The organism is Paraburkholderia sp. TE9906, assembly GCF_056279605.1.
Genome location: NZ_JBWCCT010000009.1, coordinates 1 through 57,671, shown reverse-complemented (window position 1 = coordinate 57,671; position 57,671 = coordinate 1). Strand labels below are relative to the sequence as shown.

The 57,671-nt window shown below is 59.4% G+C and carries 53 protein-coding genes and 4 pseudogenes (1 of these 57 running past the window's edge); 42 read left to right on the top strand and 15 right to left on the bottom strand.

Annotated features, from left to right (window positions below):
• On the top strand, positions 1-48 hold the end of the coding sequence (locus ACZ9H4_RS24205; RefSeq protein ID WP_476121300.1) for an aldolase. It extends 756 nt beyond the left edge of the window; only the last 48 of its 804 coding nucleotides appear in the window; its start codon lies beyond the left edge, outside the window; its stop codon occupies positions 46-48.
• Between the two features lie 83 nt (positions 49-131).
• Here ACZ9H4_RS24205 and ACZ9H4_RS24200 read toward each other — a convergent pair whose 3' ends face one another.
• Entirely contained in the window at positions 132-1,109 is a 978-nt protein-coding gene (locus tag ACZ9H4_RS24200; RefSeq protein ID WP_476121298.1) for a LysR family transcriptional regulator, read from the bottom strand.
• A 361-nt stretch (positions 1,110-1,470) separates the two neighbouring features.
• On the opposite strand from ACZ9H4_RS24200, the pseudogene ACZ9H4_RS24195 reads away from it, so the two are divergent.
• Positions 1,471-1,764, top strand: a pseudogene (locus ACZ9H4_RS24195) (SDR family oxidoreductase); the annotation flags it as partial.
• Between the two features lie 85 nt (positions 1,765-1,849).
• Here the strand turns inward: ACZ9H4_RS24195 and ACZ9H4_RS24190 are convergent.
• Complete coding sequence (locus ACZ9H4_RS24190) at positions 1,850-2,146, bottom strand: enoyl-CoA hydratase-related protein (protein WP_476121503.1); 297 nt, start codon at positions 2,144-2,146, stop codon at positions 1,850-1,852.
• A 351-nt stretch (positions 2,147-2,497) separates the two neighbouring features.
• A pseudogene (locus tag ACZ9H4_RS24185) lies at positions 2,498-2,836 on the bottom strand (alpha/beta hydrolase); the annotation flags it as partial.
• 59 nt (positions 2,837-2,895) lie between these two features.
• Between ACZ9H4_RS24185 and ACZ9H4_RS24180 the strand changes: the two are divergent.
• From ACZ9H4_RS24180 to ACZ9H4_RS24170, 3 genes and pseudogenes are all read left to right on the top strand, one after another.
• Positions 2,896-4,894: pseudogene (locus tag ACZ9H4_RS24180) on the top strand (oxidoreductase).
• A 94-nt stretch (positions 4,895-4,988) separates the two neighbouring features.
• Positions 4,989-5,696 (top strand): glucose 1-dehydrogenase, encoded by a 708-nt coding sequence (locus tag ACZ9H4_RS24175; RefSeq protein ID WP_476121501.1) that lies wholly within the window; start codon positions 4,989-4,991, stop codon positions 5,694-5,696.
• A gap of 51 nt (positions 5,697-5,747) precedes the next feature.
• Positions 5,748-6,542, top strand: a pseudogene (locus ACZ9H4_RS24170) (enoyl-CoA hydratase-related protein).
• Here ACZ9H4_RS24170 and ACZ9H4_RS24165 read toward each other — a convergent pair.
• The 3 genes from ACZ9H4_RS24165 to ACZ9H4_RS24155 are packed head-to-tail and all read right to left on the bottom strand — an operon-like array spanning position 6,543 to position 9,846.
• Positions 6,543-7,511, bottom strand: a complete 969-nt coding sequence (locus ACZ9H4_RS24165; protein WP_476121296.1) for a LysR substrate-binding domain-containing protein — start codon at positions 7,509-7,511, stop codon at positions 6,543-6,545.
• A 54-nt stretch (positions 7,512-7,565) separates the two neighbouring features.
• Positions 7,566-9,017, bottom strand: a complete 1,452-nt coding sequence (locus ACZ9H4_RS24160; protein ID WP_476121294.1) for an NAD-dependent succinate-semialdehyde dehydrogenase — start codon at positions 9,015-9,017, stop codon at positions 7,566-7,568.
• 1 nt (position 9,018) lies between these two features.
• Positions 9,019-9,846 (bottom strand): SDR family NAD(P)-dependent oxidoreductase, encoded by an 828-nt coding sequence (locus ACZ9H4_RS24155; protein WP_476121292.1) that lies wholly within the window; start codon positions 9,844-9,846, stop codon positions 9,019-9,021.
• 102 nt (positions 9,847-9,948) lie between these two features.
• Here ACZ9H4_RS24155 and ACZ9H4_RS24150 point away from each other — a divergent pair, with 102 nt between their 5' ends.
• Entirely contained in the window at positions 9,949-10,734 is a 786-nt protein-coding gene (locus tag ACZ9H4_RS24150) for an IclR family transcriptional regulator (RefSeq protein WP_476121290.1), read from the top strand.
• A 50-nt stretch (positions 10,735-10,784) separates the two neighbouring features.
• Here the strand turns inward: ACZ9H4_RS24150 and dgcA are convergent, their stop codons facing one another.
• Positions 10,785-11,774: an N-acetyl-D-Glu racemase DgcA gene (gene dgcA / locus ACZ9H4_RS24145; RefSeq protein WP_476121288.1), complete on the bottom strand. Its 990-nt coding sequence runs from the start codon at positions 11,772-11,774 to the stop codon at positions 10,785-10,787.
• 141 nt (positions 11,775-11,915) lie between these two features.
• Here dgcA and ACZ9H4_RS24140 point away from each other — a divergent pair, with 141 nt between their 5' ends.
• The 13 genes from ACZ9H4_RS24140 (at position 11,916) to ACZ9H4_RS24080 (ending at position 25,665) form a co-directional block, all read left to right on the top strand.
• Entirely contained in the window at positions 11,916-12,770 is an 855-nt protein-coding gene (locus ACZ9H4_RS24140; protein ID WP_476121286.1) for a CoA transferase subunit A, read from the top strand.
• On the top strand, positions 12,767-13,534 hold the full coding sequence (locus ACZ9H4_RS24135; protein WP_476121284.1) for a CoA-transferase subunit beta: 768 nt from the start codon (positions 12,767-12,769) through the stop codon (positions 13,532-13,534). The genes ACZ9H4_RS24140 and ACZ9H4_RS24135 overlap by 4 nt, the downstream gene beginning before the upstream one ends.
• Positions 13,535-13,584: 50 nt before the next feature.
• Positions 13,585-14,823 (top strand): CaiB/BaiF CoA transferase family protein, encoded by a 1,239-nt coding sequence (locus tag ACZ9H4_RS24130; RefSeq protein WP_476121282.1) that lies wholly within the window; start codon positions 13,585-13,587, stop codon positions 14,821-14,823.
• Positions 14,824-14,928: 105 nt separating this feature from the next.
• Positions 14,929-16,266 (top strand): MFS transporter, encoded by a 1,338-nt coding sequence (locus ACZ9H4_RS24125; protein WP_476121280.1) that lies wholly within the window; start codon positions 14,929-14,931, stop codon positions 16,264-16,266.
• Positions 16,267-16,348: 82 nt separating this feature from the next.
• Entirely contained in the window at positions 16,349-17,578 is a 1,230-nt protein-coding gene (locus ACZ9H4_RS24120) for a CaiB/BaiF CoA transferase family protein (protein ID WP_476121278.1), read from the top strand.
• A gap of 11 nt (positions 17,579-17,589) precedes the next feature.
• The gene (locus ACZ9H4_RS24115; RefSeq protein ID WP_476121276.1) at positions 17,590-18,369 is read left to right on the top strand and encodes an enoyl-CoA hydratase-related protein; all 780 of its coding nucleotides are present in this window, start codon (positions 17,590-17,592) and stop codon (positions 18,367-18,369) included.
• A gap of 11 nt (positions 18,370-18,380) precedes the next feature.
• The gene (locus tag ACZ9H4_RS24110; protein WP_476121274.1) at positions 18,381-19,151 is read left to right on the top strand and encodes an enoyl-CoA hydratase/isomerase family protein; all 771 of its coding nucleotides are present in this window, start codon (positions 18,381-18,383) and stop codon (positions 19,149-19,151) included.
• Between the two features lie 46 nt (positions 19,152-19,197).
• Positions 19,198-20,073 carry a 3-hydroxyacyl-CoA dehydrogenase family protein gene (locus ACZ9H4_RS24105; RefSeq protein ID WP_476121272.1) on the top strand — a complete coding sequence of 292 codons (876 nt, stop codon included), beginning with the start codon at positions 19,198-19,200 and terminating at the stop codon, positions 20,071-20,073.
• 1 nt (position 20,074) lies between these two features.
• The gene (locus ACZ9H4_RS24100; protein ID WP_476121270.1) at positions 20,075-20,746 is read left to right on the top strand and encodes a 3-hydroxyacyl-CoA dehydrogenase family protein; all 672 of its coding nucleotides are present in this window, start codon (positions 20,075-20,077) and stop codon (positions 20,744-20,746) included.
• A 62-nt stretch (positions 20,747-20,808) separates the two neighbouring features.
• Positions 20,809-22,335, top strand: coding sequence for a 3-hydroxyacyl-CoA dehydrogenase (locus ACZ9H4_RS24095; RefSeq protein ID WP_476121268.1), 1,527 nt, complete (start codon positions 20,809-20,811; stop codon positions 22,333-22,335).
• Positions 22,336-22,436: 101 nt separating this feature from the next.
• Complete coding sequence (locus ACZ9H4_RS24090; protein WP_408157334.1) at positions 22,437-23,672, top strand: porin; 1,236 nt, start codon at positions 22,437-22,439, stop codon at positions 23,670-23,672.
• 146 nt (positions 23,673-23,818) lie between these two features.
• Positions 23,819-25,192 carry an MFS transporter gene (locus ACZ9H4_RS24085; RefSeq protein WP_476121266.1) on the top strand — a complete coding sequence of 458 codons (1,374 nt, stop codon included), beginning with the start codon at positions 23,819-23,821 and terminating at the stop codon, positions 25,190-25,192.
• Between the two features lie 65 nt (positions 25,193-25,257).
• On the top strand, positions 25,258-25,665 hold the full coding sequence (locus ACZ9H4_RS24080) for a PaaI family thioesterase (protein WP_476121264.1): 408 nt from the start codon (positions 25,258-25,260) through the stop codon (positions 25,663-25,665).
• Positions 25,666-26,552: 887 nt separating this feature from the next.
• Here the strand turns inward: ACZ9H4_RS24080 and ACZ9H4_RS24075 are convergent.
• On the bottom strand, positions 26,553-27,485 hold the full coding sequence (locus ACZ9H4_RS24075) for a LysR family transcriptional regulator (protein WP_476121262.1): 933 nt from the start codon (positions 27,483-27,485) through the stop codon (positions 26,553-26,555).
• 113 nt (positions 27,486-27,598) lie between these two features.
• Between ACZ9H4_RS24075 and ACZ9H4_RS24070 the strand changes: the two genes are divergently transcribed.
• From ACZ9H4_RS24070 to ACZ9H4_RS23985, 18 genes are all read left to right on the top strand, one after another.
• A complete protein-coding gene (locus tag ACZ9H4_RS24070; protein WP_408157340.1) occupies positions 27,599-28,486 on the top strand; it encodes an intradiol ring-cleavage dioxygenase in 888 nt (295 codons plus the stop codon).
• A 42-nt stretch (positions 28,487-28,528) separates the two neighbouring features.
• Positions 28,529-28,855: a Dabb family protein gene (locus ACZ9H4_RS24065; protein WP_408157342.1), complete on the top strand. Its 327-nt coding sequence runs from the start codon at positions 28,529-28,531 to the stop codon at positions 28,853-28,855.
• Positions 28,856-28,898: 43 nt separating this feature from the next.
• Positions 28,899-30,257, top strand: coding sequence for an amidohydrolase family protein (locus ACZ9H4_RS24060; RefSeq protein ID WP_476121259.1), 1,359 nt, complete (start codon positions 28,899-28,901; stop codon positions 30,255-30,257).
• Positions 30,258-30,303: 46 nt separating this feature from the next.
• The gene (locus ACZ9H4_RS24055) at positions 30,304-31,200 is read left to right on the top strand and encodes an NAD(P)-dependent oxidoreductase (protein ID WP_408157346.1); all 897 of its coding nucleotides are present in this window, start codon (positions 30,304-30,306) and stop codon (positions 31,198-31,200) included.
• Positions 31,197-32,819 (top strand): sugar ABC transporter ATP-binding protein, encoded by a 1,623-nt coding sequence (locus tag ACZ9H4_RS24050; RefSeq protein ID WP_476121499.1) that lies wholly within the window; start codon positions 31,197-31,199, stop codon positions 32,817-32,819. Before ACZ9H4_RS24055 ends, ACZ9H4_RS24050 begins: the two co-directional genes overlap by 4 nt.
• On the top strand, positions 32,812-33,771 hold the full coding sequence (locus tag ACZ9H4_RS24045) for an ABC transporter permease (protein WP_476121256.1): 960 nt from the start codon (positions 32,812-32,814) through the stop codon (positions 33,769-33,771). The genes ACZ9H4_RS24050 and ACZ9H4_RS24045 overlap by 8 nt, the downstream gene beginning before the upstream one ends.
• Positions 33,768-34,736 carry an ABC transporter permease gene (locus tag ACZ9H4_RS24040; protein WP_408157350.1) on the top strand — a complete coding sequence of 323 codons (969 nt, stop codon included), beginning with the start codon at positions 33,768-33,770 and terminating at the stop codon, positions 34,734-34,736. The genes ACZ9H4_RS24045 and ACZ9H4_RS24040 overlap by 4 nt, the downstream gene beginning before the upstream one ends.
• Before the next feature lie 75 nt (positions 34,737-34,811).
• Complete coding sequence (locus ACZ9H4_RS24035; RefSeq protein ID WP_476121254.1) at positions 34,812-35,666, top strand: NAD(P)-dependent oxidoreductase; 855 nt, start codon at positions 34,812-34,814, stop codon at positions 35,664-35,666.
• Between the two features lie 88 nt (positions 35,667-35,754).
• Complete coding sequence (locus ACZ9H4_RS24030; RefSeq protein WP_408157354.1) at positions 35,755-36,711, top strand: sugar ABC transporter substrate-binding protein; 957 nt, start codon at positions 35,755-35,757, stop codon at positions 36,709-36,711.
• Between the two features lie 38 nt (positions 36,712-36,749).
• The gene (locus ACZ9H4_RS24025) at positions 36,750-37,028 is read left to right on the top strand and encodes a YciI family protein (RefSeq protein ID WP_476121251.1); all 279 of its coding nucleotides are present in this window, start codon (positions 36,750-36,752) and stop codon (positions 37,026-37,028) included.
• Positions 37,029-37,087: 59 nt separating this feature from the next.
• Entirely contained in the window at positions 37,088-37,468 is a 381-nt protein-coding gene (locus ACZ9H4_RS24020) for a cupin domain-containing protein (protein ID WP_408157358.1), read from the top strand.
• 24 nt (positions 37,469-37,492) lie between these two features.
• The gene (locus tag ACZ9H4_RS24015) at positions 37,493-38,062 is read left to right on the top strand and encodes an iron-containing alcohol dehydrogenase (RefSeq protein WP_476121249.1); all 570 of its coding nucleotides are present in this window, start codon (positions 37,493-37,495) and stop codon (positions 38,060-38,062) included.
• Positions 38,063-38,065: 3 nt separating this feature from the next.
• Complete coding sequence (locus ACZ9H4_RS24010; RefSeq protein ID WP_476121497.1) at positions 38,066-38,554, top strand: dehydroquinate synthase/iron-containing alcohol dehydrogenase family protein; 489 nt, start codon at positions 38,066-38,068, stop codon at positions 38,552-38,554.
• Between the two features lie 11 nt (positions 38,555-38,565).
• The gene (locus ACZ9H4_RS24005) at positions 38,566-40,266 is read left to right on the top strand and encodes a GMC family oxidoreductase (RefSeq protein ID WP_476121247.1); all 1,701 of its coding nucleotides are present in this window, start codon (positions 38,566-38,568) and stop codon (positions 40,264-40,266) included.
• 13 nt (positions 40,267-40,279) lie between these two features.
• On the top strand, positions 40,280-41,680 hold the full coding sequence (locus tag ACZ9H4_RS24000) for an amidohydrolase family protein (RefSeq protein ID WP_476121245.1): 1,401 nt from the start codon (positions 40,280-40,282) through the stop codon (positions 41,678-41,680).
• Between the two features lie 41 nt (positions 41,681-41,721).
• Complete coding sequence (locus ACZ9H4_RS23995; RefSeq protein ID WP_408157366.1) at positions 41,722-42,471, top strand: SDR family NAD(P)-dependent oxidoreductase; 750 nt, start codon at positions 41,722-41,724, stop codon at positions 42,469-42,471.
• 95 nt (positions 42,472-42,566) lie between these two features.
• On the top strand, positions 42,567-43,133 hold the full coding sequence (locus ACZ9H4_RS23990) for a malonic semialdehyde reductase (RefSeq protein ID WP_476121495.1): 567 nt from the start codon (positions 42,567-42,569) through the stop codon (positions 43,131-43,133).
• A 442-nt stretch (positions 43,134-43,575) separates the two neighbouring features.
• A complete protein-coding gene (locus tag ACZ9H4_RS23985; protein WP_476121242.1) occupies positions 43,576-44,535 on the top strand; it encodes a sugar ABC transporter substrate-binding protein in 960 nt (319 codons plus the stop codon).
• A gap of 154 nt (positions 44,536-44,689) precedes the next feature.
• Here the strand turns inward: ACZ9H4_RS23985 and ACZ9H4_RS23980 are convergent, their stop codons facing one another.
• The gene (locus tag ACZ9H4_RS23980; RefSeq protein ID WP_476121240.1) at positions 44,690-45,688 is read right to left on the bottom strand and encodes an SLAC1 family transporter; all 999 of its coding nucleotides are present in this window, start codon (positions 45,686-45,688) and stop codon (positions 44,690-44,692) included.
• 152 nt (positions 45,689-45,840) lie between these two features.
• Here ACZ9H4_RS23980 and pdxR point away from each other — a divergent pair, with 152 nt between their 5' ends.
• On the top strand, positions 45,841-47,247 hold the full coding sequence (pdxR, locus tag ACZ9H4_RS23975; RefSeq protein WP_476121238.1) for a MocR-like pyridoxine biosynthesis transcription factor PdxR: 1,407 nt from the start codon (positions 45,841-45,843) through the stop codon (positions 47,245-47,247).
• A 76-nt stretch (positions 47,248-47,323) separates the two neighbouring features.
• On the opposite strand, the gene ACZ9H4_RS23970 is transcribed toward pdxR, so the two are convergent.
• The 3 genes from ACZ9H4_RS23970 to ACZ9H4_RS23960 form a co-directional block, all read right to left on the bottom strand.
• Entirely contained in the window at positions 47,324-48,475 is a 1,152-nt protein-coding gene (locus ACZ9H4_RS23970) for an MFS transporter (RefSeq protein WP_476121236.1), read from the bottom strand.
• Positions 48,476-48,619: 144 nt separating this feature from the next.
• Entirely contained in the window at positions 48,620-49,633 is a 1,014-nt protein-coding gene (locus tag ACZ9H4_RS23965; protein WP_476121234.1) for an alpha/beta hydrolase, read from the bottom strand.
• 138 nt (positions 49,634-49,771) lie between these two features.
• Positions 49,772-50,044: a type 2 periplasmic-binding domain-containing protein gene (locus ACZ9H4_RS23960; protein ID WP_476121233.1), complete on the bottom strand. Its 273-nt coding sequence runs from the start codon at positions 50,042-50,044 to the stop codon at positions 49,772-49,774.
• A gap of 96 nt (positions 50,045-50,140) precedes the next feature.
• Here ACZ9H4_RS23960 and ACZ9H4_RS23955 point away from each other — a divergent pair, with 96 nt between their 5' ends.
• The gene (locus ACZ9H4_RS23955) at positions 50,141-50,479 is read left to right on the top strand and encodes a hypothetical protein (RefSeq protein WP_408157400.1); all 339 of its coding nucleotides are present in this window, start codon (positions 50,141-50,143) and stop codon (positions 50,477-50,479) included.
• Here ACZ9H4_RS23955 and ACZ9H4_RS23950 read toward each other — a convergent pair.
• Both ACZ9H4_RS23950 and ACZ9H4_RS23945 read right to left on the bottom strand, forming a co-directional pair.
• The gene (locus tag ACZ9H4_RS23950; RefSeq protein WP_476121231.1) at positions 50,389-50,724 is read right to left on the bottom strand and encodes an Ig-like domain-containing protein; all 336 of its coding nucleotides are present in this window, start codon (positions 50,722-50,724) and stop codon (positions 50,389-50,391) included. The two genes, ACZ9H4_RS23955 and ACZ9H4_RS23950, sit on opposite strands and share 91 nt — an antisense overlap.
• A 131-nt stretch (positions 50,725-50,855) precedes the next feature.
• Positions 50,856-52,406 carry a methyl-accepting chemotaxis protein gene (locus ACZ9H4_RS23945; protein ID WP_408157384.1) on the bottom strand — a complete coding sequence of 517 codons (1,551 nt, stop codon included), beginning with the start codon at positions 52,404-52,406 and terminating at the stop codon, positions 50,856-50,858.
• Between the two features lie 364 nt (positions 52,407-52,770).
• Between ACZ9H4_RS23945 and ACZ9H4_RS23940 the strand changes: the two genes are divergently transcribed.
• Positions 52,771-53,241, top strand: coding sequence for a MaoC family dehydratase (locus tag ACZ9H4_RS23940; RefSeq protein ID WP_408157386.1), 471 nt, complete (start codon positions 52,771-52,773; stop codon positions 53,239-53,241).
• A gap of 170 nt (positions 53,242-53,411) precedes the next feature.
• Positions 53,412-55,430 (top strand): oxidoreductase, encoded by a 2,019-nt coding sequence (locus ACZ9H4_RS23935; RefSeq protein WP_476121227.1) that lies wholly within the window; start codon positions 53,412-53,414, stop codon positions 55,428-55,430.
• Positions 55,431-55,901: 471 nt separating this feature from the next.
• Here ACZ9H4_RS23935 and ACZ9H4_RS23930 read toward each other — a convergent pair whose 3' ends face one another.
• Entirely contained in the window at positions 55,902-56,753 is an 852-nt protein-coding gene (locus ACZ9H4_RS23930) for a LysR family transcriptional regulator (protein WP_476121226.1), read from the bottom strand.
• Positions 56,754-56,857: 104 nt separating this feature from the next.
• Here ACZ9H4_RS23930 and ACZ9H4_RS23925 point away from each other — a divergent pair.
• A partial coding sequence (locus ACZ9H4_RS23925; protein ID WP_476121224.1) for a zinc-binding dehydrogenase occupies positions 56,858-57,671 on the top strand: 814 nt, incomplete at its 3' end.

Below are 57,671 nucleotides of genomic sequence, written 5' to 3'. Positions count from 1 at the left end.
AGCGTAAAACGCAGACTGGACAAGCTGGGATCCGACTACCGCGATTAAGGTGCATCAGTGCGTTTGATCAGCACGGTGTCACCACGCGCGATGCCGGCCACATGCCGGTCAGGCGGCACTCGCCGGAGTCATCAACCTGGCAGCACAGCGGCACCTGAGCCCTGACCGCTCTTGCCACGCCGGGATTGTTCGCTGTCACCGCGCGGTAACCAGGGTTGTTGCAACGTCGACGCCTGGAGAAGGTCCAGAAAACGCGTAACGCGCATCGAGCGTCCATGCCGGGAGCTGATTAGTGCGACGATATCTGCGTCCGGCTGCGTCCATGCCTGGAGCAGCGGGACGAGCCGGCCCTCGTGCAGATGTTCGGCGACGTCCCACTCGGAACGCGAAATGATGCCGAGGCCCGCAATTGCCCAGTCGCGCACGGTACCTCCGTCATTGCTCGTCAGCGCCGGCTCGATTCTGATGTTCGCCGGCACTCCATGGTTCTTTGGCGTGAAACGCCACATCGTTACATCTTCATCGTTTTCTCGCAGCGCGATGCAGTCATGCGTGAGTAATTCCTCCGGACGCCGCGGCTCACCGCGCCGCGCGAGATAGCTCGGCGCCGCGCAGAGGATGCGCCGATTAGGAGCCAGGTACCGGCTAACGAGGGACGAATCGCGTAAATCGCCGATATGGACCATCAGGTCCCACATGTCGTTCGAAACGCGCGCGGGGCGATCGGACAGCACGAGGCTTGCGCTCACTTCCGGATAGAGACCGCGAAAGAGCGCGATGGCAGGCGCGACGTAACGCTGCCCGAATCCGAGCGGCGCGATCACACGCAGATGTCCGGCCACCGTGCCACGTCGCGCCGCCAGCGCGTCCGACAAATTGCCGATGTCCTCGCAAATCCGCCGCGCGTGGACGGCAAGCAACTCGCCCTCATCGGTGAGCACCATGCGTCGGCCCGACCGGTCGATTAACCGCATGCCCAACCGGGTTTCCAGAAGACGAAGTCGCTGCGTAACGGCGGGCGGCGTGACATCGAGGTTACGTGCAGCATCCGCCAGCGACGCAGCGCTCGCGAGCGTGATAAAAAAACGTAAGTCCTCGGTCGAGATCATTGACTTGAGCGTGAGCGTGACGATCAGGGGATGTTAGTCCGTGGCATTTTTGATCGCCATTACTTTTTGACGCCTCAAGTGAGAGATTCGGCGTGGTTCAAAAAGTGCGGACCTGAGGTAACACGGACGGCGCGGTTCAAATAAGCGTTACACACGAGGTGTCGAATGGCGCGGCACGAGATAATAGTGCCCCTTTTTCATCGCAGCCCCCAATGACGTCATCCGCCTGCACTGCATCCGTGGAACTGGCCGCCGACCAGCGCAAAATAACTAATGATGGAGACGTGCATTGAAAGGGGATCTCAGTGGGCGCGTCGCCATGATTACGTAGTCGGCCAGCGACACGTACGACGCTTGTCCCGAGGACATGGGGCACAACGTGCCGTTCGGGAGAGTGGGGCGCGCGGAGGAGTTCGCCAACGTCGCGTGTTTTCTCGCTTCAGCTCTGGCGAGCTATGTGCGCGGGACATCGATCGATGTCGATGGAAATCTTCGCCGGCAATGCAGCGCTTTAGGTGCATTCTCGCGGGAAGCACCACAGCCGCAAGGCCGGGCAATGTTACGCCCTACATACTTGATGATTTGGGAGCTCGCGGCTTTCCCTCATCAGTCGCGTGGTATAGACGCGGCTGAATATGCGGCGCTCACGCACTGAAGCGCTTCGTTTTCGTATGAGTCGGGCTGAGAGAGGCGCGTATGCTGGCACTGATGTTTGCGGCAGCAGAAGGTGCAGATGGTCATTACCGGCATTCGCAAGAGCCGAGCGATTCGGGCTTGCGCCCCACCTGTCGCAACCAGGAGTGGAGCGATTGCTTGGTCCACCGGATGGCTCGAGGAGTCCATTCTGCCAGGCGCGACGCAACATCGACTGCCTTTGATTCGACATCTGAGTCTTCAACAGCCATTGAGACCAGATTCGTTCGCTCTGTCTCTTCACCGGTAAAGTGATCCGCGGTTAGCAGATAGTACTTCGCCTTTCCCATGCCGCACAGAAGCGGCCAGATGATTGCCGCATGATCACCCGAAGCGATGCCAATCTTCAGATGTCCTTCAGCGGCGACGCCAAGGTGATCCGCAAGACCCTCGGATGCGGACGATAGAACTTGAGCCGAGTGTTACGAGCATATTGATGGATCATTGCTATACCGCTCTATCTAAAACTGAGTTGGAAACGAATTCATACGCGGCACAATTTCTACCGATAAACACCAGATTAAAGCCCACATCAGTTCTGCGTTTCGTCTGACTTCCAGAAGTGGCTTTGGCCAGCGATGGCTCCAGAAATCATTCTGTTAGATCTTCCTAACCCACGGCGTAATTGAAGATGACCAGTTGTTCGTGGCGTCGCGTGTGAGCGTCGCTACCCGCAACGCTCATGCGGGCAATGGTTATTGCGCCGTCCCTGATCGCCCCATGTGTGCATCAATGAATGTCGCGCAATCCTTTAGTGCCCGCCGAGCGTCCGGGACGACGCTCGGAAACAGTTGCCATTGGTGAACCATGCCGGGCCAGATCTCGACCGACACAGCGACATCGTCCAGTGCAGCCACGCGTGCAATGCGCAGACTGTCATCAAGCGGAATTTCGCGCGAGCCGACTTGCAACAACAGAGGCGGCAGGCCACGCAGATCTGCGAACAGCGGTGACGCATCGGGGCTGCTCGGGTCGACGCCGTGCATATAGACCTTGGTTACGTCGAGCAGTCCGGCGCGGGTCAGCGCCGGATCCCGGCTGGCGACTGTCCGCGTGGAATCCCCGGCTCAGCGATGCCATTAAAGGTCACCCAATGAACAATTTCTCCCGCCTGCTCGCACCGCTTGAGCTTGGACGCATGACGCTCCGCAATCGCATGGTGATGGGCGCGATGCATACGCGTCTGGAGACACTCGAGCGTCCCGTCGAGCGTCTGGCGGCGTTTTACGGAGCCCGCGCGAAGGGGGAGGTCGGGCTGATTCTGACCGGCGGCTATTCCCCAACGCCGGAAGGCGTAATGGAAGCCGGCTCGCCGATTTTGAACAGCGAAGAGCAGTTGGGTCAGCATCGGGCGGCCGTCGACGCGGTGCATGATCACGGCGGCCGGATCGTTCAGCAGATACTGCATGCGGGGCGCTACGCGAAAGTGCCCGACTGTGTTGCGCCTTCGGCGGGAAAAGCACGCATCAACCGGTTCTCGCCCCGGGTCCTATCGACCGCGGAGGTATGGGGAATTGTCGGTGCCTATGCGCGGACGGCGGAGCTCGCCAGATCAGCTGGGTATGACGGCGTCGGGATCATGGGCTCCGTGGGATACCTGATCAACGAATTCACCGCTGCCCGCACTAATCAGCGCGACGACGCGTTTGGCGCGTGATTTCGACGCACGCCTGCGGTTCCCGTTGGAAATCATCGGTGCCGTTCGCGCGCGGATCGGCGCCGACATGATGCTGGTCTATCGAATCTCGGCGATCGACCTGGTCGAGGATGGGATGAGCGGCAGCGAAACGGCTGAATTTGCGCGTCGGATCGAGCTTGCCGGTGCGGACGCCATCAACACCGGTGTGGGATGGCATGAAGCACCGGTGCCGACGATCGCGGCGTCCGTGCCTCGCGCGGCATGGGCATTTGCCGTCGCCAACGTGAAGCGTGCGGTGTCGATTCCGGTGATCGCATCGAACCGGATCAACTCCCCGGCGGTCGCCGAAGACTTGATTGCATCGGGTATCGCGGATCTGGTATCGATGGCGAGGCCGCTGCTGGCCGATCCCGAGTTCGCCATGAAGACCCGGCTCGGCGTGGTCGACGAAATCAGCCCGTGCATTGCCTGTAACCAGGCGTGCCTCGATCACATTTTCACGGAGCGCTCGGCCACGTGTCTCGTCAATCCGCGCGCGGGGCATGAAATCGAATTCGCGCCGAAGAGAGCGGATCCCGTCAAACGGCTCGCCGTGGTCGGGGCGGGACCCGCCGGTATGGCGTTCGCGATCAATGCCGCGCAACGCGGTTATCGCATCACGTTATTCGAGGCGGCGGGTGAACTGGGTGGCCAGCTCAACATGGCGAAAGTGGCGCCGGGAAAAAGCGAGTTCAACGAGCTACTACGCTATTTCCGGGCGATGCTGAAGAAGACCGGCGTCGACGTGCGGCTGGGGCACACTGCGTCGGCGCGGGAGCTCGCGTCGGGCGAATTCGCGGAAATCGTGCTGGCGACTGGCGTGGTGCCTCGTAAGCCGGTTTTCGATGGCGTCGATCATCCGAAAGTGCTCAGTTACGTGGATGTATTGCTGCATCGCGTGGCCGTGGGCGAACGGGTGGCGATCATCGGCGCGGGCGGTATCGGCTTCGACGTTGCCGACTTCCTGGTGGCGGACCAGGCCGACGACTCACGCGACGTGACGGCTTTCCTGAGGGCATGGGGCGTTGATGGCACGCATTCGACACCCGGGGGTGTCGTCGATCCGGTTCAGGTCTTGTCCCGACGCCGCGCGGTCTACATGCTGCAACGCACGGCCGGGCCGTTGGGCAGACATCTCGGCAAGTCCACCGGATGGATCCTGAAGACCCGGCTTCGAAACGCCGGCGTTCAGATGATCGGCGGCGCCTCCTACGATCGCGTCGACGATCAAGGTCTTCATTACCGTGTCGACGGCGAGCCGTTCACTCTTGCGGTCGGCAACGTTGTCCTCTGCGCTGGCCAGCTATCGAACCGGACACTGCACGGGAAGCTTCGCGACCTGGGCGTAAACGCCACGCTGATCGGCGGCGCCGACGTCGACAGCGAGCTGGATGCGCTGCGAGCGATCGACTAGGCGACGCGTCTTGCAGTGGATATATAGGAAGCAGCACGAAATCATCGCACTATCCCTTTCAAGGAGTCGTGTCATGCGTGGAGTGAAAGGATAGCTGGCTGTCATCACAGGAGCGGGCGGTGGAATCGGCCGCGCGCTGACTCAACGGTTCTGCGAGGAGGGCGCGCGCGTCGTGGCTACCGACATCAACTCGGACGCGCTCGATCGCTTCATCACCGGGCTGCACGAATACGCGGAGCAGCTGATCCCGTTGACGCTGGACATTACCGATCATGCCGCAGTCGCGCGCGAGCTCGCAGCCGTCGCCGATCGTGCAGGAAACGTCGATATATTGATCAACAATGCCGGTTGGGATCAACCGATCCAGTTCGTCGACACTACGCCGGACTTCTGGGACAAGGTTATCGCAATCAATCTGCGTGGGCCGCTCAACCTGCAGCATGCGATCGTGCCGATGATGATCAAGGCCGGTGGCGGCAAGATCGTGAACATCGCCTCCGACGCGGGACGAGTCGGTTCATCGGGCGAATCGGTCTATTCAGCCTGCAAGGGTGGCGTCATCGCGTTCAGCAAGACGCTGGCGCGCGAGGTGGCCCGTCACAACGTCCGTGTCAACGTCGTGTGCCCAGGGCCGATCGAGACGGCGCTGCTCGAGTCGTTCACAGAGGAGGGCGGTTTCGGACAGAAGGTCTACGAAGGCTTGAAACGTGCAATCCCGCTCAAGCGCCTCGGTCAGCCGGATGACATTCCCGGTGCCGTGGCCTTTCTCTCCAGCGACGACGCCAACTTCATCACTGGCTAGGTCATCAGCGTGTCCGGTGGACTGACCATGCACGGATAAGAGGCCATACAGATGAGTATTTATGAAGACGTTCTCTATTGCTCGGCGGCGGGCGTCGCAACGATTACGATTAACCGTCCCGAGAAATACAACGCATTCCGCGGCAGGACGTGCGACTAGTTGATCGACGCGCTGCATCGCGCGGGCCGGGACAAGTCGGTCGGCGTAATCGTGCTGACGGGGGCGGGGGAAAAGGCGTTCTGCACCGGCGGCGATCAATCCGCGCATGACGGTGGCTATGACGGCCGCGGCGTGATCGGTCTGCCGGTCGAGGAGTTGCAGAGCCTGATTCGCGAAGTGCCGAAGCCGGTCATCGCGCGAGTCAACGGATACGCGATCGGCGGCGGCAACGTGCTCGTGACCTGCTGCGACCTCGCGATCGCCGCGGATACTGCACAGCTAGGGCAGGTCGGTCCGAAGGTAGGGTCGGTCGATCCGGGCTTCGGAACGGCGTTTCTTGCGCGCGTCGTCGGCGAAAAGAAGGCGCGGGAGATCTGGTTCCTGTGTCGCCGCTACACCGCCGCGCAGGCGCTCGCGATGGGGATAGTCAATGCGGTGGTGCCAGCGTCGGAGCTCGATGCGGAAGTCGCTCGGTGGTGCGACGAGATACTTGCGCTGAGTCCGACCGCGATTGCGATCGCGAAGCGGTCGTTCAATGCGGACTCCGATTCGATCCGCGGCATCAGCAGTCTTGGCATGCAGGCGCTCGCGCTGTATTACGGCACCGACGAGTCGCATGAGGGCGTCAATGCGTTCCTGCAGAAACGAAAGCCACGATTTTGGTCGCAGGACAGGTCGGAGAAGTGATTAATCGGTCACGCGTCTGGCAGCGCGAGCACTGTTGCCCGCCTGAGCGCGGCGCGCCTCCTCGATCGCGAGTTCGATGAAGTCGAGCACCAGCGGGTTGCTTTCACCTTCACGAAAGAATACCTTCACGGTGAGCGGATCGAAGCCGTCGACCGGGCAGTACACGAGCGATTCCGGCACCGACGCAAACACGTACGCGGCGCTGAGCATCGAGCCAAGCCCCTGATCCACCAGCGTCATTCCGACCTGGGATTGCGTGGTTTCGTACACGATGTTCGGCTGCACGCTCGCACTGGCGAAGCGCGCGAGCACCGAATCGTACAGCGGCTCGTTGACGGATCGCGCGGGCACGATGAGACGCTCTGCGGCTAGTTCATTGACATGCAGCCGCGTGCGCCGCGCGAATCGGTGACCGCGGCGCATCAAGAGACACCAGCCTGACCCGAGCAGATCTTCCGAGCCGACCTGCGCATCGTTGCCCGGCGGCTCGACAGGCACGCCAAAGCCCACGTCGATCTCATATGCGCCGAGCGCCGCCCATTGCCGCCGTGCGTTCATTTCGCGCCGCACGATCGCGACGTCGGGATACAGTGCCTGGAGCCGGATCAGTGCGGGCGGCACGAACGGCAGATTCGTGTATTCGACCAGCCCGATCGATAGCATGAAGCCCCGGTCTTTCCCCGTCTCGCGTGCCGCGCGCAGCGCGAGGTCCAGTTGCCCGAATGCCTGCTCGACCCCGTCGCGCAGAGCATCACCGGCGGCCGTCAGCGTGACGCCGCGTGTATCGCGGGTAAACAGCGGCATGCCGACGAACGCTTCGAGCTTTGCGATCTGCTGGCTCAGTGCGGACTGCGTCACGCAGGCGATGTCGGCGGCCCGGCCGAAATGCAGTTCTCGCGCAAGGATTGCGAAATAGCGCAGTTGCCGAAGCTCAAGCGCTTTCATGCCGGGCGAACGGGTTTCTTCCATGGTCGGCGAGGAGATGAACCCACTGCCTTTCGGTCCCGGCAGCGGCAAGCGTCGTCAGCGCGTGGCGATCGTCACCAGTTCCGGCTGCAGATACCCGCGCATCGCTTCGAGCCCGCCGTCTGACCCGTAGCCGCTGTCCTTCACGCCGCCGAACGGCGTCTCTGCAAACGAGATAGCAGTGTGATTGATGCCCAGCATGCCAGTCTGCACGCCCGCCGTGATGCGCGCGATGTCGTTGGCCGAGTCGCTGAACGCATAAGCCGCGAGACCGAACGGCAAGCGGTTCGCTTCTTCGATGGCGTCGTCCAGTTCCTTGTAGCGCAGCATGATCGCGACCGGCCCGAACGGTTCCTCGTTCATCAGCGCGCCGTGAAGGCTTGGCTCCGCAACCACGGTCGGCTCGAAGAAGTAGCCGGGACGATCGATCCTGTTGCCGCCCGTGAGCACTTGCCCACCGTTCTCGCGCACGTCGTCGACGAGCCGTAGCATCGCCGATATCCGGCGCTCGTTGTTGAGCGGCCCCATCTTCGTGTCCGGAAGCAGACCGTCGCCGACCGTGACGTTGCCGACGTTGTCGAGAAATTCGGCGACAAAGCTATCGTAGACGGAATCGGCGACGAGGATACGCGTCGGTGAAATGCAGACCTGGCCGCAGTTCGCATATTTCGCCTGCACGATGGTTTTCGCCGCGGCCTGCAGCCCGGCGGTCGGCGTGACGATGACTGGCGCGTGGCCGCCCAGCTCCATCGTCGCGCGCTTCATGTGCTGGCCGGCGAGTGACGCCAGATGCTTGCCGACTGGCACCGAGCCGGTGAACGAAATCTTTCTGATCGCAGGATGCGGAACCAGATACGACGAGATGTCGCCCGGCACTCCGAACACCATGTTGACGACGCCTTCTGGCACGCCTGCGTCGACGAAACATCGCACGAGCTCCGACGTGCAGACCGGCGCTTCTTCGGGCGGCTTCACGACGATCGTGCATCCGGACGCAAGCGCTGCCGAGATTTTCCGCGCGACCTGCGTCAGCGGGAAGTTCCACGGCGCGAACGAGGCTACCGGTCCGACAGGCACCTGAATGACCTGCTGCTGGATGTTCGGCTGCCTCCCCGGCACGATCCGGCCGTAGGTGCGCCGGCCTTCCTCCGCGAACCAGTCGATGATCTGCGCGGCGAGTTCCGCTTCGAGACGCGATTCGGCGAGCGGTTTGCCCTGCTCGACGGTCATCGCACGGCTGATTTCGTCCGCGCGCTCGCGAAAGATCGAGGCGGCGCGGCGCAGGGTGTTCGAGCGCTCAAGGGCAGGCGTGCGGCTCCACGTCTTGAACGCGCGCGCCACCGCGTTGACCGCACGTTCGAGATCGGGCCTGCTTGCAACCGCGACGCGGCCTATGTTTTCCAGTGTCGCCGGATTGCGGTTCTCGAGCCACAGGCCGTCGGAACCGGCCGTCCACTGACCGTCGATCAACAGGTTAACGTCGATTTGCGATTCGCTATTCAAGGTCATTTCACGACTCCGCGAGGTCGAGCGCGCTGATGTGCGTCGGACTGTTGGGACTGGCGGTCAAGCCGCCGTCCACGACGAATTCCGCACCGGTAATATGGCGCGCCTCGTCGGATGCGAGGAAGAGGACGGTGTTCGCGACGTCCTCGGGTTCCGCGATGCGGCCAAGTGGGCTGACCATCCTGCCCAGATCGTCGACCGTCGCGCCCGCCTTTTTGGCGCCGTATTCGGCGATCGCAGTCCTGACGAAGCCAGGAAACACCGCGTTGACTCGCACCTGGTCGAACGCATACTCGATCGCGATAGTCCGGCTCATGATCCGGACGGCGGCCTTGCTGGCGGCATACGCGGACCTGCCTGCGATGCCGGTCAACGCATTGGTCGACGACATGTTGACGATCGATCCGCGGCGCTTCGCAGCCATCAAGGGCGCGAACGCGCGCATACCCAGGAAAACGCCTTTCGCGTTCACGTTCATCATCAGATCCCACTCATCGACCGTCGTATGGACGAGAGGGCGGATAAGATATACTCCGGCGTTATTCACCAGTATGTCCGGCGTACCGTGCTGTTCGACCGTCCACGCTGCCACATCGCGCCACTGCTCTTCTGAAGTGGTGTCGAGCGCTCTGAACGCCGCTTTCCCCCCATTGCTCCTGATCTCTTCAATGACGCCCGTCCCGCCTTCGGCATTCAGGTCGGTCGCGATTACCATCGCGCCTTCCGCCGCCAGCCGCAAACTGATTGCGCGTCCAATCCCGGACGCGGCGCCGGTGATCACAGCCACTTTGTTGCTCAAACGCATGAGGATCTCCTGATCGGGGTCGTTCATATTTCAGATGATGTCATTATATGGCTGAAGATACCATAGAATGGTGTATGGCGACAGATTGCGCCGGGATTGGTTTCGCTATCGAAGACGGAGGAGAAAGACGTGCCTAAACTCGCAACCGGACAAACGTTGCGGTCAGCCGAACGTATGCTCGATGTTCTGAAGGTGTTTTCCACCGACGAGCCTGCGCTGACGGTGTCGGAAATCACCGGTCGGTTGGACCTTGCGCCGAGCACCGTGCGCCGCATCCTCGACGCACTGGAAAGCAAGGGATTTGTGAGGCAGGACACCCGGACCGGGAAGTATTCGCCATTCGTCGAGATCGTCCGGCTCGCGGCCGCGGCGGTGCAGGGTAACGACCTCATCTCGGGTGCGAGCCAGCCGCTCGACGATCTGCGCGATCGCACTGGCGAGAATGTGCAACTGACGGTGCTGATCGATCACGACGTCGTGTTCGTCGATCGTCGCGTGACGAACCAGACCATCAAGATTTTCAGCCCGATTGGATATCGGCGTCCGCCATGGGACGGCCGTGCTGCGGGGCAGATTCTGCTCGCGTGGCTGTCCGCCAATCAGCTGGAAGGGATGCTGCCGTCGCCGGCGCAATGGCGTCCCGGTGAGGCGCCGGAGCTGGCCAGCCCGAAGGCATTCCTAGCGTTGCTCGCGGAGGTGCGCGAAAAAGGCTACGCGATCAACGACGAATTCACCGAGCGCGACGTATGGGCCGTGGCCGCGCCCATCCGGGATCATACGCGACAGGTAATCGCCGCCGTCAGCATTCCGGTGCTTAAGTCGCGCGTAAGCGACCCGAAGCGCGTCGCGGAACTCGTCGACGCGGTGACGGCGACCGGCCGGGAGATTTCGCGCCGGTTGAGTTACTTCGAGTAAAAGCCTCCGGGTCTGGCGATGCAGGCCCGGCGACGGCCTCGTTTCAAGCGTCAGATCGACCAGACCTTCGCATCCGGAAAAAGCGTCGCGCCTTCGTAGCGCAGCGCCGGCTCGCAGTCTCGCGCGAGCAGCAGCGGACCGTCGAGATGCACGATGTCCGCCTTCTGTGCGAGCACGATGCCCGGCGCCATCGAAAGCGACGATGCGACCATGCAGCCGACCATCACCTTCATGCCCGCGGCGCGCGCCGCATCGGACAGCGCGAGCGCTTCGGTCAGGCCGCCGGTCTTGTCGAGCTTGATGTTCGCGAACGCGTACTTCGAACGGACATCGTTAATCGACCGCAGATCGCGGCATGACTCATCGGCGGCGAGCGGCACCGGGCTCGCATAGCCGAGCAGCGCGCCATCGGCGCCCGCTGGCAGCGGCTGTTCCAGCAACTCCATGCCGAGTCCGGCGAGTTCCGGCAGGAATGCGTTCAGATGCTCGGGTCGCCACGACTCGTTCGCGTCCGCCATCAGGCGCGCATTCGGCGCGGCGCGGCGCACCGCGCGCACGCGCTCAAGGTCGCCGTCGCCACCCAGCTTCAATTTCAGCAGCGGCAGATGTGCGAAGTCGCGTGCTATTTTCGCCATCGCTTCCGGCTCGTCGAGGCTCAGCGTAAACGCCGTGATTTGCGGCGCGAGCGTGTCGCCGAGCCCTGCGAACGAGGCCACCGTCCTACCGGTGAGCCGGCTGCGCAGGTCCCATAGCGCGCAGTCGATCGCGTTGCGTGCCGATCCGGGCGGCAGCAGGCGCTGCAGATCCTGCAGGTCTATTCCTTCTTCGATGGCCGGCGTAACCGCGCGGATCTGCGCGGTGACACTCTCGATGTTCTCGTTATAACGACCATACGGCACGCACTCGCCGCTGCCGACGATTCCCCGTTCCTCGATACGTACGACGATCGACTCAGCAAGCGTCTTCGATCCGCGGCTGATGCGGAACACGCCGCGAATCGGCAGCGTGCATTGCTCGACCTCCAGCGATCTCTGCTTCATTTCACTCCTCCTGGTTTGCAAAATAGTTTGACACACGTTCGTTAGAACCATATTATGGTTTCAACAAACATATTATGGTCTAAGTCGATGAAAATGACACCCATAGAAGAGCACCGGCACCATCCGGCGCGGAGGAGCAAATTGACAAGTCTTGACGGCGCGCTTGCGCACGTCAGGGCCGGTCAGGTCGTCGCGCTCGGCGGCCTGTGGTTTCACAACAATCCGTGCGCGGCGGTCAGGGCGTTGGCGCGCAGGAAGGTCAGGGATCTGCGGATCGTCGCGGCCCCGCCGGCGAGCTATGCGGTAGATCTGCTGATTGGCGCGGGCTGCGTGGCGCAGGCCACCGTCGGCCACGTGTCGTTCGAGCATCTCGGCTTTGCCCCGAATTTCCGTCGTGCGGCCCAGGAGGGCACTGTGCGTATTATCGACGCCGACGAAGCCACCATCCTCGGTGGCCTGATGGCCACCGTCGAACACCTCGATTCGCATCCAGTCACCTCGGTAAAAGGCACGGATATCGGCCGGTCCGCCGCCGCGCCGCGCAACGACTCTGGTGTCGTTGCGCCTGTCGCGCTGCGCCCGGACGTGTGCCTGCTGCACGCACAGGAAGCGGATATCTACGGCAACGTGCGCAATCTCGGCACACCGTTTTGCGATCCGTTGTTCGCGAAGGCGTCGAAGTACGTGATCGTCACCGTGGACCGGATCGTCGACAACTGCGATATCCGCGCGGAGCCGAATCGCACCACGATTCCAGGCTACCTAATCGATGCGGTCGTCCAGGCGCCGTTCGGCGCGCATCCGTGCTCCAGCCACGGCATCCATGTTCACGATGAATTGGGCATAGGCGCATACATCAAGGCAGGCACTAACGCCGACACCTGGCGTCGCGATTATTTCGGTCCCTACGTTGACGAGCCCGAATCGCTCGAAGACTACGTGCGGCTCGTCGGCGGCGCGGACTGGATTCTCGCGCTTTCGGAGGTGGTCCGATGAGCGGCTTCAGCAACGATGAACTGATGACCGTGCTGCTCGCGCGCGAGTTGCGCGACGGCGACCTCGCCGTAACCGGCGCGAGTTCGCTGGTGCCGGTTGCTGCGTGTCTGCTTGCACAAAGAATGCATGCGCCGAACCTCACGTTGATCACGCCTGCGGGCGTGGTCAATCCCAAGCCGAAGCGCCTGTACCGGTCGGCATCCGACGGCCGCTGGGTCGAAGGCGCGGAAGCACTTGGGACCGCGTATGACCTGTTCGAGATGTCCGAGAACGGCCGGCTCGACGTGATGTTCTACGGCGGCGTGCAGATCGACCGTCGCGGCAACATCAACCTCACCGGCACCGGATACGACGCCAACGGTCATCCACGCTTTCGTGGGCCGGGCCTCGCGAACACGTCGTTCGCAGTGGTTTCCAAACGAATCCTGCTGTTCAGCGCCGCGCATACACGCCGGACCTTCGTCGACAACGTCGAGTTCCTGACGGCGGCTGGCCATCTGGGCGGCCCCGGCGAGCGTGAGAAGCTCGGCATCACGACCGACGGCCCGGTCTTGTGCGTGACGCCGATGGTCACTTTCGAATTCGACAAAGAGAAATGTATGCAGGTTCGTTCCATTCATCCCGGCGTCGATCCTCGCGACGTGATCGAAAACACGGGCTTTGCGTTGCGAGACGCGTCGTGGCCGACCACGGCTGCGCCGACCTCGGACGAGTTGTCGATCCTGCGTCGCTTCGTCGATACGAGCGGCGAGCTCGCGGGATGACTGGCGTCGTAGCACGGAACGAACTGCAGACAAGTAACCGGTAAAACATCATGAATCAGAAAACCAGTTTGAAAGGATTGCGCGTCATAGATTTCACGCGCGTCGTTGCGGGCCCTTATTCCACGTCGATCCTCGGCGATCTCGGTGCAGATGTCATCAAGATCGAAAGACCCGAGACCGGCGACGACAGCCGCGGCTGGGGCCCCCCGTTTGTTGGCGAAGTGAGCTCATATTTTCTCGGCCTCAATCGCAATCGCCGTAGCGTGGCGATCGATCTTCAGACGCCCGAGGGCGTGGCGATCGCGAAGCGGCTGATTGAGAACGCCGACGTCGTAGTGGAAAGTTTTCGCCCTGGTGTGATGGATCGTCTTGGCCTCGGTTACGAAGAGCTGAAGAAAACTAATGCTGGTCTGATCTACTGCGCGGTTTCCGCGTTCGGGCAGACCGGTCCGTATCGCGAGCGTCCAGGCTACGATCTGATGATCTCGGCGCTCGGCGGCCTGATGGGTGTGACGGGAAATGCTGACGGCGAGCCGGTCAAAACCGGCGTTGCGCTGATCGACGTTTCCACTGGGCTCCACGCCGCTATCGGCATTCTCGCCGCACTTCACCATCGCACGGTCACGGGCGAGGGGCAACGCGTGGACGCCTCGCTCCTGAGTACGGAACTGGCTATCCTGATCAACGTGGCGAGCGAGTATTTGATCGGGGGCAGCATTGCGAAACCGCAGGGCTCTGGCCATGCCAACGTCGCTCCGTACCAGGCGTTTCCCACCGAAGATGGTTGGGTGCTCATGGGCTCACCCAACGACAAACTCTTTCGCAAGATGTGCGATGCCTTGGGCAAGCCGGAGTGGGGCGAGGACCCACGTTTCATCACCAACGGCGAGCGCGTGAAGCACAAGCCGGAACTGGTGGGCATGATTAGCGCCATCACGCGCACGAGGACGACCAGCCACTGGGTTGATGTTCTTTCGGCGACCGGCGCTCCCGTCGCTCCAATCAACAGAATGGACAAGGTATTCGAAGACCCGCAGGTGAAGCACCTCAATCAGGTGGCGCACGTCGAGCATCCGCTCTACGGTCGTTACCCGGTCGTCACGTCGGGATTGCGGTTTTCCGCAACCCCGACCGTGGTGGGACCCGCCGCGCCCCGACTTGGCGAGCATACCGTCGAGATCCTGACGCGCGAACTGGGCATGACGGAAAGCGATATCGACGACCTGATCGAGAGAGGCGTCGTTGAATACCGGCCCGCTGCAGGCAACGAAGCCGCAGTGGTCAAATAATCCGGACATCCCATCGAGCCGGGTGAATTGGCGCCGCCGCGTTCGGCGCCATTAATAAGAGCAGTGGGCAACCATGTTGTCATGCAAGGAACGAGGAGACGAGCTATGAGTACCTTAAATAATTCGATTCAATCTAGAGCAGAGCAAGAGGTCGAGGCGACTATCGCGCGCGACCCCTCACGGCGTCGTCGGATCGTCATCGGAGCCGGGATCGGCACGGCGATCGAATATTACGACTTCACGATCTATGCTTTTCTGGCGACCACGATCGCGCAGGTTTTTTTCCCGAAGTCGGACCCGACCGCTGGCCTGCTCTCCACGTTCGCGATTTTCGCGGCTTCGTTCTTCCTGCGTCCTTTTGGCGGAATCGTTATCGGTCACCTCGCGGACAGGCTGGGCCGACGCAGGGCGTTGACGCTCTCCGTGGCCGGCATGGTCGCGGCCAGCGTGCTGATTGGCTTTATTCCGTCATATGGCGCCATCGGTGTACTGGCTCCTGCAGTGCTCGTCCTGCTGCGTTGCGTTCAGGCTTTCTCGGCAGGCGGCGAACTCGGAACGGCGGCTTCGTATGTCGCCGAGCAGTCGCCGGTGGAACGGCGCGGCTATCTGACCGGGTTCGTCAACCTAGGCACTGTATCAGGAACACTGCTCGCTTCCTTCACGGTGGCGCTTACGCGGGCGCTCGTTCCGGACGTCGACTTCGCGGGTTGGGGCTGGCGAATTCCGTTTCTAGTTTCGCTGCCGCTCGGGATCATCGCGCTCCTGGTGCGCCTGCGTATGGAAGAGTCGATCGCGTTCGAAGAGATCGCGAAGGAACACGAGATCAAGAAGTCGCCCGCGCTGGGCGTGCTGAAGGCACGCCCGAGAGCAGTGCTGGTCGTGATCGCACTTGCGTTGACCTCGAATGCCAGCTACTGGACCGTGTTTACCTACATGAGCACGCTGCTCCAGACACAGCACGTCATCGACGCGAAAACGGCGGCGTGGTCAACGACGGCGACGCTCGTTCTCGCCGCGATCACCATGCCATTCTGGTCGCACCTTTCCGATCGGTTCGGTAGAAAGAGCGTGATGATGACCGTGAACGGCATTTTCGTTCTCGCATCCTACCCGCTCTTCATGCTCGCGACTCATAGCGCCACCGTGGGGATTCTCGTCCAGTTGGTGCTAGGTCAAATCACGGCTTGCTATCTAGCGAACCTGCTCGCAACGCTCGCTGAAACGCTGCCAGCGTCGATGCGGGTCAGTGGCTTCGCACTTGGCTATAACATCGCCTCGATCCTTGCAGGGGGATCGGCAGGTTATATCGCCACGTGGCTTGTTTCGAGAACCGGAAATCCGGCCTCGCCCGCATTTTTCGTCATGACCGCTACCGCCGTGGCATTCGTTGCATCAGCATTAATGCGGGAAACGGCCAATCGTCCGCTGCAACTGGATGCCTGACCGACTTCGCGTGCGTTGAATACGCGCGCGATCGCCGTCTGTTGCGACGTTGAACATTCATTCATTTAAGACACCTTAGCAAATGAAGCCACTGGACACGCTCGAGACGCGACGCGCCGAGGGCAGCCTGAACCTGCTGCAAGGCGTTCGTGTACTGGATCTCACGACATCGATCGCCGGACCGTACGGAACGCAGTTGCTCGCCGACATGGGAGCAGAGGTACTCAAGATCGAAAAGCCAGGGAGTGGTGACGACACGAGAGCGTGGGGACCCCCTTTTCTCGGTCGTCAGTCGCTTTGGTTCGCAAGCGTCAACCGCAATAAGGAGAGCCTCACGCTGGACGTGCGTCATCCGGAGGGCCGCGGGATCGTCGAAAAACTTGTGGCCGACAGCGACGTCATCGTGCTGAACATGGTGCAGGGGTTGCAGGCGAAGCTCGGTCTCGACAGCGAGCGGCTGCGCTCGATCAATGAGCGGCTGATTCACGTCTCTCTTACGGGCTTTGGCCTGACCGGGCCCCGTGCAAACTCGCCTTGCTACGACCTGATCGCCGAGGGGTACTCGAGTGTGATGGACCTGACGGGCGAGCCTGATAGCGGGCCCCAGAAAGTGGGGACACCTGCGGCCGATCTGCTCGCGGGTCAGGACGTCGCTCTCGCAACTCTTGCGGCCATCATCGAGCGTCAGCGCACGGGCCGAGGCAAAAGCATCGACATTTCAATGGTCGAAAGCATGGTCCGCTTTATGTCGCCGCGAATCGTCCCGTATATGGCAACCGGCGAACGCATGTCTCGATCCGGTGGACGCGATTCTGTCATTGCGATCTATCAAGTATTCGATACGGCCGACGAGCCAATCACGCTGGGCCTCGGAAACGATGCAATCTGGAAGCGGTTCTGGCAGGCCGTGGAGCGCCCGGAGTTCGGAGACCGCGAGCAATTTGCGACGAACACCGCCCGAAGAGAGCGGCGCGCGGAAATCGTGGCTGAAGTCGCGGGAATACTGTGCACCCGCAATCGTGCCGAATGGCTTTCCCTGTTCGCGTCGGCTCGAATCCCGGCAGGCCCGATTAACCGCGTGGACCAGGTTGTTACCGACAAAGTCCTGCAAGAAAAGGGCATGTTTTACGCAGTCGAGGGCGAGGACGGACCGATACCACAGGTTGGTCTGGGAATTCGCTTTGACGGCAGCAGCGCAGTCCACAGGACCGCCCCGCCCGGCCTCGGCTCCGACACGGAAAAGGTGCTGCGCGAACGCCTGAAGTTAAGCGAGGGCGATGTAGCGCGCCTCATTGCTGAAAAGATCATTTGAAGGAGATAGTCATGGCATATGAAGAGATCATTTACGAGGAAGACGGTCCAGTCGGAACAATCACACTTAATCGGCCTGATGACGGCAACATGTTTACCGAGCGCATGTGCCATGAGATTCGCGACTGTATCAATGAGATTCGCCGTGAGACTCGCACGCGCGTCATCGTTCTCACCGGGGCGGGCGAGAAGTTCTTTTGCACGGGCGGTCGCAAGGATGGGATGCAGGACTCGAAGTTATATGCGGGAGTTCTTCCTGTGCTCGAGATGTACGAAAGTATCGACAGGTTGCAAAAGCCCGTGATTGCCTCCGTCAACGGTTTTGCAGTCGGCGGCGGCAATGTGCTCCAGGTGGTGTGCGACCTCACGATCGCAAAGGAAAGCGCCATCTTCCGTCAGGTAGGTCCGATGGTGGGCAGCTTCGATGCGGGCTACGGAACGTGGTATCTCGAAGATCTGGTCGGCAAGAAGCGCGCGAAGGAAATCTGGTACCGCAATCAGAAGATTACGGCGCACGAAGCACTGGAGATGGGGCTCATCAACAAAGTTGTACCCGACGGAGAACTCAAAACCGCCACGCGCGAATACGCCCTGGAGGTCGCGGAGCGCGGTGCTTTTGCGCTGGCGTCCATCAAGGGGGCGTTCAACGCCCGTCACGGCGGTGTTTCAGGTCTTTCCCGGGTGACGCACGACCTCTTGCTGCGCGCCTATCTGGGCAGCGAAGAACAGGACGAGCTCGCACAGGCGTTTTCTGAACGCCGCTCGCCGGACACCAACCGATTCGGTCATTGAAAGGAGCCAGCATGAGCGTGGAGCTTTCTTTTGACGATGGTTTGGCATTCGTCACCCTGAACAGGCCAGAAGCCCTGAACGCACTTAGTTTTAGCGTGCTCGGCGAAATTGCGGAAGCCCTTGACGAGGTCAAGGCTTCGGATGCGCGTGCACTGGTGATTTCCGGGCGCGGAGAGAAAGCGCTTTGCGCTGGCGCCGACATCAAGGAGTTGACCGGACGAGGACTTGTCGCGCAACGGCAGGGCGCGCAGCTTGGACAAGCCGTTTTCCAGAAGATCGATGGGCTGTCGATCCCTTCGGTGGCGGTCATCAAGGGATATGCGTTTGGTGGCGGCCTCGAAATGGCCCTTGCCTGTACGTTTCGCGTAGCCACTTCGTCGGCGAAGATGGGTTTGCCGGAAATCCGGCTTGGGCTGATTCCGGGATATGGCGGTACACAGCGCTTGCCCCGCATCGTGGGACAAGCACGCGCGCTCGAGTTGATCATGTCGGGGAAGACCATCGGTGCCACGGATGCCGAACGAATTGGCCTCGTCAACGCGGTGGTCGACGACGGCGAGGCTCACGAGTTGGGCGCGCAGTTCGTTCGCCAGTTCACGGGACACGGCAAGATCGCGCTGATGCTTGCGAAGCAGGCCGTGGAGCGCGCGTTCGACTCGCCGTTGGAGAAGGGACTGTTGGTCGAGGCGGACCTTTCCACGCTTGCATTTCAAACGGAAGACGCCGAAGAGGGCATGCGCGCGTTCATCGAAAAGCGCAAGCCGGCGTTTAAGGACCGCTGACCTAGTGACCAGTGAATGAGAAGCAACGAAACATTGTGGAGAAGACGTGGGAACAATCAACACAGTAACCGTGGCCGGCAGTGGCACGATGGGTACCGGAATCGCCATCGTTGCGGCACGTGCGGGTTTCCGGACGATCGTATACGACACGCGTCAGGATGCGCTTGACCGAGCGCGAACCCAAACGGAAGCCTTCCTGAACAAATCGGTGGCGAGAGGAAAGCTCAGCGCCGAAGAGGTCGCATCCATCCTTGGCAGATGGTCGTGCACGACGTCGCTGGACGATCTGTCGTGCAGCGATGTGGTCATCGAAGCGGTCTTCGAAGACCTGAAAGTGAAGCACGCGCTTTTCTCGTCGCTCGACAAGATTTGCGGTCCGGAAACCATTTTCGCGTCCAACACTTCGACGATCTCGATCACCGAAATCGCCGGCGGCTCGGGCCGTCCCGATCGCTTCGTTGGCATGCATTTTTGCTTGCCCGCGCAGTTGATGAAGCTGATCGAAATGTCCCCGGGACTTACGACCAGTGCCGACACGTGGCAACGCGCTTGGGAATTCGCGCTGAAACTGGGTCAAAAGCCTGTGCAAACCAGAGATACGCCGGGCTTCATCCTCAACTACTTTCTTATCCCCTATAACAACGACGCCATTCGTCTCGTTGAAGCGGGCGTAGCTGCACCCGCGGAAATCGATAAGGCGATCAAGACGGCATTGGGATACCCAATGGGGCCGCTCGAGTTGCTTGATCTTATCGGGATGGATACGCAGCGCCTTCTTTGCGAGGCGATGCACGGCTTGACCAACGAGGACCGCGCCGCATGCCCGCCGCTGGTGAAGCGAATGATCGCAGCAGGCTGGGTTGGCAAGAAGTCGGGTCGCGGTTTTCATGAATATACCGACACGAAGATGTTTGGAGCGTGACATGAATTACTCCATCAAATGGACTGGCGACAGTCGTTCGTTTCCTGATCAGCATGCTTTTGTCGATGGCGCGTCGGCGCAGGGCGACTGTCTTGTGTATTTCGGCGACGATGCCGGCAAGCAATTTGTCCGCGACGGCGAAACACCTCAAAGTGGGGCGATTGTCGCTATCGAATTGAAGGACGAGTGTCTTGGCGTTTATACCGAATCAACCGGCACAACGCCGGAGGCCCGCGAAGCAGTCAAGCGTGTATTCGGATTCGCGCGTTTCCAGCTCGGCAACGCTGCGCCCACGCAACTCGTGGAAATTGTCACCCCCCGCGATTATGACGAAACGGCGCTTAAGAAGCTCAAAAGCTGTTTTGAAAACGCCGGGTTGGTCGTCGCAGTGTGCAACGACTTTCCAGGACGAATCGTGAACCGGCTGGTTCGTCCGTATTACAACGCCGTGCTGCGTCGCTACGACGAGAAGCTCGCCACAGCCGAGGATTTGGACACCACGCTGAAGATGGGCCTGGGTTATCCGGAGGGCCCTCTCGCGCTGCTCAGCCGGACCGGGCTGGCTGAGCACGCGGATACGTCGTTGGCCCTCTACGAACAGCTGGGCGATCCGTCTTATCTGCCTGCACGGTCGGCGATGAACGCACTTCGTGCACGTAACCACCACAAGTGAACACGATCTCGGTTCTGGCCGCGGTCACCGCGGTCGGATCGGCGAGATTCAAGAGTCTAGTCATGGCAAAGAATATCACCGTACATTCAGTCGGAGTAGTCGGCTCGGGGGCCATGGGGCGCGGTATTGCGCAAATCACCGCGCTTGCGGGAATAGAGGTCTATCTGCACGACATAGACCCCGCGGCCATCGATGCCGCGGTTGCGCACCTGAGCGACACATTGTCCATGCTCGCCGTCAAGGGCAAACTAACGCTGACCGAGGCCGAGCAAGCCGATGCGCGCATTCACGCAGCAGAGTCGCTGGAAGCGCTCAAAAACTGCGACGTGGTTATCGAGGCAATTGCGGAAGATCTGGATGTAAAGCGAACGTTGTTCAGGAAGCTCGACGCTCTCGTACGCGAAGACTGCATTCTCGCTTCGAACACGTCGTCGCTTTCGATCACCGCAATCTCGGCGGTATGTACCCGTCCGTCACGCGTCGCGGGGTTTCATTTTTTCAATCCCGTGCCGCTGATGAAGGTTGTCGAAGTGATCGACGGACTGAAGGGCGAAAAATCGACAGGCGATATGCTGACGGACCTTGCACGCCGGCTCGGACACACGCCGGTTCGTGCCAAGGACATGCCCGGTTTTATCGTCAATCACGCCGGCCGTGGCATGAATACCGAGGGACTGCGCATTGTTGCGGAGGGCGTCGCCGACTTTGTCGAGGTTGACGACATCATGCGGGAACAGGCGGGGTTTCGCCTTGGTCCGTTCGAGTTGATGGACCTCACTTCGCTCGACGTATCACATCCGGTGATGGAGTCCATTTATCACCAGTTTTACGAGGAGCCGCGCTTTCGACCGTCGCCGATCACGGCCGTGCGCCTCGCGGGTGGTCTGATCGGCCGAAAGTCGGGGGTCGGGTTTTACCAATATGCGGACGGAAAGAAAGTTCGGCCTGCACCGGAGGACGTCGGGCCAGATCTTCCCGTGAGCGTGTGGATTAGCGCACGCGACCCGGAAGCTTATAGACATGTCCGCTCGTTGATCGGGCCGACCGGTATTGCAATCGAGCGGGACGAGCGGCCTTCAGATCGCGCGTTGATCGTTGTCGCGCCGTTTGGCAAGGACGCTACCACGGCGGCTGTCGAAGAAGGCCTCGATGCTACTCGCGTTGTTGCAGTCGATTGTCTCGTGCCATTTGGGACAGCAAGGCGCAGGACCTTGATGACAACACCGCTGACGACCCGGAATATGCGTGAGCAGGCCCGTGCACTCTTTGCGCACGATGGATCCGCAGTAGCGGTTATCGCTGATTCGGCGGGTTTTGTCGCTCAGCGCGTTATTGCCACGATCGTGAATATCGGTTGTGACATCGCGCAGCAACGAATAGCAACTCCCGCTGATATCGATCTTGCCGTGACACTAGGCCTGGGCTATCCGCTCGGCCCGCTTGCGATGGGCGACAAATTCGGTGCTGCGCGGATTCTCGAGATTCTCAGGAACATGAGTGCAGCACTCGGCGATCCTCGTTATCGCCCCTCGCCGTGGCTGACCCGACGAGTTCAACTTTCCACGTCATTGACGTTTTCAGCCGACTGAGTAGGGGGACCCACGACCAATAACCCACGCCACATCGTCGGCTTATATTGAATCAGTAAATAAGTATAACTAATCAAGTAAGTAATTTCAGTGGAGACAACATGAAAAAAACGGTATTCATCCTTGGTCCGATCGTGGCGCTTGCTGCTGTCAATGCGGCTCACGCGCAGAGTTCGGTCACGCTGTACGGTCTTCTCGACGTCGGGATCAACTACACGAACGATGCGCAAACAGGGCGCGGTACGAATGGCGCTCTGAACGGCCGTTCACTCGTGAACATGACCGATGGCGCGACCCGCGGTTACGGAAGCCGATGGGGGCTGCGAGGGTCCGAGGAACTGGGCGATGGTCTATCGGCGATCTTCACCCTCGAAAACGGGTTCAATCCCACCAACGGCGCACTGGGTCAAGGCGGCGCCATGTTCGGCCGACAAGCCTATATCGGACTCAAAAGCGATACGTACGGCACCGTCATGTTCGGTCGACAGTACGATTCACAGGCCGATTTCGTCTCCAGCTATTCGCCGTTCATTGTTGCTGGGCTTTCGGGCACGACGCCGGGCGACGTTGATGGACTCGGTCACACCCGTCGCATGAATAACGCGATCAAGTATGTGAGCCACGGCTACCGTGGGCTGTCTTTCGGCGGTACGTACTCGCTGGGTGGTAAAGCGGGCGATTTCACCGGCAGTCAGGCTTGGGCGCTTGGAGCAAATTATGAGGCAGGTAACTTTTCGGTCGGTGCCGGCTACTTCAACGCACGCGATCCGAACCTTTCTTCATTTGGCGTTAATCCGAATTCCGGAGGGGCTACGGTGAGCAACATGGGGTCCGTTGGTTCGCTCACGACGGCCCAATCTAACCCCATCTACGCAGGTTACGCGTCTGCGCGCACACTCGAGATCTACTCGGCCGGAGCAAGCTACAAGGTCGGCAAGGCCACGCTCGCGGCATCGTTCAGTCATACCGCCTTCGACAATCTTGGGGATCTGACCGCGGGTCCGAATCCTTTCGGCTACCACGGAACGGCGGTTTTCAACACGGCGACCGCCACCGTCTCGTATGCGGCAACACCGGCGTTTCTCATTGGCGGAGGCTACACGTATACGCACGGCGGCGGCGCGGTCGGTAACGGATCGGCAACCTACAACCAAGGCATCGTTTCGCTGCAGTACTTCTTCTCCAAGCGTACGGAAGTCTATCTTTACGGCGTCTATCAGACGGCATCTGGTACGGATTCGTTGGGGCAACCCACGGTCGCCAACATCGATTTGATGACGCCCTCGAGCACGAACCATCAATTCGTTGGTCGCGTGGGCATTGTGCAGCGGTTCTAGGCACGACCCGAGACGCGTGGGGTGAAACAGACGGGCGATATGAGCAGTGTCGTCCGTTCTCGCAGCTTCGCCAGAGCCCGGAGTCGTCTGGCCTGCCGGGTCGCCAGCCTCGGAGGCGGGGAAGCTCATGCATGGAGGAGACAAGCATGCTTAATAGCAAAGTTCAACGAGTCGATCAGTTCATCGATTCCCAGCCCATGTCCGATTATCAGAAGAGGGTCATTTTCTTTTGTTTTCTCGTCGCGGGGCTGGATGGATTCGACGCTGCATGCGTGGGCTTTGTCGGCCCCGCGATTCGGCAGCATTGGCACGTTACGGCGGCTGCGCTTTCTCCGTTATTCGGCCTGGGTCTGTTGGGGACGATGGCAGGTGGCATTCTCCTGGGGCCCGTCGCGGACCGATATGGTAGAAAGACCGTGCTTATTGCATCTGTCGTGGTGTTCGGCTTCGGCAGTCTCGCTTCTGCCTTCGCCTCGGACATCCAGTACCTTGCAGCGCTGAGATTTCTGACGGGAATTGGCTTGGGCGGCGCGATGCCGAACTCCATCACGTTGACGTCGGAGTACTGTCCGGAGCGAAAGCGGTCGAGCTATGTGACGCTGATGTTTTGCGGCTTCACGATCGGTGCATCTGCTGGGGGGCTACTTACAGCGGCAATTGTCGATACCGTTGGATGGCAAGGAGTTTTCCTTGTTGGCGGAATACTGCCGATGTTGCTTGTGCCTTTTTTGATGGTCCTCATGCCCGAGTCGATCCGGTATCTTTTGCTGTTCGGGAGTTCCGCGGCTAGCGTGCGAGCTGAGTGCATCGCTTCTCGGATAGTTGCACCGGGAAATGTCGTGCCGAGATTGCTCGCCGACGAGAAGATTCAACACTCACCCGTCAGAGAGCTGTTCTCTCGAGAGGTGGCGTTAGGCACGCTGCTGATCTGGGCGATCTTCTTTTGCAGCCTGTTGATAATCTATCTGTTGACCAGCTGGATGCCGATGCTTCTTTCGAGCGCTGGGATTTCGCTCAAGTCGGCTGCCCTGATATCGATGATGCATCAGGTAGGAGCTGCACTGGGAAGTATCTGGCTGGGGCGTCAAATGGATAGGTATGACTCGCAGCGAGTTTTGGCATGGTCGTATTTGACGGCGGTGCCGATGCTCGTCGTCTGCGCATTCGCTGGCGAAAGCAAAAGTCTCATTGTGCTCGCGGTGTTCGCGCTTGGTTTTTTGGTGAGCGGTGGAAATATCGGCGCCTATGCACTCGCTTCCGGCTATTACCCGACGGGTAACCGTGCAACTGGGGTGTCGTGGGCCAACGCGGTTGGACGGATTGGGGCGGCGCTCGGCTCAGTCGCAGGAGGACTGATGATGGCCGCCGGACTTGGAATTCGGGGAATCATCCTGGTCCTCGTCATTCCGGCGCTGGTTGCGACAGTATCCCTTTTTGCATTGGGTCGATTTAGGGGAAGACTCGGCGGCGGGAGGTCGGGCAATTCAACTCAACAGGCGGTTGCTGCTGACAACACGTAGCTTCCTGTGGCACCGTTTTCTGGAAACCTTTCTTTGGTTCGAACTTTATCGGACGTTAGCAAGTCATGAATGAACGAGACCTTCAAGCGATCGTTGACCGCTCGCCGATGAACCAATGGTTAGGGATGACCGTTCGTGAGATCGCGCCCGGGCGAGTGACGATTGCTATTCGTTGGCGTGAAGAATTGATTTCTAGTCCGGAGCGGCAGTCGATACACGGCGGAATTATCGCAACAATTATCGATGGAGCAGGCAACTATGCATTGGCCGCCGTCGTAGGTGGTGCGCTACCTACTATCAGCCTGAGCGTTGACTACCATCGGCGAGCCGGGCCAGGGGAACTGACGGCTGTGGCGCGGCCCGTCCACATTGGTAGGACGATTTCCACTGCGGACGTATTAGTTTACGACCGCGGTGGAAAGCTAGTTGCAAGCGGCCGGGGGAGCTATCTTGGTGCGGGTTCCGCGAGATGAGGTCCGCCCGGTATCTTCCCAAACATTGATCAGCATTCGAGAAGTGGTTTTCAGTGCAGTCTCCACAAAGCCAGCAATCTCCGGTCTGCGATTGGTGTTAGGCCTCTATTGCGTCTGAGATGAATTTTGCAGTGAGCCTGGCGCCTGCAGGAAAATGGCCAACATGTTTCCTCTCACTTAGACGCATCGCTTGCAGTCGTTGAAATGATTTGCCGACCACTTTCTGGCAAGTAACGGAAGATCTGAACAACCTGTTTTCTGCTTTGGAGTTCTAACCGGCACACTCAGGGTGAAGATTGCATCGTCCTGTGCACTCCGTTAAACGGCTACCGGTCGCGTCCTGGCGGCAATCGCTGCACCTTGACGACGCCCCTTCGGTCTTCGTTGGCCTCCACAGCATCTTGCGCGCCATCCACAGATTAGCCAGCGCGAAGTGAGTTTCGATCTGGGCCGTATCCTTCGCCAACAATGAACCGAGTGCGCGTAGCGCAACAGCATGTCCAGCAATGTAGCAAGTCTGACGCGGCGCCGACGGGTGCGAAAATGCATGATCACATTCCCCTCGCCATTCGGCAATGGTCTGACGCAGAGTCCGGCAAAGTGCGAAAGAAGTTGCATGGGAGTCGCGTCGGCATGGTACCGCGAGGTATTGCGGCGCACTGTTGCGTATGCCGCAACGCAGGGCGAAGGCACGGCGATCGGACGGTGCCCAGAGAAATGGTGACCCCGATACTCGGCGAAGGGGACGCGATGCAGGCCAGCACCGCCACGCGGCACCGGCCTTTATCTTAAAACAACTGGAGAATAACATTTACCCCGGAGTAACGTGATCCCGTGAGGCGACGCGGGGCACTAGCCTGATTGTAGCCACCTCCACGTTGCTATCTTTAAGACCGACGGGACCACTTCTGCGTCCATCTGCGATCGTACTCCATATGATCGAAATTCTCGACCAGGAAGTCGATAAACGCCCGCACCTTGGACGACAGGTACTTGCGGTTCTGATAAGCAATATTGATCTTCAATCTAGGCAGATCCCAATCGTCGAGAATCGGCACGAGGCGCCCGGCCACGAGGTCATCGTGAATGATGTACACGGGCTGGATCACGATACCCAGACCGTGCAGTCCCGCCTTGCAGATAACCTGTCCTTCATTGGATTCCAGCAATCCATTGATCTTGACGGTCTGGGTAGTCGCGTCTTTCGTGAAAGCAAGCTCGTAGGGATTATTGGCAAGCGTGTAGATCAGGAAGCTGTGACCCTCGAGTTCCTCAAGTGACTTTGGCGTGCCGTGCCGGCTCAGATATTCAGGGGATGCGGCCAGGATACGCCGTGTTTCGGCGAGGCGCCGGATGATCAGTGCGGAGTCCGCTTCGTGCTCACGCGTACGAATAGCGATATCGACACCGTTTTCAATCAGGTCGAAGTAGCGGTTGGCCGCAGTGACACTGACGTTCAGCTTTGGATGCCGCCGGGTAAATTCGGGCAGCAACGGCGCGATGATCTGCGAACAGAAAGACACCGAGGCCGTCACACGCAATGTACCAACAGGGCTTAGCAAAGCCGAACTGACTAGCGCTTCTGCCTCTTCCATTTCGAACGTAATGTTCCTGCATCGCCGATAAAACTCATCGCCCACTTCGGTGAGAAACAGACGCCGTGTATTCCGTTCTACGAGTCGGGCGCCCAGCCGCTGTTCGAGATTCGCGAGGTAGCGGCTGCCAGCCGAACTCGACAGCCCCAAGGCTTCGGACGCTTTCGAAACGCTTCCATGCTCCGCGGTTTGCACGAACAACTGCACCTCCAGCCATTTATCCACTGTCTATCTCCAGTTTCCCGCTGTGCGGGATTATGTTTCCCTGAATCCGCCTTTTTCGGCGCTTCGCGGCGGACTATATTCTGACTCAAAGAGCAGTCATACATGGAGACAGCATGCAAAACGTCGACGAAGACACCATTACGCAGATCGTATTGGCCCGTCACGCGGAGGCCACTGATCCGCGTCTCAAGCAGATCATGACAAGCGTGGTCCAGCATCTGCACGCGTTTGCCCGTGACGTTCAGCTAACCGAGGAAGAGTGGTTCAAGGGCATCCAGTTCTTGACCGACGTCGGGCACATCACGGACGACAAACGCCAGGAGTTCATTCTTCTCTCCGATACGCTTGGCCTGTCGATGCTCGTCACCGCATTGAACAATCGCAAACCCATGGGATGTACTGAGTCGACCGTGTTCGGTCCGTTCTTTGTCGAGAACGCCCCGCAATACCAGAATGGCGACGACGTAGCTAACGGAGCCAAAGGCGAGCCGTGTTTTGTCACCGGCCGCATCACCGGGCTCGGCGGCGAGCCAGTCCCGAATGCGCGAATCGAAGTATGGCAAGCCGACTCCGACGGTTTTTACGACGTGCAGTACGAAGGGGCGACCCACAATCATGGGCGCGGAATGCTGCGCAGTCTCGCCGATGGCTCATTTCACTTCAAGTCGGTGACGGCCGAGTCCTATCCCATTCCGCACGACGGCCCGGTTGGCCGCATGCTCAATGCGCTCGGCCGGCATCCGTGGCGGCCCGCGCATTTGCACTTCATGATCGATGCGCCGGGATACGAGCGGCTCATCACGCATGTGTTTCGCTCGGGCGACCAATACCTCGATTCGGACGCGGTGTTCGGCGTACGGTCGTCGCTGGTTGCGGATTGGAGGCGTCATGAAACGGGACGCGCTCCGGACGGCACCCAGATCGATACCCCATACAGCACGCTGGACTTCACGTTTGTTCTTAATCGCGCCAGCGCCACCGTGGAAAGTCGTGCTGCATAGCAACAGGTTCCACCTGTCGCAGATGGATGGAAGAGGAATCAGATGATCAAACACATCGTGATGTGGAATCTGAAAGGCGAAACGCCGGAGGAAAAGGACCGGGCGATCCGCCAGTTGAAAGAGGCGTTTGAAGGTCTCGCGGGAAGAATTCCTGGACTCCTGCATATGGAGATCGGCGTGGATACGAGCAAGGTTGATTACGCGTGCGACGTCGTGCTGTATTCGGAATTTGAATCGCACGACGCGCTGGCTGCCTACGCTGTCCACGCAGAACACATTCGTGTGAAACAGGATCTGGGCGACGTACGTATCGCGAGGCATCAGGTGGATTACGAGGTGATATCGGCGCGTGATCGATCGCCGGATTGAACAAAAAAATAGGATAGCAAAGCGTTATCCCAGGAGACAGGCAATGACTCGAAAACTGATTAAAGGTGGCCATGTCATATCCATGGACACCGAGGTCGGCACGGGCCACTTCGATGTTCTGGTGGAGGATGACCGGATCGTCGAAGTGGCACCAGGGCTCGATGCGCACGACGCCGAACTGATCGACGCGAGCGACTGTGTGGTGATCCCCGGTCTCGTCAATGCGCACATGCATACGTGGCAAACGGCGTTGCGCGGCCTCGCAGCGAACTGGACGTTGACGCAATACTTTCGCAGCGTTCACGCGGGGCTTGCGACGCTGTTTACACCGGACGATCTGTATATTGGCACACTCGTCGGCGCATTGAATCAGTTGAACTGCGGCACGACAACGCTCGGTGACTGGTGCCACAACAATCCAACTCCGGCGCACACCGACCGCGCAATCGACGGGCTGCTCGAGTCTGGAATCCGCAGTGTGTTCTTTCACGGCTCACCGAAGCCCGACCCGAAACCCGGGCAGAAGCATTTCAGCGAAATTCCTCACCCGCGAAGCGAAATTGAACGTTTGCTGAGGGTCCGTCTGAGAAACCGCAATAGCCTGGTGACGCTCGGTATGGCGATACTCGGTCCGCACTATTCGACCTACGACGTCGCCGTTCACGACTTCAAACTGGCGCGAGAAATGGAGCTGGTTGCCAGCATGCATTGCGCCGGGCTCGAACCCAAGACACCTGACGGCTGGGAACGTCTGGCCGAGGCGGGTCTGCTCGGCTCGAACAACAACATCGTGCACGGTAATAACCTGAGCGAGGTGCAGTTGCGGATGATGCTCGATCGCGGCGTGACGTTCTCACTCACGCCGGAGACGGAGATGACGCAAGGACACGGGCACTCCATCACAGGCCGGCTGTGTGATGCCGGTCATGCGCCTTCGCTTGGCACCGATCTCGAGTCGGTCATATCCGGCGACATGTTCTCGGCTGCGCGAATGGCGTTGGCCTCACAGCGCGCGCTTGACAACACCAGGTCTCGCACGGCGCACGGTCAGTTGCCATCGACGTCCACCGTGTCCTGCGACGAGGCGCTGAGCTGGATCACGATACACGGCGCACGCGCGCTCGGTCTCGACGACCGTGTGGGCTCGTTGACGCCCGGCAAGCAGGCAGACGTGGTGCTGATTCGTGCGGACACGCTGAACATGAGGCCGTTGCACGATCCCGTAGCGAGTGTGGTGATGCAGGCCAGCCCTGCGAATGTCGACACGGTAATGGTGGCCGGTCAAGTCCCCAAGAGCGGCGGTCAACTTGTCTTCCCGTCGCTCGATGAACGCCTCGCGGAACTCGACGAATCTGGACGGCGCATTGCCGGCGGTCTGAACCAACTACTTGCCGCGCACTAACGCGCAGCGTTGCCTATCTGTTCTCTCTGGTTTGAGGAGCTACGTCATGAGTGATGCGAAGCGCGCCGTACGCGTCGGGATCATTGGTATCGGCAACATGGGAATGCCGATGTCCACGAATCTGCTGAAAGCAGGTTATACCGTGACCGCTTTCGATCGCACGCAGGACCGGCTGGAGGCGCTCGTTTCGCGCGGCGCGAGGCGCGCGGGGTCGATCGCGGAGGTGGTCGGTGAATCGGACGTGGTGTTTACCTCGTTGCCGAACGACGCGGTGTTTCGCCAGGTAGCGCTGGGTGCCGAGGGCGTCGTCAATAGTGCTAATAGCAATATCGTGTACATGGATACCAGCACGGTGTCGCCAGCGGTATCGGCCGAGGTCGCGGTTGCGGCGGCCCAACGTGGCCTCCGCTATCTGCGTACCACCGTGTCCGGCAATGGAGTGGTTGCCACGGCCGCGGCGCTGGTTGTGATGGCATCGGGGCCGCGCGACGCGTTCGACGAAGTGTTGCCGTTGATCCGCTGTATCGGCCGGTGCGAGTTCTATCTCGGCGAAGGTGAAGAGGCGCGCCTGATGATGCTCGCGGTGAATCTGATGATCTCCGTGTCTTCGGGAATGATTGGCGAGGCGCTGACCCTCGGACGCAAGAGCGGCCTTGACTGGTCGCAGATGCTCGATGTGCTCGCGTCGAGTTCCGTGGCGTCGCCCATGGTGCTGTACAAGGTGCCGCCGCTCAAGGAGCGCGACTTCTCCCCGACCATGTCCGCCATTCTGCAAACCAAGGACGTCGACCTGATCCTCGATTGCGCGGCGGCGAGTCATGTGCCGCTGTATCTGACCTCTGCCGTGCGCTCGCTATTCCATCAATTGATCTCCACCGGTGGCGGAGAGGACGACTACATCGCCCTCGTCAAACAGGTCGAGACGATTTCGGGGGTGGTATGAACGTGAATCGCAACGTCACCGATCTCCTCGCATTGCGCAGTGCGGTGCCGTTCGAGCGCAGTGGAATGCAGCCCAATGACCCATCCGTGAATGCCGCGACTGGTGGCACGCTTGCTGCCCTTGCCGCACAACCACCGCTGCTGGAGTTGCGTGGAATCGCCAAACAGTTTCCGGGTGTACGCGCACTGGATGGTGTGACTTTCGAAGTGCGCGCAGGTGAAGTGCACATGTTGCTCGGCGAAAACGGCGCGGGCAAGTCGACGCTGATGAAAGTCATGAGCGGTGTCTACAAGGCCGACGAAGGCGCGTTCTTTCATCAGGGCGAGCAGGTCCGGATCGACTCGCCGAAAGACGCGCAGGCCCTTGGGATTGCGGTCATCTATCAGGAGTTCTCGCTGGCTCCCTATCTGGACATTGCGCAGAACATCTTTATAGGGCGCGAATTTGCAGGGCGTTTGACCGGCACTGTCGACAATGCGCGTGCTCATCGTGAAGCAAAAAAAGTCCTTGGGCTGCTCGGCTTCGAGCAGGACACGCATACGCCGGTTCACAAGCTGGGCGTCGCACAGCAACAGATGATTGAAATCGCGAAGGCGCTTTCGCAGAATGCGCGGATTCTTGTGATGGACGAGCCCACGGCTCCGCTCTCCGAGCGCGAAACCGAGAACCTGTTTCGTGTGATCCGGATGTTGCAGGCCGAAGGTGTCGCGCTTGTCTATATCTCGCACCGCATGAGCGAAGTGTTTGCGCTTGGCGACCGCATCACTGTGTTGCGCGACGGACGCATGGTCGGCGCGACACGGCCAGCCGACGCCACGCCGGCGGATCTAGTGCGGATAATGGTGGGTCGCGACGTCGACCTGACCTACGCAAGGCGTTTCTGCGAAAAGCCGGGCGTGCTGGGCCTGTCGATGCGAAACGTCAGCTCGCCTAATGGTATCCATGACGTGACCATTGAAGTGCGCGCCGGGGAGATCGTCGGGCTCGCGGGCCTGGTAGGTTCTGGACGATCGGAGGTCGCGCGGGCAGCTTTCGGGATCGATCCTGTGACCAACGGCGAAGTCGAGGTGTTTGGCAAGCGCCGGCGCGGAGCGCCGGACCGGTCCGTCAAGCTCGGCATGGCGCTGATCCCCGAAAGCCGCAAGCAGGAAGGCCTCGCCGTAACACGTTCAGTGGGCGACAACCTGATGCTCTCCGGTCTCGCGAACATGTTCCCGGGTGGCTGGTTTCGACCCGGCGTGGCTCGCGCCTTCGCACGCAAGATGGTCGCCGACCTGCGCATTGCAACGCCCACACTCGGTCGCCGTACGGCGTTCCTGAGCGGCGGTAATCAGCAGAAGATCGTCATTGGCAAATGGCTCGCAACCGGCGCGCGCCTGTTCATTTTCGACGAGCCGACCCGCGGTATTGACGTCGGCGCCAAGGCTGAAATCTTCGCGCTAATCGCGCGGCTCGTGGAAGACGGTGCGGCCGTGCTGCTGATCAGTTCCGAGTTGCCGGAGATCGTCCACGTCTGTGATCGCGCTTATGTGATGCGTGAGGGACGCGTCGCGGGACATCTCGCCCGTGAGCAACTCTCCGAGGAAAACCTGCTTAGCCTGGGGATGCACGATGCATAACATTCAAGCAATACGACAGACGCGTCCATGGACGGCGACCGCGGGTCGCATCCCAGGCGTCGCCTACATGATGGTTGTCATCCTGGCGGTCTTCACACTTCTCAACAGGCAATTCGTCGAGGGAGCGAATCTGATCAACATCGGTTCGCAGGCTTCGATTCTGTTGTTGCTCGCGTTACCAATGACCTTCGTCATCCTGACTGAAGGGATTGACGTATCGGCGGGCGCGGTAGCGGCTGCCAGCAGCATCGCACTGGGTTGCGTCATGCAGGCAGGCGGCCATACATGGCTTGGAATTGTCGCGGCGCTCGCAGTCGGCACGCTGTTTGGCCTCTTTAACGGCACGTTGATTGCGTGGCTGCGCCTGCCGCCGTTCGTCGTGACGCTGGGCACGATGGGGATGGCTCAAGGCCTGGCCCTGATCTTTAGCGGTGGCCAGAGCATCACCGAAATTGGCCAGGTCATTCCTGCACTGTATGGCGGCACAGTCCCGGGCATCCCAGCGCCGTTGATTTTCGCCATCGTCGCATATGCGATCAATCACGTACTGCTTTATCGCAGCCGCTTCGGTATCTATGCGCGCGCCATTGGCGGAAATCCTGAGGCGCTGCGTTTCGCGGGTGTATCGGCAAAGGCGTGGCTCACCGCAATCTACACCTTCGCAGGTGCGATGTTCGGCATTGGCGCGGTTCTGCTGACGGCACGCATGAGCACCGCCCATCCTACTGCGTCGCTTGGCATGGAGTTCGATGCGATTGCAGCGGTGATCGTTGGCGGGACCTCGTTCGAAAATGGCAATGGCGGTTTGCCGGGCACGCTGCTTGGCGTGTTGACCATCGGCATGCTGCGCAGCGGTCTGAATCTCGTCGGCGTGCCGTCTTCGGTGCAGGTTTCGTGTGTCGGTGTGCTCGTCCTGCTGGCTCTTCTGATTGAAGGATGGAAAACCAAATGAACGCGGTCCTGAACTCACTTAAGCCCGGCGAGAACGTCTCGAAGTTTGCATCGCGAATGGCGGCGGTGCTGCTGATTGGCCTCGCACTGTCGCTCGCATCGGATGTGTTTTTCACGCAGACGAACCTGCTGAACATCTTCCGCCAGGCAAGCCTTCTATTTCTGATGGCATCGGGCCTGACGCTGGTGGTGCTCACGGCAGGCATCGATCTGTCGATTGGCGCGAACGTGGCGCTGTCCGCGTGCCTTGCCGGGACCATCATCAAGGCGACCGGATCGCCGCTCGAAGGTGCTGTCGTTGCGCTTGCCTGTGGAACGATGATAGGCGTGATCAACGGTGTACTGGTCGCGCTGCTGCGCATGCCGTCGTTCATCGCGACGTACGGAATGATGTGGCTGATCAATGGCCTCACGTACTACTACATGGCTGGCAACACGATCTACGGATTCCCGCATGGCTTCCGGCAGCTTGGCAATGGCTACCTGTTCGCAATTCCGGTCCCTGTCTATCTGATGCTGATTTTTCTCGGACTCGCTGCGCTCTTCACCAGTCGCACGATCTACGGTCAGCAGGTCTATGCGATCGGCTCGAATCCGGTTTCCGCGCGCTTCTCAGGCATTCCGATCAAGCGCCGCCTCGTGCTCGCGTACACGTTGAGCGGATTGATGGCGGGGCTCGCCAGCCTCGTGTTCCTTGCACGCCTGAATTCCGCCGAGGGTGACATCGGTGCGCCGCTGACGCTGCCCGCGATTGCCGCGGTGTTGATTGGCGGCACCTCGCTGTTCGGTGGCGTCGGAACGCCGTTCGGGACGCTGATCGGTGCCTTGCTGCTGACGCTGGTACTCAACGGTCTGAACCTGCTGAATATTGATGCGAACTGGCAGCCGTTCGTGACCGGCGCAATCATCATCATTGCGGTGCTGGTAGATTCGTTGAGCCGTCAGCGTCAGGAAGCGCGCGCATAGAGGCGGATTGCTGACGAAAGCAGACCTGTACGCAACCCGTTCAGGAAAGAAACCGAACACCCTTGAGTATCTACCATGGCTAATACCCTGCAAAACGCGGCATGGATCGGGCAAAGCGAAGCGGCATCGCACCGGAACAAGCTGTCGCAAGGCACCGGCGTCAATGTGACCCGTCTGAGCGTGTCCGAGTTTGCCGCTACGAAGGCAAACTTCGACGCAGTCATTACAGCCTGTGCGAGCGAAGCAGAACTACGTGAGGTTGCACTAGGCTCGCATGGTGTCCTGCGCGGTGCGCGGCCTCGGCTCGTTTATATCAACTCAAGCCACGTCAGCGAAGAGCTCTCACGTGAGATTGCGGAAGCTGCACGAACCGCGGGTGTCAGCTATTTTCGTGCACCTCTCACGCAGGCGCCTTCGTCACGCGACGTGGCCGCATCGCTTACGGCAATGGTGAGCGGACCGCAGGAAGTGTTCGATGCGGCTCTATCTCTGATTGAGCGCTTTGACTCGAAGGTCTTCTACCTCGGGCAGACCGAAGAGGCGCGTGCAATGACCCGCGTCCTCGATGTGATGAACGGCGTCTCGATGGCGATGTGGGGAGAGGCACTGGTGTTCGGCGAAGCGGTTGGACTTGACTGGACCTTGATGCTGGATGTCATGGAGACAAGTGCAATCGGTTCGCCGCTGATTCAACACCATACCGCCGCGGTGGCCAGACGCGACTTCTCAGTCGCGCCGCGCTGTGGCCAGACGACGGAGCGGCTTGCCGCAGCGCTCAGATCGGGCAAGTCTACGGGTGTCGTTCTGACGCTGACGGGGCTCACGCATCAGATGTATCTCGGAGCAATGCGCAAGAGCGGGTCTGACGCGGATGAGACGGCGGTCATTGCGTGGCTTGAGGACGCGTGCGGCCAGCCTGGTCCTGTGTGAAGGCGTGCAAATTATTTCAACGAGCAAACAACTTGCATGAGACCGGACGAGGCGCTAAAGCGCCAACCCTGGTCGACAGGAGACGAAGATGAACATTTTGAGGAACGCAGTGGCACTGGCACTCTTCCTATGCGGCAGCGCTGCACACGCGGATAACGCAAGCATTGCGCTGTTCACGAAGAATCAGACCAATCCGTACTTCCAGAGTATCCGGCTGGGTGCGCAGAGCGCGGCAAAGGAAATGCACGTATCGCTGACCAACTATGTACCGACCCAGGCCGACAGCATCCCCGAACAGATGAGCCAGATTGATGACGTGATCGTCAAGCGCCCCAGCGCCGTCGTGTTCGTTCCCGTTGACTTCAAGGCCATGGGTCCTGGGATCGCGAAACTGAATGCAGCGAAGATTCCGGCGATCAACATTGCCGACAAGGCTCAATCAGGGGATTTCGTATCGTTTGTCGGCGCAAGCGATTATCAGCTTGGACTGCAGACCGCGCGCTATCTGCTGAAGTCACTGGGCGGTAAGGGCAACGTCATCATTATCGAAGGCGTGCGAGGCACGTCGACATCCGAGGAGCGCATGCGTGGCTTCCACGATGCATTGAAGGAGGCCCCAGGCGTCAAGGTACTGAGTTCGCAGCCAGCCAATTACCAGCGGATGCAGGCGCTCCAGGTCATGGAAAACCTGCTGCAGACCTATCCGAAAGTGGATGGCATCCTGGCCGCCAATGATGCGATGGCCATTGGCGCGCTCGATGCGCTGGACGGCGCAAATCGAAAGGCACGGGTAGTGGGTATCAACGCGAGCAAGGAAGCGGTCGACCTGATCAAACAGGGCAAGCTCCTCGCCAGCGGTGACTATTCCGGCTTCAAACAGGGATGCCTTGGTGTCATGGCGGCAGTGCGATCGCTGCACAAGGAACCTGTACCCAAGGACATTTCGCTAAAGACCGAGGTCGTGACATCCGCCAATTATCAGAGCTTCGACGTCGCGCCGGAGAAGATGACTTGCCCCACGTGGGCAGACGCGGTCGGCAAGTGATCTCCGTAAAGTCAGACTAAAACGTCAGGAGGAAAGAGATGCACTGGATTATTTACTGCACCGACAAACCCGGGTCGCTGTCGCTTCGTGAGGCCCATATTGTGCGTCACCGGGCCTATCTGGAGACCAAGCCGATCAACGTGGTGATGTCCGGCCCATTGATGGACGATGCGGGCGAAAAAATGAACGGAAGGTTCTTTCTGGTCGACGCTGAGTCGCGCAGCGAGGTTGAATCGTTCAGGCGGAACGATCCCTTCTTCGATCTCGGCCTGTGGAGTGAGGTACACATCCACCGGTTTTACAAGCGGGTAGGGTGAGCAGGAGCAATGCGTCGATTTCCTTTATGTCAACCGTAAGCACGCTGGAGAAAACAGCCATGTCAGAAGTATCCGTATCGATTGATCAGCCCGGGTTTTTCAAGCAATCGGACCTGCCGGAACAGGTGAACAAGGCGGAAATGATCCAGAAGGTGCTGACTGGACGCGAGGGAATGGTGGTCTGGTCGAAGATCAAGGCTAGCACCTACACCGCTGCGCATTCGCATCCCAACGAGCAGATTACCTGGGTGATCTCCGGGCGCATGGACTTCCGCATTGCCGATCAGAAGCGCACGTGTCTGGCGGGCGACCTGATCCTGATTCCCAAAGATGTCGAGCATGAAGTGTTGTATGTGGATGAGTGCGAGATTATCGAGTTCTTCACGCCGCCGCGTCTGGATCTATATCCGGCTGCTGCGCATAGTGTCTTTGGCATGTGACGTCGGGTGAGTCCAGGAGTGTTTATGCAGCAATCGTTCGTCTATGAAGCGCAACCCGCGCGTGTCGTGTTCGGAAGCGCAACCAGTGCGCGTCTTCCGGAAGAGGTGGAACGGCTGGGATTGCAACGTGTGTTGGTCTTGTGCACACCGCAACAAACATCGCTGGCCAGGCGAATTCAGAGCTTGCTGGGCGAACGCGCAGTGGCCGTCTTCTCCGGCGCGACGATGCACACACCCGTGGACGTGACCGAACGTGCGCTCGCGGTGGTGCGTGAGCAAAAGATTGATGGCGTCGTGGCCGTGGGTGGCGGATCGACTACCGGTCTCGGCAAGGCCATTGCACTGCGTACCGATCTGCCGCAGATCGTCTTGCCGACGACCTACGCCGGCTCGGAAATGACGCCGATTCTCGGTCAAACGGAGAACGGCCTCAAGACGACCCAGCGCAGTCCGAAGGTGCTGCCGGAGGTAGTGATCTACGACGTGGATCTGACCTTGTCGCTGCCGGCGGCCGGCTCGGCCACTTCGGCGCTGAACGCCATGGCTCACGCGGTCGAAGCGCTCTATGCACCCGACACCAATCCGATCATTTAGTTGATGGCGGAGAAGGGCATACGCGCCATTGTTAGCGCATTGCCACGTGTGATACGCAAGACCGACGATCCGGACGCGCGCTACGAGCTGTTGATGGGTGCGTGGCTGTGCGCGTGCTGTCTGGGCGCCACGACGATGGGTCTTCATCACAAGCTGTGCCACACGCTCGGCGGCCTGTTCGATTTACCGCATGCGGAGACGCACGCAATCGTATTGCCCTACGCGCTTGCTTATAACGCGGCCGAAGTCCCAACGGCCATGACACACCTGCGTCGCGCAATGAATACGGACAATCCTGTGCAGGCGCTGCTCCAGCTGGAACGTCAATGTTCGATTCCGCTCGCGTTGCGCGATGTCGGCATGCCGCACGAAGGGGTCGCGACCGCGGTCGCGCAGGTGATGGCCAACCCTTATCGCAATCCGCGTGCTCTCGGTCAACGGGCATTGTCGGAATTGCTGGAACGCGCCTGGTCAGGCAGCGGCATCGACTAGCGCCAGGAGGCATGATGGGGTTCGATTTTATGATTATCGGCGGCGGCAGTGCGGGTGCGGTTCTCGCGGCGCGCCTCTCCGAAAGCGGTGAACACAGTGTGCTGCTGGTCGAGGCGGGAGACGATACGCCGCCCGAGCGGACGCCTGCCGACATCGACGATACGTTTCCGCGCTCCACGCTCAATCCGCATTATTTCTGGCCCGGACTTCAGGCGACGGTGGTCGAAGGACAAGCGCCGCGTCCTTATCCGCAAGCGCGAATCATGGGCGGAGGGTCGAGCATCATGGGCATGTTCGCGCTGCGCGGCGTGCCCTCCGATTACGAGCGCTGGGTGGCGGCCGGCGCTGCGGGTTTGTCATGGAACGAAGTCGTTCCGTACTTCCGGAAGATCGAAAGCGACTACGACCGGGAAAAGGTGTCGAAGGGCATCTATCCAATTCGCCGCATGCCGGCAGCGGAGTGGCCGGCCTTTGTCGGCGCCATGCAACAGGCAGCCGCTTCCCGCGGCTACCCGTACGTAACGGACATCAACGAGACGCCCCGTGATGGCTTCTTTGCGATGCCTGTGAGCCGCGATGACAATGTACGCGCCACCAGCGCACGCTCCTATCTGACGGCAGAAGTGCGCAGCCGCAAGAACCTGACCATCATGGCCGGGGCCACGGTGACGAGACTTGAGTTCGAAGGCACCAGGGTGGTGGGTGCGCAGGCTATCCGTCAAGGTCAGGCAACGACGTTCCGTACGCAGCGTGTCATCGTCTCGGCGGGGGCGATTCATTCACCAGCCATCCTGCTGCGTTCTGGAATCGGTCCTGCAGATGCACTGACGCGCCTGGGCATCCCCGTCGTAGTGGATCGGCAAGGAGTGGGCCGGAACCTGCAAAACCACGGCTACCAGTTCTACGCGCTCACATTGCCGCGCGGTGGCCGGCTCGCGCCGTATCTACGCAGATTCGCCGTCGCGGGTTTGCGATCATCATCAGGAATCCATGGTTGTCCGTCTAGCGATCTGTTCCTGTTCATGCTCGGCCGTGTGAGTGCGCGCTCGTTCGGTACTGATGTCGCGATGGTCGGGTCCGCGCTCTATTCCCCTTTTTCGCTGGGCGCGGTCACGCTTGCCAGTGCCGACCCGGCGGTCAGTCCGCTGGTCGACTTTCGCATGCTCAGCGATGCGCGCGACGCCCAAAGAGTGGTCATGGCAGCGAGGCTCGCGCAGTCGCTGCTCGCCGAACCCGAGGTTGCGGCGAGTTTCGGCGAAGCGTATTTGCTGCCCTCCGGCATGGCTGTCAACCAGTTCAACAAGCCGGGTGTAAAGGGCACGCTGCTGGCGGCCGCGGCGAAGATTGCACTCAATGCGCCGGGACCCGTGCGGCGCTTCGCAATTGGGCGGGCGATGGCAGATGGCAAGCCTCTCGCCAAGGATGGCGATAACAGCGCGATTTCGGACGCCGATCTGCTGGCGTCGATCGCGCCAATGGGTCATCCGGTTGGCACCTGCGCAATGGGCCGCGCGGATGATCCACGTGCGGTAGTCGATCCCGGCTACCAGGTCCATGGGGTCGAAAACCTATTCGTCGTGGACGCGTCGATCATGCCAGTGATCCCCAGCGCCAACACCAACCTCCCGACACTGATGGTGGCCGAACACGCCGCTGATCGCATCCTCGGGAAGGTTGGACCCTTCGCGGCGAAACTAGAGATCACACAATGAAAAGGAGACGGTTGTGAAGCCACAGAAGATGTTGATCAAGGGCGGCGTCATCGTGACGATGGACCCGAAATTTCGTGAGTTAAGCCGTGGCGACATGCTGATCGAGGACAGCCGTATCGTTGCGATTGCCCAGTCGATTCCAGGCGTGGAGGACGCGGAAGTCATCGACGCAAGCAACTCTATGGTCCTGCCGGGTCTCGTCGACACACATCGTCACACGTGGCAGTCACTGTTCAGGAATATCGCTTCCGACTGGAGCCTCTCGCATTACTTCACTGGTTTGCACGGCACGATCAGCGAGTTGTACAGCGCGGAGGATACCTATGCGGGGAATCTGCTGGGCACACTGGAGGCATTGAATTCGGGCATCACGACGATGCTCGACTGGTGCCACAACCTGAACACGCCGGAACATACGGATGCCGCGGTCGATGCGTTGGTTGCAACCGGGGCACGTGTGGTGTTTGGTCACGGTGGCGGACATCAGCATTATCAGGTGGTCAGTCAAGTCGAGCATCCACGGGAGGACGTCAGGCGGTTGCGCCGCGGACGCCTCGCGAACGATAACAGCCTCGTGACGCTGTGTCTCGCCGCCCGTGGCAATCAGTTCGCCACCATGGAGGTGACCGAGCGCGACTGGCAACTGGCCGATGAACTCGATCTGCGCATTTCCTGTCACTTCGGCGACGGCGAATGGGGGAAAGGGCGACCCATTGCCGCGCTCGCTGAACGAAACATGCTTTCTCCAAAGCTGACGTGCGTGCATTGCAACTCGCTGGCAGATGATGAGTTGAAGATGCTGGCCGACGCCGGTTGCACGGCTTCGATCGCGCCTGACATCGAACTGCAAATGGGTCATGGCTGGCCTGCAACCGGCCGGCTCATCAAGGCAGGCATCAAACCAAGTCTTTCGATCGACGTCTGCAGTTCGAATGGTGGTCACCTGTTCGGCACGATGCGTGCGGCGCTCGGCACGCAGCGCGGCTTCGACAACGAAGAGGCTCGCAATGCCGGCAAGGCTTGCGTCGATGAGATGCAGACGACCTGCCGCGACGTATTGGAATTCGCAACGATACGGGGCGCGCAAGCGTGTGGACTGGATGCGAAGATCGGCAGCCTCACGCCTGGCAAGCAGGCCGACGTGATCATGATCCGAACGGACTCGTTCGAAATGACCCCGCTTAACGACCCGATTGCGCAGTTCGTCTACAACTGCCATCCGGGCCTGGTCGATACGGTGCTCGTCAATGGCAAGGTGGTCAAGCGCGACGGGAAACTGGTGGGCGTCAATTTCGAAGAAGTGCGGCAACTTGCCTATAAGTCGCGCGACGCCATCGTGCTTCGTGCAAATGGCAAGAATGGGCTGAAGCTCGATGGAACGTGGGTGCCCAAACAGTACCACGCGGGCGAGTAAAGCAGACCCAAGTCTAAAACCGAATGACAAGGTAAGCTAACATGATAGAACTCCGAAATAAAAATATCGTGGTGACGGGCGCGGAATCGGGCATTGGTCGGGCGGTTGCGTTGCAATGCGCGAGCCTGGGCGCGAAGGTGTGCGCGGCAGGCTATGACGCTGCGGGCCTCAAGGAAACAGTGAGCCAGGCGAATCTGTCGAGCGGCGGCCAGATCATCGACTTTCAGGTCGACATTCGGCAACCTTCGGCCATCGAGGCGATGTTCGACTTCACCTGCACCCGCTTTGGCGAACTCACGAGCGTGGTCGCCAATGCCGGCGTCATTTCTCTCGCGCCGTTCGAAGAATTAACGCTGGCGGAGTGGGACCGCATCATCGCGGTGAACCTGACCGGCACGTTCCAGACGCTCTGGCACGCCGCGAGGATCCTCATCAAACAGGGCCGCGGCGGCTCGCTGATTGCAACCGGTTCGTCGACCGCGGTGCGGGTCATTCCGAATGCGGCGGCCTATGTGGCATCCAAAGGCGGCGTGCACGCGATGATGGAGGCGCTAGCGCTCGAGTTGGGCAAATACCGCATTCGAGTCAATACGCTGGTTCCTGGACAGACTGCGACGCCGCCTCTTCGCGCCATTCCCGGTTATCTGGAGAAGGCGGCAAGTGTTTTGCCGCTGCAGGAAGTGACGGAGCCGGAAGAACTCGGATGGCTGGTGGCCTTCGCGCTCAGCGATCTGACGCCGCATATGACCGGCTCGCATCTGAAGATCGATAGTGGCCGCACTATTTCCTGAGCGTTTTACGGTGCTACAAAACCGAAACGCATGACCAATCCAGCAAATACGACAACGGAAGATTTGAAACTATGAACCGACTTGACGAAAAATAGATTGACCTGCTTTTCAAGGAAGCGCGTAGCCAGAACGGCTGGCTCGATCGTCCGGTTTCCGATGCTCATTTGCGCGAGCTATACGAAATCATGAAGTACGGGCCGACCAGCATGAATACGAGCCCAGCACGCATAGTGTTTCTGCATACGCCGCAAGCCAGGGAGCGTCTGATTCCCGCACTGTCGCCGGGTAACGTGGACAAGACGCGGGCTGCACCGGTGTGCGCCATCGTTGCTCATGATCTTGCGTTTTACCGACAGCTACCGAAACTGTTTCCGCACAAGCAGGATGCGGCAGCGATCTTCGAAGGCAAGCAGGAATTGATCGAGAGCACGGCTTTTCGCAATAGCACGCTACAGGGTGCGTATCTGATCATGGCGGCTCGCGCATTGGGTCTGGATTGTGGGCCGATGTCCGGCTTCGACGCGCAAAAGGTGAATCAGGAGTTCTTCCCGAAAGGGGACTTCAAGGTGAATTTTGTCTGCAACATCGGTTACGGTGATCAGTCGAAAGTGATGGGCCGCTTGCCAAGACTCACGTTCGAGGATGCTTGCGAGGTGCTGTGATCGCGCGGCACAGTATCTACGTTCGCCGCAGATGCTCTGGCTCTGCTGCCGCTAAGATGCAGATCAGATTCGCGTCTTGAGAAAAAAGGGACTTTACCGCCGGAATGCTGTCATTACATTGCCGTACTGAAAATCGCCTCTGTGGAATTGCGCTTGCGAGCCGCGGCTGCCTGAGCTGTGTGCCGCAACGTGGCAATTCTCGGATTGCGCGGGCTCGGTTCCGAAGGGACCTGCGTTCCAGAGTCGCTTCAATGGAGCATGTTGATGCAGGACTGCACAAGTCCCGAATGAGGAAATCCTGCTATCGGCTGCAAAGATATGGATACCGCGTATGTCGAAGGAATCTCTGCGGTAAACGCCTAGCCGGTATTGCGCCATTAGTGACACGAAAGATCGGGTCACGCAGATATAACCACAGACCCATATGTTCAATGAGACAGATATGAAAAGCATTTCATGGCGTTTTATGGTACTCGTACTGTGCTTATACGGCAGCGCCGCCTATGCTGACAAAGAAAGCATTGCATTATTCACCAAGAATCAGACGAACCCCTACTTTGAAAGCGTTCGGTTGGGCGCGCGGAGTGCAGCGAACGAATTGCACGTGACGTTGACTAACTATGTGCCGACTCAAACTGACAGCATTCCAGAACAAATGAGCCAGATTGACGATGTCGTCGTCAAACATCCAAACGCGGTCGTGTTCGTTCCAGTGGACTTCAAAGCAATGGGCCCCGGGATTAAAAAATTGAATGCAGCGAAAATTCCGACGGTGAACGTCGGCGACAAGGCTCAGTCAGGTGATTTCGTGACTTTCGTAGGCGCAAGCGACTATCAACTGGGATTGCAGACCGCTCGCGTTCTTCTAAAATCTCTCGGTGTAAAAGGAAATGTGATCATTCTTGAGGGCGTTAAAGGGACCTCGACATCCGAGGAACGTATGCGCGGCTTCCACGATGCATTGAAGGAGGTGCCAGGTGTTAGGGTTTTGAGTTCCCAGCCTGCGAACTATCAGAGGATGCAGGCGTTGCAAGTGACGGAAAACCTGTTGCAGACCTATCCGAAGATCGACGGCATATTGGCCGCGAACGATGCGATGGCCATTGGTGCACTCGATGCCCTGGACGGGGCGAACCGAAAAGCGGAAGTGGTCGGTATCGCTGCGAGCAAAGAAGCGGTTGATCTGATCAAGGAAGGAAAACTGCTCGCTAGCGGTGACTATTCCGGGTTCAAGCAGGGATGTATCGGTGTGATGGCGGCAGTTCGGTCGCTGCACAAGGAGCCTGTACCCGAGGAGATTTCGCTAAAGACCGAGGTCGTGACATCCGCTAACTATCAGAGTTTCGATGTCGCACCGGAGAAGATGACGTGCCCCACGTGGGCAGACGCGCTTAGGCAGTGAGGCGATGTTCGCACTTTTAAGCAGTCGCCCGATTTAGCGTGCATCGAATGTGGCTTGACGTTGTCGGAACCACGGGGGCTTTCGCACACCCACCTGGCCGCTGGCCGCTGGCCGCTGGCCGCTGGCCGCTTATAGCGGCACGCAGTGGTTCGGGTCAGGACCGAGTGGTTGCAGGTTGAACAACGTCGTCGCCCACCGCCGGCTTTGTCACCGGTGAGAGTCGACGTAGCCCATGCCACGAAGCGGCGGCTGCAACAATCGCCACCACACCGGTTGCGACGCTCAGAGAGCCTAGGGCGAGCGTCGCGGTAAATGCAGTCGGGCGCGCCTGATAGAGCCTGATGAGCGCACTGGAAAGAGCGGTCAAGGGGAAGGTGAAACCCCACCATGAACGTGAAAAAGTGGCCTCCCACAAGCGTTTCCCAAGACTTGCTACGCATAGCGCAAAGAAAAGCGAACAATATGTCCAGAACTCCGACAGCATGTTGCCGTTACCCAGGATAGCGGACAGGGCGATGGCAATGACCGCGGGAGCGGACACGAGGATCTTGAGACCGGGCAACGCGCGAACAGCGATCCGCGGTTCCGAAAAAATCATTCTGAACAGAATGATTGGCTGGAATGCAAACCAGCAAGCGATGGCCGAGATCAGCATCGCCTGGCTCAGGTTTTCGTAGCCGAGAGTCACGCCCGCGAATGCAGGAGATGCATTTCCAACCATTGGAATCAGCCAGGTAGGTCCCGCTTCCGATATACGATGTGTCCGGGTCATCCAGCGCCGCATTGATGCGACTAACACGATGAGCTGCGCCGCGGTTGTCGGCCACCAGATGCATTTGGCTAGCAGCGGGCTGTACGGAAGGGCCGCCAGCGCCAGAAGAGACCCCGATATGGTCGCGGCCGAGAAGAACACGAACTGCGAAGACGAGTTCCATTCGTCGACCAAGGCGTCTGGGCGGACACACGCGCGGACGAGTTGCAGCGCTACCAACACGCCGTATAACGCAGCGCCTGCAAGCAAGATACTTTCCCCAATGAAATGCGGTAACCCGAACGAGACTGATGCGATTCTCCACCCCAGCCCGAGTCCGATGGTACCCATCGCGCTGGTGAAGAGATCAAATCTGGTGTGCTGCAGGAATCGGTCTGACATGAAGCGTCCCAAACACCGCCTGTCTAACGCAAGACCACCGTTAGCCGTCCGGTGCAAAAACCCCTGTTGATGAAGTCTCTCAGATTGGTCCATACTCATTGCGATGTTAAGATCCAATTCTTGGAAATCATTGGTATGATTCAGCCTCCGTGATGTTCGATATACGCCTTAATCCGGCTGCGGATGACGCGCTTCCAATCTACCGGCAACTAGCCGATCAGATTGAATTCCTGATAAGGGCAGGGGAGCTTCCTTTCGGGATGCGTCTTCCGTCAACGCGAGACCTTGCCCGGCAACTTGGGATATCACGAGGCACCGTGGTGCAGGCCTACGAAGAACTCCGCAGTCGCAATCTGTGCGTAAGCCATGTTGGTCGAGGCACGCAAGTCGTGAAGGCCGATGATTCAGCGGTGGACTTCACTAACGGCACGAGCTCATCAGGGGAGAGATTGCTCGCGCCGGAGGAGCCGTTGATCGATGATCCTCGCTTGCGCTCACTGCTGCCTAGCATGGCCGACACGGCGCATCTACCAGTGACCGAGCTTCGACAAAGCTTTAGCAGAGTGCTTCGCTACCCTGCGCTTCTCAATTCATTCGGTGAGAGCGCAGGCGACCTGACGTTGCGCAAGCTCATCTGCGAACGCCTGCTTCCGTCGCGCGGCATTCATGCAAGACCTGAGGAGGTTATCGTCGTACCTGGATCGCAGTACGGCGCCGTGCTTATTGCCCTCGCACTGCAGAGATCGCGCAAGACCGTGCACTTCGGTGTACCGGGTTACCTTGGTATTCCACGAAATTTCGCACGTTTCAACTATGCGCTTCATGCACATGAAGTGGATACCCAGGGCATCGTCTTAGGGAATACATTGTTAGGAGCCGACGACATACTGTATCTGATGCCGGAACATCACTTTCCACAATGCATTGCCCTTGATGAAGCCAGGCGTGGAACTATTTTGAAGCAGTCGGTCGCGCAAGGCGTCCTGATCGTGGAAGACGACTACGACAGCGAGTTCTATTACGACCGCCAGCCACAGCCTGCGCTAAAGGCAAGCAGCAGCGCTCGAAACGTCGTGTACTTGGGTACATTCTCCAAAATTCTCTTCAACACGGTTCGTCTTGGTTACATTGTTGCCGACGCTGCTTTAGTCCAGGAAATGGCCGCGTTGCATTGGAGTTTGTCGAGAGGAACAAACGGTCTGATTCAGCGGTGGGTCGCAGATCTGCTTGCAAGCGGAGCTCTCGAACGTCATGTCAAACGCATGCGAAATGTGTACCGGCGCAAGAGAGACGACTTTGCAAACTTGCTAGGCGCGAACTTCCCAGACTGGACATACCGCGTGCCAAGCGGTGGACTGCAGTTTTACATCGAGATTGAGTCCGGCGTCGAATTGCAGCGCGTACTGGCCGCCTGCCAGAGGGCGAACTTGGCCATTGGTACCCCTTGGGCTTACACGCTTTCCGAAAGCACATTGCGACCGTTTATTGTGATCGGCTTCGGGGCAATGCCATTCGCCCGGATTAAATCAGCGCTGCTCGATCTGCGTCGCAGTCTCTAGAGACGTTTCAAATTTGCGCAGCTTGTCCGGTCTTCGTCAATCGGTGTCAAAAAAACACTTGGTTTGAACATAAGACTCAAGGCGGGTGACTCGCGCCGGTGGATCTTACGAAAGCGGCAGGCAAGCAGGAGAGCAGCGCTGCCAAAGCAATGGCAGCCGAAATCCAAGGAAGCGTGTGCAAGCCGACGCGGTCAACAACCAGTCCGCCGAGTGCGGAGCCTGCGGAGATCCCGCAATAATTGGCGGTTGAGTTGAAAGACAATATCGTGCTTCTGGCGTTGGGCATCAGGTTCATCAACCGTGTCTGCTGAGGTGCCTGGAATGAGTACGCCGCGAGACCCCAGGCAGCGAGGACAAGGAGGATCCCGCCCTCGAGGTGGACGCTGAGAAGCGCAAGATGGGAGATGAGTAACACTGCGGGGCTGAACCAGAGAACCCGGTGGCTACCAAGGCGATCAGTGGCGACGCCACCCACTATTCCGCCAACGATGCCCGCTATGCCGAAGACCATAAGCGCGCCCGTTGCGGTGGCTATCGAGAACCGGTCAACAAGCATCAAATACGCGGAGGCGAACGTATAGAGCGAGTACTGCGCAGTTGCCAGCAGCAGCGTGGACAACAAGCTTCCGATCACACGATAGTCCCGAAAGATATCCGACCACTTGCCCGGCTTGCCGGTCACATTCCGTGGCGGCCAAGTCATCATGATAACCAGACCGGCTGCAAGCAAAGCGATCGCGGCGAATGCAAGAAAGGCCATTCGCCAGTTGTAGGCCGCCGCTAACCACATGGCACCCGGGATGCCGACGAGTGTCGCACCGCCCAGGCCAAGGTAGACGTAGCTTACCGCCTGACCTCGCCGCACCGGCTCAACCGCCGCCGCGAGATCGCTGGCGGTGGGCGTGAAAAGCGCGGCCCCTGCTGCGGTGATTACCCGGCCGATCCATAGAACCATGGACGACCCGGCACAGGCGGAGATGATACAACCGAGGATGAAAATGGCAATGCCGCCGAGTGCAACCCGATGACGCGAAAATGGTGCTGCCAGTACTCCGATGAATGGTGCGACGACGGCGTAGGTCAGCCCATACACGAAAGCCATGGACGTCGCCTGGGCATCGGTCAGATGAAATTCATGCCGCAGGGGAATGAGTAATGCGGTCGTGACCAATGCGTTGGAACAAATGGCCAGGTTGCCAAGGAGGAGTCCGGACAGTTTGATGTACATAAGTTGAAGTTGAAGCGCGGCAGTAGCCAGGGCAGCAACTGCGCGCCCGATGTCAGGCGGAGCAGGAAGGTGAGATCGGTTGCCCTCGGACCCATTGATAGCGCGTGCCAATGCCATGACCCGCAACGCTGGTTCGGATTACAGTCACGGCACGTCTTTAGCGAGTGCCATGTGTGTATCGATGAATTCGCTCACATGCTTGAGTGCCAGGCGAGCATCGGGGACGAGGCTCGGAAACAACTGCCACTGGTGGACCATCCCGGGCCAAACTTCAACCGAGACTGCGACGTCGTCCGCAGCGGCCGCTTGTGCCATCCGCAGGCTGTCGTCGAGCAGGATTTCGCCTGCACCGACTTGCAAAAGCAGAGGCGGCAATCCGTGCAGGTCGGCGAACAAGGGAGACGCGCCGGGGTTGCGTGGGTCGACGCCATGCATGTAGACGGCGGTTACGTCCAGCAGGCCCTTGCGGGTCAGAAGGGGGTCTCTGGCAGCGTTTGTCTGGGTAGATTCGCCCGACGCAGTCAGGTCCATGATCGGGCTCATCGCGACTATTGAAGTCGGCAACGGCCGATGTGCTGCGCGCAGCCGGAGCGCCAGTTCGACCACGAGATTGCCGCCGGCCGATTCTCCGGCAAGTGCGATATGGGAAGCCGAATAGCCTTGTTGCAACAGCCATTCATAGCTGGCGACAGCGTCATCGATCTGAGCCGGATAGACGGCCTCGGGCATGCGCCGGTAGTCGATCAGCAATACGTTGGCCTGAGCGTCTTTTGCGAGCGTCGCGGCAAGCACGCGATGGCTGTCGCTGGAGCCGCTGTAGAAACCGCCGCCGTGCAGGTACAGAATCACGCGCCCGGTGTGCGCGCTCGACGATGTGCCACTGTCCGGCGAGATCCACTTGGCCGGCACGCCGTTCGCGCTGACAGTGCGGATTGTCACGCCATCGGGGACGGGGAATCCCGCCATCAGCTTTTCGAAGGCGGCCCGGCGGTCGATGAAGTCGTGCGTTCCGACGAGAGACTGTTGACGCATGGCGACGACGGTGGCAATACCGTCGCTGCTTTGCGCAGGGGCGCTTTGCGCCTGCACGTCGATGACGGTGGACCCTACCGCTATTGCTGCTGCAAAACCAAGCGCGGAAATACTTCGGGATTTCATGATTTTCCTTGGGACTTGTAGTCATTGACCGAGGAGAGAAGTGTGGCGGTGCATGATTCATCGGGCCAATTCGAAGTAGCGGGCTTCGCGATAAGTTTGGCTAATCGGCCGTCCTGTCGCCGGTGGGTAGGAGCTGGCTCATTGCGTACGACGCGCTTCCTCGATCGCGAGTTCGATGAAGTCGAGCACGAGCGGACTACGCTTGCGCTCGCGGAAGAATATCTTCACGACCAGCGGCTCGAAACCGTCGACCGGACAAGGCACGCGAGAGTCGGGCGCCGACGCAAAAACGTAGGCTGCGCTGAGTGGTGAGCCGAGCCCCAGGTCGACCAAGGCGATGCCGATTTGCGATTGGGTGGTCTCGTAGACGATAGTCGGCTTGACGTTGGCGCCGGCAAAGCGGGCGAGCACCGAATCGTAGAGCGGCTCGTTGACGGCCCGCGCGGGAACTATCAGTCACTCACCGGCCAACTCCTCAATACGCAGACGGGTGCGTTGTGCAAGGCGATGATCGCTACCGAACCAGCAGACATCAGTCGGAGTCCAGCAGGTGTTCAGAGCCTATGTGCGCCTTTGGGTCCGGTTGCTCGACAGGTACGCAAAAACCAAGTCGATCTCGTCCGTTGCGAGCGCTGCTATTTGAAAAGTAGCGAAGTTGTCGAAGTTCCAGTGCTTTCATTACAGGCGGTAAGGTGTGTTTATGGCTCGGTTATCACTTGCCAACGCGCGATGGTGTTCGTGCGCTTTGAATATCCTCACGACGGCATTGCGTTGTGTGTGGCCGCAGTCGAAATGGCCCTGATCATGATCGAATGCATTTCGTTTCGCGCTGAAGATACAGGCTGACCTACGCCGCGAGCATCAATGCAGCGGCAAAAAATATGATGTTCGCCCGCACGAAAGGTCCATGAAAGGCAGGAGTGCTGCCAGCTAAAGTCTGGGCGACCGGCATGCTTCGCCGCCTCCCAGTTCTCGCCTCCATCCACGCTCACTTCGATGCGCGTGACCCCGGCATCGGACCACGCCCAACCTTCTATATTCGTTGGTTCACCGGCACTCACGACACTATTATCCGGGGGTGAAACTATCACGCACTCAGGCACAACGTCTCAGACCGATATTCACTAGTCAGCCTGTCACCGCGAGGTGCAGGCTGACTACTGGCGAGCGCATCAAAGATCGGTCTGTACGGACCGCAGACGACCGTTTTCGGCGGCGTGCATCACGCACGTGTGTCAGGCAGTGTAAAGACGGAGATGGTCTGACGCAGCGCGTGTGCCTGATCTCGCAAAGAGATAGCGGCGCTGGCGGCCTGTTCGACCAGAGCGGCGTTTTGCTGCGTTACATGATCCATCTCATTCACCGCCCGGTTGATTTCCTCGATGCCTGCACGTTGTTCGTGCGAACCGGCGCTGATCTTGTCAAGGGTGGAAGCGACATGCCCTACGGCCTGAAGTATTTCGTCCATCGTGGCGCCAGCACATCCGACAAGCGATGCTCCTTCGTCAACTGTGGCAGTCGACGAGTCGATTAGTGTTTTGATTTCCCTCGCCGCATTTGCAGAGCGCTGCGCCAGGTTGCGCACTTCCGCGGCGACAACCGCGAATCCCCTTCCTTGTTCGCCTGCACGTGCAGCCTCGACCGCTGCGTTGAGCGCAAGGATATTGGTCTGGAAGGCGATCCCGTCGATCACGCTCAAAATGTCAGCAATTTGACGTGACTTGTTTGAAATTTCCCCCATCGTCTTGACCACATTGCCCACGACCTTGTTGCCTTGAGCCGCGATGTCCGCAGCCTGCTCGGCTAGCTTCGCCGCATGCAGTGCACTATCGGCATTTGCGCGCACATTCGCGGTCATGTGATCCATGCTTGACGCTGTTTGTACCAGCGCCGCAGCCTGTTCTTCGGTTCGCTGCGACAGGTCGGTGTTGCCCGCAGCAATTTCGTTTGCGCTCACGTTCACATTTTCCGCGCTGGCACGGACATGCCAAATCATCTCAATCAGTCGCGTCTGCATGTCGTGGAGCGAGCGGAGGAGGCTATGGCGATCGCTGGCAGTCACAGATATAGCCGTAGCAAGATCTCCTGCGGCCATACGTTGAGCATACCCAAGCGTCACCTCAAGGTCGCCGCCAAGAGTGCTACGTACACTGCGAAGCACGAGCGACATGATCAGTGTGGCTGCGCCCCCGAGCAGGATCGTGATAGTCAGCCACTGGAGCAGGTCGGAGAAAAAAGCGTGCTCGACATCATCCATGTACACACCAGTGACGACATACCAGTCCCATGGCTCGAAGTGGAGCGAATACCCGGTCTTAGGGACCGCGGCTTTGCCGCCGGGCCTGGTCCAGACATAGCGAAAAAAACCGCCGCCTGCCTTATTACCAGCTTGGACGATATCCATAAACATGTGATTGCCGGCTGCATCCACAAAGCTCGACATGTCCCGGTTCGCCAGCGACGGTTGCATGGGGTGCATGATGTTGCGAAGGCGCGAATCGCTAATGGTCACATAGCCGTCTGACCCAAATCTCAAGCTGGATATGACGAGGAGAGCTTGCTTCTTCGCGTCGTCTTCGCTGATGGAACCCTTCTGCGATAGATCGTAGAAATGTCTGGCAATACTGCTTGCCTCCTCGACAAGTTGCTTTAGCTGTTCGTGGCGGTCAGTGATCAATTGTGCGCGGCTATGCCATGCACCGAAACAGCTGATCATCAGTAGTCCAGTCCAAAGCACCACGATCGATAGGGCGAGCTTTTTGTTCAGTGTCATGGTCGTCAATTGTAGAGTTGAAACCATATAACGGTTTTTTCAGGCCTTTCTTGATGTAAGTGTAAACCCTCTGTCGCAGCACCTTTACTGGCGAAAATCGCGAATAATTAGCTATTTTATCGTTGTTTTTCTCGGGGCCATCATATGTTGACAGCGGCGCGAGGTATCCATATTATGGTGTATGACGTCATGGTATGGTCTAGAATGCTTGGATCATATCTGCAAAGGGCAGTTGAAAGGCGTAGCCCGAGAACGTTGAATCTCGTAGCTGACTATTGCTTCAGATACGCACTGGCGATAGTGCTGCCTACAATTGCGGGCAGTTCTTTCGCATGCCGTGCGATTCTTGGACGGGGGAAGGGAGATGAAATTGAACCAGGAAGCGCAACTGCTTGGACGAGGGTTCTATTGGCAGGACCTCCATGTCGGAGAAAAATTTCGCACATATCGGCGCACGGTGACGGAGGCCGACTTGGTGAATTTCATATCCACCATAGGAATGCTTGAGGCCGTCTTCATTGACGCCGCTTTCGAACACGCTGCCCTGTCTAACCGTCCTGTGCCAGCGATGCTAACTAGTGGCCTGATTGAAGGAATGCTCTGTCAAACGATGGTGCAGGGTACGGGCCTTGCGTTGCTGGAAATGTCGATAAAGGCGTTCAAGCCGGTAGTTGTCAACGACGCAATCCATGGGGTCGTCGAAGTGGTAGAGGTCAGACCGACCTCGAAAAATAATCGGGCGGTGTTCGCAAGCCGGGTAGACGTGTTCAATCAAGAGGACGTGAACGTGCTGACGTATGACGTGAAGAGGATGCTTGCTGGACGGCCTGACTAGCGAAGGCGTCTCCTGCGTACTCACGCCAGGTGTTTCCTTAAGTGCTCTTCGCTCCCGAGGTGCTCGCCGCCGTAGCGTCAGCTGGGCCGTTGGAAGCTTGATTGCCTAAACCGCGGCCGCGAGGTTCTCCGCACCATCGCTTCAAGATGTGCTTCGCTTCAGAAGGAAATATGGAACTTTATCCGCACCTAATGGCCTCTCTTCAGGTCGGCGCGGTCACGCTTCGTAACCGTATCGTCATGGGCGCGATGCATACGCGTCTGGAAACACTTGATCGGCCTCACGAACGAGTCGCCGCCTTTTACCGGACACGCGCGCAAGGCGAAGTTGGTCTGATCCTGACGTGTGGCCACTCTCCGAATCGTGAGGGCATTTTTGAGCCGAATGCGCCGTTGTTTTGTGATCATTCGCAGATCAAAGAGCATCGCTCAATTACTGAGGCAGTGCATGCTGCCGGCGGGCTCATTGCACTGCAGCTTTTGCATGCCGGCCGTTATGCGAGGCATCCTCTCTGTGTTGGACCGTCGTCCGACCGGGCACGCATCAATCCAGTTGTTCCGCGCGAACTGACCACAGAAGAAGTATGGCAAACCATCGAGGACTTCGCAAAAGCTACCGAGTTGGCTCGCGAGGCAGGCTACGATGGCGTGGAAATCATGGGTTCCGAGGGTTACCTGATCAATCAGTTCACGGCAATTTTGACGAATCACCGGACCGACGAATTCGGCGGAAGCGGCGTAGCACGGATGCGTTTCCCGTTGGAAATTCTGCGTGCAATTCGGCGGCGGATCGGCGATGAGTTCATGGTCATCTACCGAATCTCGGCGGTCGATCTTGTCGATGGCGGTATGAGCGGTCCTGAGGTTGCTGAACTGGCTCGTAACGTCGAAGCCGCGGGTGCGGATATGCTCAACACAGGGATAGGGTGGCATGAATCCGCAGTACCTACCATTGCCGCGTCAGTGCCTAGATCCGCCTGGTTGTACGCAATAGAAAACGTCAAGGCCGCTGTTACCTGTCCTGTGATTGCGTCGAACCGAATCAATACGCCCGATGGAGCTGAAAGGCTTCTTGCAACGGGCTCTGCCGATCTCGTATCCATGGCGCGACCACTGCTAGCCGATCCAGACTTCGCAAAAAAGTCGCGCCTTGGTCGGCCGGGAGAGATTAATACCTGTATCGCTTGCAACCAGGCGTGCCTCGACCGGATCTTCACTGATCGTTCTGCTACTTGTCTTGTCAATCCGCGAGCTGGACGCGAGATCGAGTTTGTCCCGAGTCCGATTGCGAGAAGGAAGAAGCTTGCCGTTATCGGCGGCGGTCCAGCCGGAATGGCGTTTGCAATCAATGCGAGCGAGCGGGGACACTATGTTTCACTATTCGAATCGGCGGCGTCGCTTGGCGGGCAGCTGAACCTCGCACGTGCCGTTCCGGGAAAGAGCGAATTCAACGAGATGCTCAGATATTTTCGTACGCGTCTGGCAACGCTTGGTGTCGACGTTCGCCTTGGCGCGGATGTTAAGCCATCCGACTTCCGAGGCGGAGGGTTTGACGAGATTGTGGTTGCAACCGGCGTGCGACCGCGCACACCGGACATTGAAGGTGCGGACCATCCGAAGGTGCTGTCTTACATCGATGTGCTCGGTGGTAGCAGTTCGGTCGGCAACAGCGTAGCGATCATTGGCGCAGGTGGAGTCGGGTTCGATGTCGCTGAGTTTCTCGTCGGCAATGAACAGGAGTCGGTCGACCCTGAAACCTTCTTCCAGGCATGGGGCGTGGATTCGAGCCTGGCGTCGGGCGGAGGGCTTATTCCGGCGCAACGCAAGTCCCCACTGCGTCAGGTCTACATGTTTCAGCGAAAAGACGAGCCGCTTGGCAAGCGACTCGGAAAATCGACGGGGTGGATTCTTAAGTCGCGACTTCGTCGTGCCAATGTCGAGATGATCTCGGGCGTGACATACCAGCGAGTAGACGATGCTGGTTTGCACTACACTCGGGACGGGCAATTGCGTGTTCTGGCTGTAGACAATGTAATTTTCTGCACGGGACAGGAGTGCGAGCGCGATCTTTATGAGCGGTTCAAGGCTGAGGGGATTGAAGTCCGTGTGATTGGCGGCGCTGACTTCGCCGGTGAACTGGATGCGTTGCGTGCAATCGAGCAGGCAACACGCTTAGCTATCGCTGTGTGAGCCGCCGGACTCGCCCGTGATCATGGAATGACTAGAGAAACAGAGCGACTTGCGAACGCCGAATCTGAAGAGGAGACAGGCATGACGAACAAGAAAGTCTGGTAGGAAGGCGAATCTTACGCAGAATCTTCTCGGGCTCGTCCGGGCCTGTGAGGGGTGAAGGGGGTTGACTTCCTCGCCTACTCGGAGAACGCGGTCCACGTCAATTCATCAAGATGCATGTCCCTTCGTCGGCAGCTCCGGCGCACAGGGCGATCACGCGCGGCGATTGTTACCGGTTGTAGCTGAAGGTGGCCGCGCAATGTTTCAGGGCCGCCATCCGAGCCGCAACGGTGTCGCGCGCAGCAGACACAATGACGTGCTCACGTGTGATTCGCCAGATTGGTCGCGGACCGACCGGCATGAGATCGTTATAAAACCGAGATACTGACCGGCTACCGCGATTGCCCCCAATGATTTCTCGCGGGTCCGTCAGTTCGCGAGGCGCTCAATGACAAGATCGAGGAGAGCCCGCAAGCGCGACAGCCGGCGCAGGTCTCGATGATATCCGACGTAGGTCTCGCGAACGGGCGGCGTCTCCGCCAGACCGAGCGGCACGATGTCCGGTATGCGGTCGCCCAGAGGTCTCGGCAATACAGCTAGCCCGCTGCCCTGTCGACAGAACTCCGCTTGGACGAGGCGGCTGTTGCTGCGCATCGCGATCTGAGCTTCAGGGAGGACCCGTTTTAGCCATAGCGCGTCTGGCATCTCCGCGAACGCTGTGTCCATCGTTACCACCCGCAGGCCGGCGCCCCCCGCTGCCAGATCAATTGCAGCGTCGGCTCGCGCATAGAGCGCGTAGGAAATAGTCAGCAACCGCCGGGAGACGACCTCGGGCTCCTCGAATGGCTTGATCCGAAATGCAATGTCGGCTTCGCGCCGGGGCAGGCTGTAAAGCCGGCCGTCGCTCAGCAGCTCGACGCAGACCTTCGGATGACGCTCACTGAACTCCGCCAGCGCAGGCGCTAGCATGTAGGTGCCGAACCAGTCTGAAGAGGAGAGCCGCAGCATACCCTCGAGCTGCACATCCGAGCCGGTGAGCCGGCGCTGGAACGCGAGCGCCTCTTCCTCGATCCGTTCAGCGTGTTCAAGGACCGCGTTGCCCTCGTCGGTCATCACGAAGCCGTCGGCGGTCCGCTGGAACAGCGTATGGCCGACTGCGGCTTCCAACGCCCTCAGCCGCCTTCCCATGGTCGGCTGAGATTGACCGAGGCTGCGCGCGGCCGCGCCGAGCGTACCTGCACGGGCGATCGCGAGAAAGATTTTGAGGTCACTCCATTCCATTTCGCACCTAAACAAAATTGCATGAAAATCGTGCAAGATTATCTATATCAATACAGAAAGGAAAGGGGAAGAATGGTTGAACATTTTTCCAGGAGAGAAACCTCATGACCAGAATGATGAAAGCCGCAGTTCTCGAAACGCACGGCGCGCCGTTCCAGATACGCGATCTACCGGTGCCGGCGCCAGGGCCCAAGGAGGTTCTGGTGCGCATCGCCGCGAGCGGCGTCAATCCCCTTGATACGAAGATTCATGCCGGTGCGGCGGAACATGCACGGCACCCGCTGCCGGCCATTCTCGGCATTGATCTTGGCGGCACCGTCGAAGCGGTGGGTTCCGAAGTGACGGATTTCGTGCCCGGCGACGAGGTGTACGGCATGGCTGGCGGCGTCGGCGGACTACAGGGCACGCTCGCGGAATATGCGGCAGTCGACGCAGACCTTCTGGGGGCAAAACCGGCGAACCTTTCGATGCAGGAGGCGGCTGCGCTCCCATCCGTGGTCATCACCGCGTGGGAGGGTCTGGTTGATCGTCTGGCCGTTGGTGCAGGAGACACTGTTCTGGTCCAGGGTGGTGCCGGCGGCGTCGGCCATGTTGCGGTCCAGCTCGCGCGCGCTTTCGGTGCAGAGGTTTTCGCGACCGGATCGGCGCATAGCCGCGCGGTCATCGAGCGCTTGGGCGCGACCTTCATCGAGCGGACTGAACCTGTTCTCGATTACGTGAAGCGCCTCACGGGCGGGCGCGGTTTCCATCACGTCTACGATACCGTCGGAGGCGCCGCGCTCGATGCGTCTTTCCAGGCGGTCCGACGCTTCGGTCATGTGGTCAGTTGTCTGGGGTGGGGCACTTATGCGCTGGCCCCGCTGTCCTTCAAGGAAGCGACCTATTCCGGCGTGTTCATCCTGCCGCCGTTGCTGTCTG

Bases quoted from the DNA above. Each gene is read 5' to 3' on its own strand.
- ACZ9H4_RS24200 (WP_476121298.1), bottom strand. From the start codon at position 1,109: ATGATCTCGACCGAGGACTTACGTTTTTTTATCACGCTCGCGAGCGCT.
- ACZ9H4_RS24165 (WP_476121296.1), bottom strand. From the start codon at position 7,511: ATGGAAGAAACCCGTTCGCCCGGCATGAAAGCGCTTGAGCTTCGGCAA.
- ACZ9H4_RS24160 (WP_476121294.1), bottom strand. From the start codon at position 9,017: ATGACCTTGAATAGCGAATCGCAAATCGACGTTAACCTGTTGATCGAC.
- ACZ9H4_RS24155 (WP_476121292.1), bottom strand. From the start codon at position 9,846: ATGAACGACCCCGATCAGGAGATCCTCATGCGTTTGAGCAACAAAGTG.
- dgcA (WP_476121288.1), bottom strand. From the start codon at position 11,774: ATGAAGCAGAGATCGCTGGAGGTCGAGCAATGCACGCTGCCGATTCGC.
- ACZ9H4_RS24135 (WP_476121284.1), top strand. From the start codon at position 12,767: ATGAGCGGCTTCAGCAACGATGAACTGATGACCGTGCTGCTCGCGCGC.
- ACZ9H4_RS24130 (WP_476121282.1), top strand. From the start codon at position 13,585: ATGAATCAGAAAACCAGTTTGAAAGGATTGCGCGTCATAGATTTCACG.
- ACZ9H4_RS24125 (WP_476121280.1), top strand. From the start codon at position 14,929: ATGAGTACCTTAAATAATTCGATTCAATCTAGAGCAGAGCAAGAGGTC.
- ACZ9H4_RS24120 (WP_476121278.1), top strand. From the start codon at position 16,349: ATGAAGCCACTGGACACGCTCGAGACGCGACGCGCCGAGGGCAGCCTG.
- ACZ9H4_RS24115 (WP_476121276.1), top strand. From the start codon at position 17,590: ATGGCATATGAAGAGATCATTTACGAGGAAGACGGTCCAGTCGGAACA.
- ACZ9H4_RS24110 (WP_476121274.1), top strand. From the start codon at position 18,381: ATGAGCGTGGAGCTTTCTTTTGACGATGGTTTGGCATTCGTCACCCTG.
- ACZ9H4_RS24100 (WP_476121270.1), top strand. From the start codon at position 20,075: ATGAATTACTCCATCAAATGGACTGGCGACAGTCGTTCGTTTCCTGAT.
- ACZ9H4_RS24095 (WP_476121268.1), top strand. From the start codon at position 20,809: ATGGCAAAGAATATCACCGTACATTCAGTCGGAGTAGTCGGCTCGGGG.
- ACZ9H4_RS24090 (WP_408157334.1), top strand. From the start codon at position 22,437: ATGAAAAAAACGGTATTCATCCTTGGTCCGATCGTGGCGCTTGCTGCT.
- ACZ9H4_RS24085 (WP_476121266.1), top strand. From the start codon at position 23,819: ATGCTTAATAGCAAAGTTCAACGAGTCGATCAGTTCATCGATTCCCAG.
- ACZ9H4_RS24080 (WP_476121264.1), top strand. From the start codon at position 25,258: ATGAATGAACGAGACCTTCAAGCGATCGTTGACCGCTCGCCGATGAAC.
- ACZ9H4_RS24070 (WP_408157340.1), top strand. From the start codon at position 27,599: ATGCAAAACGTCGACGAAGACACCATTACGCAGATCGTATTGGCCCGT.
- ACZ9H4_RS24065 (WP_408157342.1), top strand. From the start codon at position 28,529: ATGATCAAACACATCGTGATGTGGAATCTGAAAGGCGAAACGCCGGAG.
- ACZ9H4_RS24060 (WP_476121259.1), top strand. From the start codon at position 28,899: ATGACTCGAAAACTGATTAAAGGTGGCCATGTCATATCCATGGACACC.
- ACZ9H4_RS24055 (WP_408157346.1), top strand. From the start codon at position 30,304: ATGAGTGATGCGAAGCGCGCCGTACGCGTCGGGATCATTGGTATCGGC.
- ACZ9H4_RS24050 (WP_476121499.1), top strand. From the start codon at position 31,197: ATGAACGTGAATCGCAACGTCACCGATCTCCTCGCATTGCGCAGTGCG.
- ACZ9H4_RS24045 (WP_476121256.1), top strand. From the start codon at position 32,812: ATGCATAACATTCAAGCAATACGACAGACGCGTCCATGGACGGCGACC.
- ACZ9H4_RS24040 (WP_408157350.1), top strand. From the start codon at position 33,768: ATGAACGCGGTCCTGAACTCACTTAAGCCCGGCGAGAACGTCTCGAAG.
- ACZ9H4_RS24035 (WP_476121254.1), top strand. From the start codon at position 34,812: ATGGCTAATACCCTGCAAAACGCGGCATGGATCGGGCAAAGCGAAGCG.
- ACZ9H4_RS24030 (WP_408157354.1), top strand. From the start codon at position 35,755: ATGAACATTTTGAGGAACGCAGTGGCACTGGCACTCTTCCTATGCGGC.
- ACZ9H4_RS24025 (WP_476121251.1), top strand. From the start codon at position 36,750: ATGCACTGGATTATTTACTGCACCGACAAACCCGGGTCGCTGTCGCTT.
- ACZ9H4_RS24020 (WP_408157358.1), top strand. From the start codon at position 37,088: ATGTCAGAAGTATCCGTATCGATTGATCAGCCCGGGTTTTTCAAGCAA.
- ACZ9H4_RS24015 (WP_476121249.1), top strand. From the start codon at position 37,493: ATGCAGCAATCGTTCGTCTATGAAGCGCAACCCGCGCGTGTCGTGTTC.
- ACZ9H4_RS24010 (WP_476121497.1), top strand. From the start codon at position 38,066: ATGGCGGAGAAGGGCATACGCGCCATTGTTAGCGCATTGCCACGTGTG.
- ACZ9H4_RS24005 (WP_476121247.1), top strand. From the start codon at position 38,566: ATGATGGGGTTCGATTTTATGATTATCGGCGGCGGCAGTGCGGGTGCG.
- ACZ9H4_RS23995 (WP_408157366.1), top strand. From the start codon at position 41,722: ATGATAGAACTCCGAAATAAAAATATCGTGGTGACGGGCGCGGAATCG.
- ACZ9H4_RS23985 (WP_476121242.1), top strand. From the start codon at position 43,576: ATGAAAAGCATTTCATGGCGTTTTATGGTACTCGTACTGTGCTTATAC.
- ACZ9H4_RS23980 (WP_476121240.1), bottom strand. From the start codon at position 45,688: ATGTCAGACCGATTCCTGCAGCACACCAGATTTGATCTCTTCACCAGC.
- pdxR (WP_476121238.1), top strand. From the start codon at position 45,841: ATGTTCGATATACGCCTTAATCCGGCTGCGGATGACGCGCTTCCAATC.
- ACZ9H4_RS23970 (WP_476121236.1), bottom strand. From the start codon at position 48,475: ATGTACATCAAACTGTCCGGACTCCTCCTTGGCAACCTGGCCATTTGT.
- ACZ9H4_RS23965 (WP_476121234.1), bottom strand. From the start codon at position 49,633: ATGAAATCCCGAAGTATTTCCGCGCTTGGTTTTGCAGCAGCAATAGCG.
- ACZ9H4_RS23955 (WP_408157400.1), top strand. From the start codon at position 50,141: ATGATCGCTACCGAACCAGCAGACATCAGTCGGAGTCCAGCAGGTGTT.
- ACZ9H4_RS23945 (WP_408157384.1), bottom strand. From the start codon at position 52,406: ATGACACTGAACAAAAAGCTCGCCCTATCGATCGTGGTGCTTTGGACT.
- ACZ9H4_RS23940 (WP_408157386.1), top strand. From the start codon at position 52,771: ATGAAATTGAACCAGGAAGCGCAACTGCTTGGACGAGGGTTCTATTGG.
- ACZ9H4_RS23935 (WP_476121227.1), top strand. From the start codon at position 53,412: ATGGAACTTTATCCGCACCTAATGGCCTCTCTTCAGGTCGGCGCGGTC.
- ACZ9H4_RS23930 (WP_476121226.1), bottom strand. From the start codon at position 56,753: ATGGAATGGAGTGACCTCAAAATCTTTCTCGCGATCGCCCGTGCAGGT.